Genomic DNA, 43,443 nt, shown 5'->3' with positions numbered 1-43,443 from the left:
GTTGCACCGACAGGGATTTGAGAAAAGTCGCTTGATACTGCCCACATATCTGCCGCACATAAAGCACAGTGAGCAGAACCTCTTGAACCTGTAACAGCTTGATATACATCTGCAACCCAAGCCTGACAGTAACCCGAACGGGCAGAAATACCGTATTTTGCCGAGTTTGTCGCTACTGCAACGATTTTCTTCTGCGTGTCATTGACCGTTTCGTTTGAAAAATCAAGGTCTTTAATGTCAATACCGCTACCACCCGATACTCCGCTGATGTTGTAAATAAGCGACGCCCAAAGCTTGTTGTTTTTGTCACTCATCAATTCGGCTAAATATTTCTTTTGCGTATCATTAAACGAGTAAGAATTAGCCATATCATCGGCAGTCTTATATGCGGTTTCGATTACCTTTTTGTTATAATAAAAAGACACCTCTAACAAGGTGTCTTTTTTGGTGGAGATGGCGGTAATCGAAACCGCGTCCGAAACCGGATTGCCAAGGGCTCTACGAGTGTAGTTTATCGTTTGGGGTTCCCCTCACGCATCGGCGACAAACAGCCTATACGCTACGGTAACTTCTGATTCCTGATGAGAGCCGAAGCACTCTCTCATTCATGTTCGCCACTAATCGACGCCCTCATCCAATCCGTGGCACTATCGGTGAGAACGGAAGGGTGCTTACGCAGCCTTCAAAGAAACTGTATTATTGTCAGTTAATTTTAAAGTTGTTACTTTTAAAGCGGTGCAACTCCGCTACTCGCTGATCAAGGTTTTCCGACCCCGTCGAAATCCTTTCATCCCCGTATATTCAAGTGCCGAGCACTCAATATCGTTCTTTAAACTCTCGTTCAATCGTGCGGTTGGCGTCTTTTTTTGCCTGAACGGCACGCTTGTCATAGAGTTTTTTACCTTTGCAGAGCCCGATTGACAACTTGGCTCTGCCTTTTTTGATATATAATTCAAGCGGGATAATCGACAATCCCTGCTGTTGACTTTCGCCAAACAACTTCATAATCTCTTTTTTGTGGAGCAAAAGTTTCTTTTTGCGAAGCGGGTCACGATTGAAGCGGTTGCCCATCTCGTACGGTGATATGTGCATACCGATAACGAACATCTCGCCGTCATCAACACTGCAAAAGCTGTCTTTCAAATTAACTCTGCCCGCACGGATTGACTTAATCTCCGTGCCGAAAAGTTCAATGCCTGCCTCGTATTTTTCCAAAACAAAATAGTCGTGATAGGCTTTTTTGTTGGTTGCAACTGTGTTATTTTCTTTTTTCTCCAAGCCTGTCACTCCTTTTCTTTGTTAAATTACGCTTCTGCCCTCGATTGCCCTTGAAAGTGTAACCTCATCGGCATATTCAAGGTCTGCACCGACAGGTACGCCGTAAGCAAGTCTGCTGACCGTGATGCCCATAGGTTTGAGCAATCGGGATATATACATAGCGGTTGCCTCGCCCTCAACGGTCGGATTGGTTGCCATAATAACTTCCTCAACCTCACCGCTTCCGAGCCTTGCAATAAGTTCTTTTATGCGTATTTGGTCGGGGCCGATATTGTCCATCGGCGAAATTGCACCGTGGAGCACATGGTATGTACCCTTGTATTCGTGCGTGCGTTCAATCGCCACAACATCTCTCGGGTCCTCAACAACACAAATAACGCTTTTATCTCTTGTTTTGTCCTTGCAGATAGGGCACAAATCATCATCGGCTAAATCACAACAAATTTTGCACTGCTTGATTTTTGTGTGAGCGTCGGTGATTGCCTTTGCAAACTCCTGTGCCTGTGAATCGGACAAGCCGAGAACATAAAACGCCATTCGCTGTGCGGTTTTGTGGCCGATGCCCTGCATCCGCTCAAATTGGTCTATTAAATTTTGAAGCGGAGCAAGATTGTACGCCATAATTATCCTCTTGTATTTTCAGATTAAAGTCCCGGAATGTTAAGTCCGCCGGTTACGGAATTGAGTTCTCTTTCGGCTTCCTCGTCGATTTGACGGGTAACTTCGTTAAGAGCGGCAACAAGCATATCTTCAAGCATTTCTACATCTTCAGGGTCAACAACCTCCGGATTGATGCCGATTGCCTTAACTTCGTGATTGCCGGTCATGGTGATTTCTACCATTCCGCCGCCCGAAGTAACAACATATTCCTTTTGCTCAAGTTCAACTTTTTTTGCTTCAATATCTTCCTGCATTTTTTGAGCCTGCTTGAGCATTGCCTGCATATTCTGTGGGCCTCCGCCCATACCTTTTGGAATTCTTGCTTTCATAATATTCTCCTTGATTAAATTACTTAAATTCGATATTAATTGAATTCTGTGCCTGATTGATTAAATCCTCAAGCGGGTCACGCTTTGGTGCGGATTGCTCCGCTTGACGCTTGAAAAGTCCGAGCTTGTAGTGAACACCCGTTACTTCAAGCAAAGCCGCCTTGATGGATTTTGAATGAATCGGCAGCTTGATGAAATCTCTTACTGCCGGATTCGGACTGTCAAGCAGGAAAAACTCGCCTCTGACATAGCCTTTTGAACCGCTCAGCACGCCAAACAGCGGAATGTTTGTCCTGTGCAAAACATCCATAAAATTGCCCCACTGTGTAAATTCCACGGTTTCGTTTGGATTTGCAGCAGGCTGTGCCGATCTGTGCTCAACAGGCGGAGTTTCAACAACCGGTTGTTGCTCCTGAACAGGCGGTTCTTCCTCAACGGGAGTAGGTTCGGGTTCGGGAGTCGGCTCAGGTGTCGGCTCTGCCTTTGGTTGTGGCTTTGGTTCTTCCTTCGGCACATATTCTTCTTTTGGTGCAGGAACAGCAGTTTGCGTCGGCTGAACCTTTACACCGCTTTTAATTGCGTTTTCAAGTTTTGAAATTCGGTCGAGAAGGGAAGCGATACTCTCGTCCATTTTTGGCTCACAGAGTTTGATGAACGCCATTTCAACTTCAATTCTTGCAGATGCACCGCCTTTTATTGTCACCAATGTGTTTTGAAACAGGTCGAGTGCAAAAACAATGTTTTCAACGGTAAAGTTTTTTGATGCTTCCAAAATCGTATTGTACTCATCATCCGTGCAGATAATCAGTTCTCGGCTTTTACGCACGGTTTTCGCAACAAGGAAGTTACGAAAATGATTAATCATCTCAACGCAAAGTCGCTCCATATCAAAGCTGTTTTGGTAAAGGTCGCTGATAATCGACATCGCCGTGTTGCTGTCGCTGTTTGCAATGCAATCGGACAGCTTGTACATAGCCTCTCTGCCGGCAAGTCCCGCAACTTCGGACACCAAATCCGAATTGATTTCCTTGCTTCTGCCTGCACATTGGTCGAGAATGGAAAGACCGTCACGCAACGCACCGTCTGCAATTCTTGCGATAAGCACAGCCGCATCATCATCAAGGCTGAGTCCCTCAAGACCGGCAACCTCTTTCAGTCTTACCGCCATGGTTTCGGGCTGAATTCGTTTGAAATCAAACCTTTGACAGCGAGAAAGAATTGTGGCAGGGAGTTTGTGCACCTCGGTTGTTGCAAGGATGAATATTACATGTGCCGGCGGTTCTTCAAGAGTTTTGAGCAAGGCATTGAATGCCCCTGTTGAGAGCATATGCACTTCGTCGATAATATATACTCTGTATTTTCCGCGGCTCGGAGCGTAATTCGTTTCGTCACGAAGTTCACGAATATTGTCAACGCCGTTGTTTGAAGCGGCGTCTATCTCAACAACATCATAGATTGAGCCGTTGTCGAGTCCTTTGCAAACCTCGCATTCGTTGCAAGGCTCACCGTCAATGTTGTGCTCGCAGTTAACAGCCTTGGCAAGAATTTTTGCACATGTGGTTTTACCTGTTCCGCGAGAACCGGTAAACAAATATGCGTGCGACACTCTGCCGTTTTTGATTTCGTTTTTAAGTGTGGAGGTAACATGGTCCTGTCCGTAAACATCGGAAAAAACCTTTGGCCTGTATTTTCTGTACAAAACCTGATACATATGCTTACCTCCTTAAATGATTAAATGCTTTTACGCCCTCAACGTAACGTACAGACTTGTCTGAGGCACACAGAATAATCCACTTATTGCTGCTCGGTTCCCCGCCTGACAAGGTTCGTAGCATCCTGTCGCACAGGGCCCATACGCTACGCTGAAGGTGTAAAAGCACCTCTGTCTTGTTATTATACAATAAATAATATAATAAATCAATAATTATTTTTATTCTTTAACAAGAACCTTTTCGATTGCTCCGTAGTAAATGTTGTGATAATCTTTCTCCGGATACCATCTTTCATCAACGGTTTTGTCTATGAATTGTGTCGGCTCAAATTTGCCCTTGGCTGTTTTTCTGCAAACAAGAACAAGCTTTGCTTCCTCAAAATACGGTGCTTTTTCGTCAAATACTGGAGTTATTCCGGCTTCCTTTGCCTTGTCTGTATCTCTGCCGCTCTTTGAACCGCACACGCCGTGAATTTGATTTTTGAGTTCGGCAGGATAAAAGCTGACTGTGAAATAATCGTTTTTATCAACAAACTGCTCCGTGTATCTCTGCGGGCGGATATAAACAGTTGCTGTGTCAACACCCCAAAGTTCACCGACTGCACCCCATGATACAGTCATTGTGTTGTAGCCGTCTTTATCGCCTGCGGTAACAAGTGCCCACTGCTTTGCAATAAGGTCAACAACATTCTCCTTGACCTCGCTGAATTCAATTTCCTTAAACATATATGTCACCTCATTAATTATATACATTATATAATAATATTATAACACAAAACGAAGTGTTCGTCAAAACGAGTTTAGTCCATTTCAAAAACGAACAGCCCTTCAAAATTGAAGAGCTGTGTGTTGATTTACAACGAATATCTTTCTATTTTAACAATATCGCCGCTAAACTGTTCAAGATTGCCGTAGTTGCCGATAATGCCCGACGGAATCTTTTCTTTTTCAACATAAAATTCCATAATGTCACTGTTTTTTACTGCATACTGATGGTTACTGTCGGTATGCTTGTTTGATTTTTGGTCACAGAGAATAACTTTTATGGAGTTGCCTGTGGAAAAGGTTATGCGATATCTTGTGCCGATTGTACTGCCGTAGAATGAGCCGAGGGCAACACAGTAATAATCTCCTATCATACGGATGCCGGTTTCTTCGTCTGTATAGCATTCTTCGGAATTGAGAAGTGCATATTGAGGAGAACCCTTTGCGGTTACCGCCGTATAATAAGCATAGGTTTTTGTTGCACCCGATACATCCGGAAGTTCCATATTTTCGGGAATGTCCGCAGCTACAATGTCGCTCACTCTGTCTTTGTGAGCCGAAATCATTTTTGTTTTGTATTGATATTGCTCGTTTTCTTTTACATCGCTGTCAACAAAGGAGGTTGTGCCTTTGATAACATCGATTTTGTTAAAGTGTTTGCCGTCATCACTTCTGTATACGGCAAATTTTGCTTTGTCGTAGGTGTTTTTTACGGCAAGTTCAACGCCGTCTGCCGAAGCGTCAATCACTTCAAGCTGTGGCTTGAGCGATGCTGTTTTAAAACTTACAATGCCGAGTGTTTCGTCATTAATGCCCGATGACACCATAATTTTGTAAGTTGTGTCGCTTTGCAAATTCTGTATTGCAATATCGGTTCGGTTAGTGGTTGCATATTCTTCAAAGTTATGCGTTACAGGGTTAAACATATATATGTTGTAGCCCAAGTAAATCTTGTCGCCCGACCATTTGATTTTTGCCTGAGTTTCACCCACATTTTCGGCTTTGATGTTAAAAACGCTTTTGCTTTCCGGTTTTATAATATCAAAGGTATTTTGTGTAAGCGGTGATTCTCCGGTAATAGCCGTTTTTGCTCCCGTGTAGTCCTGATGGAGCGAGCCTGCATATACAGGTGTTCCGACACTCATAACAATGATTGCAGTCATCACGGAAGAAATAATTTTTACTGATAGTCTACTGATAACAAAATCTCCTTTACAAACTTGTAATTTTTGTAACCTTTTTGTAACCGATTAATGTTATAGCAGATTTAAAACCGAAAGTCAAATTTTTTCGAAAATAAAAGACACAATCTAAAGATTATGTCTTTTAAAAGTATAAATATGATGTTTAAATCAATTATTCCGCAGAGTCTGTTGCGGCAGGAGCCGTTGTTGGTTCGGCTTCACCGTAGACCTGAAGAATAACTTCTTCGCCAACGGCGGCAAGTGTGCCTGCGGCAGGAGCAGATGCGTCGGTGTTTTTGACGGTGTTTGCAATATGAGTGCCGTCGTTGTACACCTCAACGGTGCTTACCTTAAATCCAAGGTCTTCAAGCTGTTTTGTGGCTTCTTCAAGCACCAATCCTCTTACATCGGGTACGGTTTGGGTTTGTATGCCCTTTGATACCGTTAAAATAATTTCTGTACCTTTGTCTACTGTTTCGCCGGCGGCAACGCTTTGCTTAAAAATAATGCCTTCTTCGGTATTTGCCGAATATTCACCTTGGAATGTAAACTTAAATTGTTCGTTCCACGCACCGTTGTTTTCAATATCGCTTTGTGTGTAGCCTACCCCCGAGAAGTTAGGCACCTGATAGGTCTTTACCGGGGCTGTTGTGGTTGTGTTGTCTTTTTCGTTGCCGATTAAGCCTGAAAACTGCACAACATAAACTGCGGAGGCAATAGCTGCGATTATCAAAATCACAAGTACAATAACAACGGCTTTACGCTTTTTGTCGCCTTTATTTTCGTTATATTCCGGATAGCCGCCTTTTGCACCTTTTTGATAAATATCTTCTTGTTCAACGGCTGCCTTTGCCTTTACGGTAGGTGCGGCATCAAGAAGCTCTCTGAAATCTTCAATGGTTTTAACTCTTTTTTCCGGATAGATTTGCAAGCCGCCGACAAGTGCTTTGATGACATGCATAGGGATTTTTTCTGCTATTGTGTTTGGAATCATCAGCTTGTCGTTTGCTTCTCTTGAAAGAGCCGACGGCGGATTTGAGCCGACAAGTGCTCTGTAAATACAAGCAGAAAAACTGTAAATATCCGTTGCGGCACAAATTCTGTGCTTGTTGTTATATTGCTCAAGGGCTGTATACCCATCGCTTTCGGTGAATTCAAGTGCGGTTGCTTGGTCGCTCGCCTCCGTAATAGGAAACGGTGTGAGATGAACCTTGCCGTCACGGCAGAGAACAAGATTGTCAGGAGTGATTGAACCGTGAACTATACCGTTTGAATGAAGTGCCTCAATTGTTGTGAGAACAGGCATAAACATAAGCCTTGCCGTGTCCCAAGGAATATGACCTTCTTCGTTTTTGAGCAGATATTCTCTGAGTGTAACGGATTCGGTATTTTCTATGATTGCATAGTATGTGCCGTTTTCTTCCGCAAGGTCATAAACAGGCACAACGGCAGACAAATTGTGCAACTTTTGCATGGTTGTCCACAAATTGAAAAATGATTTTTTGTATCTTGCAAATTCGTTTACAAATTTTTGGCGAACATGAAGTTCGTCGCTGTCATCAAATCTGTTTGCAATTCCTTTTGGAAAAAATTCTCTTATTGTAATGGGTTTGTCAAGCTGTCCGTCATATCCCGAATAGGTAACGGAATCGCTTTCAACCTTTAGGACATTGCCGATTACATATTTGTCGGCAATGGTTGTTTTTGTTTTAAGGTAAACGCTGTCGTTTTGTGTGTCGTTGTCGTAACCGCATTCGGCACAAACAGAGCCTTCTGTAAGCTCGTTCCAGCAGTTGGCACAAAGATTGTCAAAATCTCTCATTTGGTATCACTTCCGTATATAATTATCTATTATTTATAATATCAATATAGTTATGCATTGTCAATCAAAAATAAATGCATAATCTTCATCTGCCGCCATAGAAATTGCCTCGGTTTTGCTGACGATTATATGGTCAATCAGCTTTATTCCGAATTCTTCCATCCAGTTTGAAAGATTTATCGTAAAATTAATGTCCGAAAATGAGGCAACGCAGGTGTTTATTAAGTGGTTGTGTGCAACAAAAACATAGCTCGGCTTGTCGTCAATTATTCGTTTGGATATTTCCACAGGCATAACATTTGCAAAATTTGCCGTACCTTGTGAAATGTATTTTGCTTTTATTAATTTTCGTTTGCTGTCAAGAGTAACAAGCACCACTCTTTCTGTGCTTTGAAGCGACAGCATATTTCTTGAAAATTCAACAATGGATTTTGTGCTTGAAAAATCCGTTATCTGCTTGTTTTTTGCAAGTTCTGTTCTTTCTTTGATATGGTGTGCAAGCGACAGGTAAACAGCGGCGGATTCGGTAAGCTTATCCGTTTTCATAAGCTGCAAAGGTGAAAGGGCAAAGATGTTGCTGAGAGATGAATATTCCGACAAAAGGCTTTTTACGATTTCTTTGCCGTCACATTGTGGCAGTGATACCGTAAGTGCAGCTTCAAGCAGTTGTGAATCGCTCAAATTTTCGCTTCCCGCAATTTTGTATTGTTCTTTTATTTTTTTACGCAAAATTTGCAGTTCGCTGTCAGCCATATCCCTGTCTCCTTTTTCGGTATTGTTTTTAGTTTAACATTATTGTTCTTGCATTTCAAGTGTGCAAAGGCTATAATTTATATACATATTATATAGAACCGGTGAGTAACGTATGGATAAATGCTCGTTTTCAAATCATATCGATTTTAAAAATGTACACATAAATGATGACTTTTGGAGCGTTATGCAGAAAAAAGTGCGTGAAAAGGTGATTCCTTATCAATACGAAGCACTTAATGACAAAATTGAAAATGCCGAAAAAAGTTATTGCATAGAAAATTTTAAAAAGGCGAGTAAAGTCGTTAAGGCTCAAAAAAACGATAAATCTTTGCCCGTTTACCCTGTTGATAAGTGGCATTATGACGAAAGCAATTCGGACAAAAACGCTTTTCACGGCTGGGTTTTTCAGGATTCGGACGCTTACAAATGGCTTGAAGCCGTAGCTTATTCGCTGGCAACCGCTTGGGATGACGAATTGTACAACCGTGCCTGCGGACTTATTGAACTTATATGCTCCGCACAGTGCGACAACGGATATTTGGACACGCTGTATATTATTAATGACCAAAGTAAAATTTTTACAAATCTAAAGGATTTTCACGAGCTTTATTGCTTTGGACATCTTGCCGAAGCCGGTGTTGCGTTTTATTGTTCAACAGGTAACAAAATGTTGCTTGATGCGGCACTTAGGTTTGCCGATTTGATATGCGATGTGTTTAACGAAAACGGCAAAAGAGGTTACCCGGGTCATGAAATTGCCGAACTTGCACTTGTAAAACTGTATCGGGTAACGAAAAATGCAAAATATTTAAAAACCGCAGAGTTTTTTATAAACGAGCGTGGAACAAAGCCGTTTTATTTTGACAAGGAACGAAATATCAAAACAGACGGCAGTGATTATGTTTACAATCAGGCACATATGCCCGTGCGTGAGCAAAGCGAGGCTGTCGGTCATGCGGTAAGGGGCGTTTATCTTTACAGCGGTATGGCTGATGTTGCAAAGGAAGTTAATGACGAAAACCTTTATACTGCGTGTAAAAGAATTTGGAATAATATTACAAAAAAGAAAATGTATATTACAGGCGGTATCGGTTCAACCGTTGACGGCGAAGCGTTTTCGTTTGATTACGATTTGCCGAATGACCTTGCTTATTGCGAAACCTGTGCGTCAATCGGCTTGATGTTTTTCGGCAGAAGAATGCTTGAAATTTCGCCGAACGCACAAATTGCCGACACTATGGAGCGTGCTTTATACAACACAATTCTAGCCGGTATGAACGATGATGGCGACAGGTTCTTTTATGTCAATCCTTTGGAAGTTTTGCCCGAAGCTTGCAAAAAAGACAGCAGAAAAAAGCATGTCAAAGCCGTCAGACAAAAGTGGTTCGGTTGTGCCTGCTGTCCTCCTAATTTGGCAAGGCTTCTTTCGTCGATAGGCGAGTATTGTATAACTGAAAATGAAAACACGGTGTATGTTCATCAATATATCGGCGGAGAATTCAAAACCGGTGCGGCTGATATAAAAATAACATCCTCTTATGTGTCGGACGGCAGGGTGTGTATTGAAATAATTCCCAAAAAGTCGTTTGCCCTTGCTGTAAGAATACCTGCTTGGTGTGATGATTACAGTTTTTCTGAAAATGCAAGGGTTAAGGACGGCTATGCTTATTTTGACATAGCAAAACATACGGCGATTGAGGTTTGCTTTGCCGCAAAGCCGAAAATCATTACCTGTTCAAACCGAGTAAGAGAAAACACAGGCAAGGTTGCCGTAACAAGAGGTCCGTTTGTTTATTGCCTTGAAGAAGTTGATAACGGTAAAGATTTGCAAATGCTTCGTATAGACGCAAATTCAAAACCCGAATTTGACGGCGAAAAAATCATTGCAAAAGGTTTTCGTCAAAAAGCGGATGATGAGTTGTATTTTGAATTTAAAACACCTTGCGAAACGAAAACGGAGCTTGTTTTTGTACCGTATTACAGATGGGGAAACCGCGGCGAAAACGAGATGACGGTGTTTGTCAGATATTAAGTTCAAAAAAATTGCAAAAAAAATTTAAAAAAAGTCTTGACATCTCTCTCATAAAGTGATATTATGTGTAAGCACTCGAGAGAGAAAGACATTCCTCCTTAGCTCAGTCGGTAGAGCACTCGGCTGTTAACCGAGTTGTCGTTGGTTCAAGTCCAACAGGGGGAGCCACAAAAGACACACAACAGTGTGTCTTTTTTCTTTTGTTTGAACTGCCGATAAAGCCCCTGAAACACGCCAAAATATAATCGACCGAATTAGCCTCCTCTTATTTATAAGGGGAGGTGGCAACACGAAGTGTTGACGGAGGGGTTTAAAAATGCTGTAAGTATCAAACTTACAGCACTTTTGGCGTTTTCCGTTTTTTGCTCACAAGCGGTACAATCGTACAGCAAAGTTCGCAAGAAAACGAAATTCAGAACCTTTCTCAACAGTTCAATGAAATTAAAGGCTCAAAGGTTAACAGCCTATTATGTTATATACGGATAACTGTATCTAATGATTAATTTATATATTATTAACAATAAAGTGTATAATTGTTATTGAAATATTTCGTTTTGATATGTATAATAGTAATGATTGGAAAAAGGAGATTGATTAAATGGAAAAAATATATATTCCGTCGGGCGTATGTTCCCGACAGATTACCATAGATGTAAATGAAAAAGACCAAACTATCAATTCCGTCAGCTTTGTAGGCGGTTGCAACGGTAATTTGAAAGGCATTTCTTCTCTTGTAAAGGGCAGAAAAATCGATGAGGTAATCGATGACCTTAAAGGAATTGATTGCAATTTTAAGGGTACATCGTGCCCCGACCAGCTTGCAAAGGCACTTGAGGAAATAAAAAAAGAACTGTAAAACATATAACTAAAGGGGATTTGTATGTTTAAATTAACAAGTAACAGACTTAAAAGAGAGTTTAAAATTACAGATGAAAAATTCTATGCTTCTCAAATAAAAAACACATATTCCGGTATGAATTTTGTGCCGGACGGCAACGGTACGGAGTTCGTTGTTCATTTTGCGGACGGAAAAGAGCTGTCCTCTAAGGGCTTGTCCGTTGAATACAGTGATTATGAGGATGACAAGCTTGTTTTCAGATTTGAAGAGAACGACGGCTTGCAGGTTACTTTGAAATATTGGGTGCATAAGGACGGCAACACCGTTTGCAAGCAGATTTTCATTGACCAAACGGATGACAGAGTTGTTGATTTTATTGAGCTTGAAAATATCGGTATAATCAATTCAAAAACTCATTTCGGCGTTGATATTGTTGAGGGCGGCGAAATTCCTGCGTTTCATTCAATGCTCGGTCAGCCGATTTATATCGACAGTCTTTTCTTCGGCTGTGAATTCCCGGCTACCGAAAACAGAATTCTTCACGGCAGTGCCACAATCAGATATTTTGTCGGCAAGCCGCTCGGCAAAGGATTTGAATGCCCCGTAACCGTTATGGGCGGCGGTAAGGATAATACATTGCCGTCTGTTCGCAAGGCTTTTTATGAGTATATCGAGTCAATCAGCGTGCCGGCTCCGCTTCGCTTTCAGTACAACAGCTGGTACGATTATATGAAAGATATTACGGAGCAAAACATTATGACCTCATTTACCGAGGTTCACAAGCAACTCAGTCATTACGGTGCTCCGGAGCTTGCGGCGTATGTTGTTGATGACGGCTGGCCTGATGTTAAGGCAGGGTTTTGGTCGTTTAACAAAAAGTTCCCTAACAAGCTTACAAATGTCACCGCACTTTGCAAGGAAATGGGCTCAAAGTTCGGTTTGTGGCTCGGTCCTCGAGGCGGATACACCCGTCCGGATAAAATCGCAAAGCGTTATCAGCGTGCCGGCAACGGTTATCTTAATAAGGAAGCAAGGGATATTTGCGTTGCTTCAACAAAATATATCGAAAAACTCGGCGATTTCCTTGTTGAAACCACAAATGAGTTTGATATAGATTATTGGAAACTTGACGGCTTTTGCCTAAAGCCGTGCTTGAATGAAAAGCACGACCATATGGTGGGCGGTTATGAGGATATGTATTTCGCAACCGATATGTGGCAAAAATGGATTGCTCTTTATGACAAACTCCGTGCCGCCAAGCCTGATATTTGGATAAATATGACCTGTTATGTCAATGTTTCACCGTGGTGGCTTCAATGGGTCAACTCTCTTTGGGTGCAAAACAGCGGCGATATCGGCTTTGCAAAAAATCTTGAAAATCAGGCACAGGTAGACAAGGAAATTACCTATCGTGACGCAAGATATTTTGATTGCCTTTGCACTCGTGCACTTCAAATTCCGCTTAAAAATCTCTATAATCACGAGCCGATTTACGGCAACACCGCACATGTTGATTATACCGATGAAGAATTTGAAAAGTACATTTATTGGTGCACGGTAAGAGGTCAGGCTCTTAATGAACTTCATTTGTCCGTTAATATGATGAACGAGAGCAAGTGGACTTCTCTTGCTGCCGCTATGAATTGGCAAAAAGATAATTATCACATTCTTCAAAACGCTCAGTTTATCGGCGGAAATCCTGAAGAAAACAATATTTACGGCTACATTTCATGGGACGGTGATGATGGCGTAATCGCACTTCGCAATCCTACGGATGAGGAAACTTCGCTCACTCTTACACTCAACAAGCTTATGGGTGCACCTGAAGATTTGCAGGGTGCAAAACGCTTTAATGTTTATTGCAAGTCGCTTGAAGAAACCGACGAAACCTATGCTTACAATTCAAAAATGAATTTGGTTATGAAGCCGTTTGAAATTATGATTTTTAAAATCGGTAAGGAAAAATAATTATGAGTAAAAAAGTAAAAACAACACCCGATGCAGAAGTTAAGGAGGAGGAAACCCCAAAATCCAAATTAAGAGAGATTTTGGAATTCCTTGCACCTATCATTATTGCGCTTATCGTTGCAATGATTCTCAAATATTGTATATTTGCAAATGCGGTTATCCCTACGGGCTCAATGCTCAACACTATCCAAAAGGGCGACCGTGTTATCGCAAGCCGACTTGAATATAAGTTTAACGAGCCGGAAAGATTTGACATTGCGATTTTCAAATATCCCGATAATGAAAAGGAACTTTTTGTAAAGCGTATTATCGGACTTCCGGGCGAAACGGTCAATATTGTTGACGGCACGGTTTATGTAACCGGCACGGACGGCAAAACAATGCAACTTCGTGATGATTTTGTGTCGCCTGAAAACAAGGATAATTACAACGGAACCTTTGTTGTTCCCGAGGACAGCTACTTTGTAATGGGCGACAACCGTGACAATTCCGTTGATTCACGGTATTGGACAACAACAAATTTTGTATCCCGTGACAAATTCATAGGCAAGGTTATGTTTAGGTATTACCCGTTCAACACCGCCGGAAAATTAGAATAAATATAATAATAATGTAAAAGGGACAGGATTGCCTGTCCTTTTTATTATTGCAAATTGATTTTTAAAATGTCCTTTCAATAACAGTGAATTTTGTGTATTATTACTATGTTATTGTGCCTAATTTTGTATATTATTATATTAGCTATTTTATTGAAAATGACTATGCTGTGTGATAAAATAAATTTGATATGTGCAGGGGATACTCTGCCAATTTAAACTAAAGGGGTATTAGTTATGCAAAAACTAAAAGTGGGCATTATAGGTGCCGGCAGAATCGGACAGGTTCATGCAAAATCAATTACTTATCACATTCCGCAGGCAGAGATAGTTGCCATTTCGGACATTTATGTTGACGGAGCAAAAAAGGTTGCCGCAGATTTGGGCATTCCAAACGCTTACGAAGATTATCACGAAATTCTTAACAATCCGGAGATTGAGGCTGTTCTCATTTGCTCATCAACGGATACACACGCCGATATTGCGGTTGAAGCGGCAGAGGCAGGCAAGCACATTTTCTGCGAAAAGCCTGTTGATTTGACGGTTGCTAAGATTAAAAAGGTTATCGCCGCTGTTGAAAAAGCGGGGGTAAAGCTCCAAATCGGCTTTAACAGAAGATACGACCATAATTTTGCCGAAATCAAGCGTCTTGCAAATGAGGGCAAACTCGGCAATCTTCAAACAATTAAAATTACATCCCGTGACCCTGAACCTCCGGCAATTGAGTATGTTAAGGTTTCGGGCGGTATCTTCCTTGATATGACGGTTCATGATTTTGATATGGCTCGTTTTATCGGCGGCGAGGTAGAAGAGGTTTACGCAAACGCTACCGTTATGGTTGACCCGGCAATCGGTGAAGCCGGAGATGTTGACACGGCACTTGTTGCACTCAAATTTAAGAGCGGTGCTATCGGTGTTATTGACAACTGCCGCAAGGCTTGCTACGGCTACGACCAAAGACTTGAAGTGTTCGGCTCGGGCGGTCAGGCTTCCGCAGCAAACGACACACCTACAAATGTTTCCTATATCAATGATGACGGCAACCGTACCGACAAACCGCTTTATTTCTTCCTTGAAAGATATATGCAGTCGTTTACAGATGAAATGACAGAATTCATCAATGCCGTTCAAAATGATGTTCCTACAAAAACAACCGTTAACGACGGTTTGGAGGCACTTCGCCTCGGTTTGGCGGCTAAACTTTCTGTTGCCGAACACCGTCCTGTTAAACTTTCAGAAATTGAATGTTGATAACGGGGTGACGGTATGAAACGAGAAAGACTCACAATGGCACAGGCCCTTGTTAAGTTTCTTGACAATCAGTACATAGAAGTTGACGGAGTTGAATCAAAATTCGTAAGCGGAATTTTCGGTATTTTCGGTCACGGCTGTGTAGTCGGAGTCGGTCAGGCACTTGAACAGGGCGGCCATAACTTAAAATTTTATCAGGGCAAAAACGAGCAGAATATGGCTCTTGCCGCTGTTGCTTATGCAAAACAAATGGATAGAAAGGCAATTATTCCTTGCGTTTCGTCCATAGGTCCGGGTGCAACTAATATGGTAACAGCCTGCGGCTGTGCAACGGCAAACAGAATTCCGCTTCTTGTTCTGCCGGGTGACACCTTTGCCTGTCGTCAACCCGATCCTGTTTTGCAGCAGGCAGAATTTTTTGACAATTACGGCAGAACCGTAACGGACGCATTTAAGGGCGTTTGCCATTATTTTGACAGAATTATTCGTCCGGAGCAGCTTATGACGGCTTGTTTAAACGCTATGAGAGTGCTCACCGACCCTGCCGACACAGGTGCGGTTTGCCTTGCAATGCCTCAGGATGTTGAGGGCGAGGCATATGATTATCCGGAGCACTTCCTTCAAAAACGAGTTTGGCATATTGACAGACGACCTGTAAGTGCTTCACAGCTTGACCGTGCAACACAGATGATTAAGGCGGCTAAAAAACCGATTATCGTTTGCGGCGGCGGTGTAAGATATTCAGGTGCCGAAAAAGAACTTCAGGCTCTTGCCGAAAAATACAACATTCCTGTGTCCGAAACTCAGGCAGGCAAGGGACTTATTGCGTGGAATCATCCGCTCAATTTGGGTGGTATCGGTGTAACGGGCGGCAAAGCCGCTAATGTTATCGGCAGAGATGCGGACCTTGTTATCGGTGTCGGCACAAGATTTACGGATTTTACCACTTCGTCAAAGTGGCTGTTTAACGAGGACAGAAAGGTTCTCGGCATAAACATTTGCCCGTTTGACGCATACAAAATGGATGCTCAGGCAATCGTTGCCGATGCCAAGGAAACCTTGACGGCTCTTATTGAGTCGCTTGACGGATATAAGACCGTATATACAACCGAAATTGCAGACGCCAAAAAAGAGTGGGACGCTATTGTTGACGAATATTATTCAACCGAGCTTGAGGGCGGACTTAATCAAACTCTTGCACTCGGTATTATCAATGAATTTATGAGCGAGGGCGACATTGCACTCGGTTCGGCAGGCTCACTGCCGGGCGATATGCAAAGACTTTTCAGACCTAACGGCACAAGAACTTATCATATGGAATACGGATATTCCAATATGGGTTACGAGGTCAACGGTGCACTCGGTGCAAAACTTGCAAAACCCGAAGCAGAGGTGTACACCTTCTGCGGCGACGGTTCGTTCCTTATGGGGCACAGCGAACTTTATACAGCTATTCAAGAGGGCTTGAAAATTAATATCTGCCTTTTTGATAATCTCGGTTGGGGCTGTATCGAAAATTTACAAAACAATCAGGGCACGGATACTTTCGGTACCGTGTTCCGTGCAAGAAATCCAAAAACAGGTATGCTTGACGGCGGCGAAATTGCTGTTGATTTTGCAAAAATCGCAGAGGGCTACGGTGCAAAGGCATACACAATTCGCACTTCTGCGGAATTAAAAGCGGCTCTTGAAGATGCCAAAAAGCAGGATAAAACCGTTTTGTTCGACATCAAGGTGCTTCCGAAAACCATGACACCGGGCTTTGAATCGTGGTGGAGAGTAGGCGTTGCCGAAGTGTCAAAGAGCAAGAGGGTTGCCGAGGCGTATGATGATATGCAAAAGCACATTGCACAAACTTTTGATTATTAATATTAAGGAGAACAAAAGATGCTTAATCCTAACAAAGTAAAATTGGCTATTGCACCGATTGGTTGGACAAATGATGATATGCCCGATTTGGGTGCGGAAAACACTTTTGAACAGTGCATTTCCGAAATGGCACTTGCAGGCTTTAAGGGCAGCGAAATCGGCAACAAATATCCGTCCGACCCGGATGTGCTCAAGCATTATCTTGATATAAGAGGACTTCAAATTTGCAATGCGTGGTTCTCGTCATATCTCACTTCAAAGCCTTATGAGGAAACTATCGAGGCTTTCAAGGCTCATTGCGACAAGCTCCATAAGCTCGGTGCAAAGGTTATCGGTGCTTCCGAGCAGGGCAATTCAATTCAGGGCGATTTGACAAAATCAATCCTTGACGAAAAGCCGTATTATACCGATGAAGAATGGGCAGTTGTTGCCAAAGGTTTCAACGAAATGGGCGAGTATGCAAAAAGCAAGGGTATGTATTTCACCGTGCATCATCATATGGGTACAGGTGTTCAAACCGTTGAAGAAATCGACAAGCTTATGGAACTTACAGACCCTGAACTTGTGTATCTTCTTTTTGACAGCGGTCACCTTACATTTGCAGGTATCGACCCTGTTCCCGTGCTTAAAAAGTATGTTGACCGAATCAAGCATGTTCATCTTAAAGATGTTCGTCTTGATGTATATAACAACGAAGTTGTGCCAAATCATATGTCGTTCCTTGATGCAGTAAGAGCAGGTGTATTCACTGTTCCGGGTGACGGAGATGTGGATTTCAAGCCGATTTTTGATATTCTTGCCGAAGCCGATTATGAGGGCTGGGTTGTTGTTGAAGCAGAGCAAGACCCTGCAAAAGCAAATCCGTTTGAATATGCCGTAAAGGCTCGCAAATATATTGCAGAAAACACCGGGCTGTAAATTTCTTTGAACAAATGAACAGGAGGGGTAAATATGGAAGATTATAACAATCAGTATTATCAACCTAATCAAAATCCAAACCAACCGCCGTATCAACAACCGTATCAGCCGCAATATCAGCAACCGATATATCAACAGCCGTATGACCCGACAACAGAGGTTATGAGCATCGGCTCGTATATCCTGATGTTCGTTCTTTCGGCAATTCCTGTTGTAAACATCATTTGTTGGATTGTTTGGCTTGTCAGCCCAAACACAAACAAAAACAAAAAGAACTTCATTTGGGCACAAATCATTATGGTTGTTGCCGCATACGCTTTGGTGATTGTTTTAGCCACAACAACCGGCTTGGGAGTAAACTATCTCAGTAATATAATGATTGCGTTGTTGTAAAAATAAAACGCTGTAGGCTTTTGTCTTACAGCGTTTTTTCTGCCGAAAATATTTGTAAAGAAAAAGTCTTGACATTCGGCTTGCGATATGTTATATTATTTGCACAACAAAGCAGAGCGTATGTTCTCCCCTTCAGCGTGAAGTAAAAAGGGCAATAATTTTTATGATTATTGGGTACAGGCGTTTTGCGTTTGTACTTATTTATTTTTTTAAAGAGGTGTTTTTTATCAGCAAAGATGCTCCACAGCTTAACGGCGAAATCAGGGATAAGGAATTAAGAGTAATTTCTGACACGGGCGAACAATTGGGCATTATGAGCGCAAAAGAGGCACAGGCTCTTGCTGACGCAAAGGGCGTTGACCTTGTAAAAATTGCTCCTATGGCTAAGCCGCCGGTTGCAAAAATTATGGACTATTCAAAATATCGCTATGAGCAAACTAAGCGTGAAAAGGAAAATCGCAAGAAGCAAAAGACTGTTGAAACAAAGGAAATCAGACTTTCGCTCAACATCGACATCGGCGACTTTAACACAAAGGTTAACCAAGCTCGCAAGTTCCTTGCAAAGGGCGACAAGCTCAAGGTGTCTATCCGCCTTCGCGGCAGAGAGATGGCTCACCCTGAACTTGGTGAAACCAATATGCAAAGATTTGCCGACCAACTTGCAGATGAAGCAAATATTGATAAAAAACCAAAGCTTGAGGGACGCCAAATTCTTATGTTTATGTCCCCAAAGACAAAGTAATTAATTTTAACGGAGGAAATAACTATGCCAAAAATTAAGACACACAGCGGCGCTAAGAAGCGTTTTAAGACAACTAAGAGTGGCAAGGTAAAGAGAGCTCACGCTTACACTTCACACATCCTTACTAAAAAGACAACAAAGCGCAAGAGAAATCTTCGCAAGACAGCAGTTGCCGATGTAACAAATCAGAAGCAATGCAAGAGACTTGTTCCTTATAAATAAGAAGAACGATTAAAACTTACGGAGGTAATTAACAATGGCTAGAATTAAAGGCGCTATGGCGACTCGCAAAAGAAGAAAGAAAGTATTAAAAGCAGCTAAGGGCTACTATGGATCAAAGCACACCTTGTTCAAGACTGCTAAACAAGCAGTAATGAAGAGCGGTCAGTATGCTTATATCGGCAGAAAGCAAAAGAAGAGAGATTTCAGAAGAATTTGGATCACTCGTATCTCTGCAGCAGCGAAGATGAACGGTATGAACTATTCAACATTTATGAACGGCCTCAAGAAGGCTGGCATCGACCTCAACAGAAAGATGCTCTCAGAAATCGCTATTGCAGACCCTGCAGGTTTTGCAACACTCGTAGAAGCAGCTAAGGCAGCACTCTAATTTATAAGATTTAAAGCACTCAAAACGGGTGCTTTTTTCTTTGCCGAATTCTTTATAAAATCTTAACTATTTCTTTGTTGACTATATGCCGTTTGGGTTGATATAATAAAATCGGTGATAGATATGAAGAAAAAAATTGTTAAATTGCTTATTATCCTTGTCGCTATGGTGACAACGATTTTTTACATAGGCCCGCTTGTTACAACGGGTGAGCACAGCATAGGTGTGCTGTCGGGTTTGGGAGTTGCGGCTTTGCTTTTTCTGTATGTGCTGTTTTTTGACAAAATCAATAACGGCGTTAAGAATTTTAATTCCAAAAAATCGGGCAAAATCATAACATCCCTTGTTTGCATAGTGCTTGCGTTGGGTATAGGCGTGGGCGGATTTGCGTTTGGCAATGTTGTTGCTCACAGCAAATCAAACGAAAAAAATACGGACTATGTTATAGTCCTCGGCTGTATGGTCAGGGGCGATGAGCCGGGCATTTTTTTGCGTGGCAGAATCAACAAGGCTTATGAATATCTTACAAATCATCCCGAGTCAAAGGCGATTTTGAGCGGCGGACAGGGCAACGGCGAAAATATTTCCGAGGCACAGTGTATGTATAATGTACTGTGCGAAAAGGGCATTGAAGCAAGTAGACTGATTATTGAGGATGAGTCAACCTCTACAAAGGAAAATTTTGAAAATTCGCTGTCTTTACTTAAAAAAAGCGGAGTGAATATTGACGAAATTACCGTTGTTACAAACGATTTTCACGAATATCGTGCATATGAATTTGCAAAGCGAAACGGCGTGAGTGCGTATTCGTATTCAAGCAAAACCCCGTGGAACGGCTATATGCCTTTTGCCACTCGTGAGGCAATCGCAGTGGTGTACCAAATATATATTAAATAAGCAATTATTAAATAAGCAATTTTATAAGACATCCGCATCGGATGTCTTTTTTTATCGAAAAAATTTATTTAATAAAATTTCGTGGTGTACTCTGTCAGAGTATAGATTTGGTGCTTTGTATATGGTAAAATATAAGGTTTTGGTGCAAAAAGAGGACACACATATTTTGTGCGTCCTCGGTTTTTAATATTCGTATTTTGGGTGTGGAACCGATTTGAATTTGTCAATTACAATTTTATATCTTTCGTAGGCATTTGCAATGCTTTCGTCCCAACTGATATATATATTGTTGCGTGCGTTAATTCCGACACGGCTAAGCAAATCTTTGTTGTCAATAACATTTTCAATCGTTTTGGCAACGCTGTGTGAAGATTCAAGGCAAAGAAAGCCCGTTTCGCAATCAACGATACCCTCGCTTGCACAACTGTCCCTTACAACAATCGTAGGCGTTGCCGAAGCCGCAGCTTCACGCACAACAAGTCCGTTTGTGTCAAATATAGACGGAAACACCTGCAAATCGGCGGTGCCGTAGTACATTTGCAGTTCGGTTCTGTCGAGAATCTGACCGGTGAAAATTACCTTGTCATTCAGTCCGAGTTTTGCACAAAGGCGTTTGATTTGCGTTTCTTCAGGCCCCATACCTATCATTATCATTCTGAAATCTTTGCCGTTGCCCTTGAGAAGTTTGCAGGCCTCAAGAATAATTCTGATGTTTTTGTACCACATCATTCTTCCCACAAAAAGTAAAACAGGTACATTTTGCGGAATGTTGTGCTTGCGTCTTATCATAGCTTTCATATCGTCTGTGGTGTCAAATTTAGGCAGATCGCAGCCGTTTGGCATAACTGCAAAATCACCTTCGTAGCCGATTTTACGCAGACTGTCAACAGTGCCGTGGCTTGTAACCCAAACTTCGTCTGCCGATTTGATATTGTTGAGCAAAAAGCCGTAAGCTCTGTGACGGATTGCCCAAATCGGAACTCTGCCTTCAATATCGTATTCATACTTTGTGTGATATGTTAAGATTTGCGGAATTCTGTGAATTCTGTTTACTCTTCTGTAAAAATAACTTGTCGCAATAGGACAATGTGAGTGCAGAATATCAAAATTTTTTGCAATAATATCAAGCGCAAATTGCTTTTTGAACGGCCAGCCTACGGGATAGCCCTCGCCGAAGGTGAACAGGCTTTGGTATCTGTAAATTTCGTACGGGTATTTGTAGTCCTCCTGATTGGGATTTTTGGGAGTTACTATAACCGCTTCGCCGTATTTTTCGTTTATTACATCGGCATAGCATTTGGCAACCGTGCTTATGCCGTCGATAGTAGGCGGAAAAGCCTCTGTTCCGATTGCAATCTTGAGTGATTTATCCATAAGATTTTCTCCTTGTTTGTGCTACAATTATAGCACAGTGTTTGATTTAAGTAAACTTATTTTTTGTTTTTGCAAACAGTTCTTGATTAATTTTTGAAGATAATATATAATAGAAAATGATTAAGCTTTAGGGGTGTGAATAATGGCTGAGCAGTATTATATAACCTTAAAAAAGATAATCGAGGATTTTGACCTTGAAATTATTCATCTTTTGCAACCCGCCGAGGATGTTCATATCGTTACAAACGAGGTCAACAGACCCGGTATTGTCCTTACGGGATATACGGATTATTTCGACCCGCTTCGTATTCAAATTTTGGGTTGGACCGAGCTTGGTTTTTTGCAAAATATGTCCGATTCGGAGCAAAAGGAAGCACTTGGCAAGTGGTTGTCGCTTCATCCTGCCGCAGTCGTTATTACAAGAGGGCTTGAAATTCCGCAGTGTATGATTGAAGCGTGCGAAAAATACGATGTTCCGCTTCTTAAAACCCAGCAGGAAACATCTCCGTTTTTGTCTGCCCTTATTGCAGAACTTAACCGTGAGCTTGCTCCGAGAATTACCCGTCACGGAGTGCTTGTTGAAGTTTACGGTGAAGGTGTTCTTATTGTAGGTGAAAGCGGTGCCGGTAAGAGCGAAACCGCCATTGAGCTTATCAAGCGTGGTCACCGACTTATCGCAGACGACGCTGTTGAAATCAGAAAGGTAAGCTACAACACCTTGGAAGGCTCGTCACCGAGTAATATCCGTCACTTTATTGAACTTCGAGGCATCGGTATTATTAATGCTCGCCGTATTTTCGGTATGGGTGCCGTAAAGCCTAAGGAAAAAATTGATATGGTTGTTCAGCTTGAAGAGTGGGACGCTACAAAGGCGTATGACCGTTTGGGACTTGACAATGAGTATACAAGGCTTCTTGAGGTTAAGGTTCCTGTTATCACGGTTCCGATTACCCCGGGCAGAAACCTTGCGGTAATTGTTGAAACTGCGGCTATGAATAATCGTCAAAAGAAGATGGGCTACAACGGTGCAAAAGAACTTATGCACAATCTTGGCATAGATGATGTTGAGCCTACCGAAAAAGAGCTCGAACTCTGGGCAAATTCGTAATTAATTTAAAAATTTTTGATATACAAGGGGAAAGTTATGTACAGAATTGGTATTGATTTAGGTGGAACAAATATTGTTGCGGCTGTAGTTGACGACAACTACAATATGATTGCAAAGGCAAAAACTCCTACTGCAATTCCTCGCACACCGGATGAGATTTTTGACGACATTGCAAAGGTGTCAAAGGAAGCAATGGCAGAAGCGGGACTTACTATCGCCGACATCAAGTCGGTAGGTATCGGCACTCCGGGTACGGTAAATGCAGAGGGTATTATCGAATATGCAAACAACCTCGGATTTGACCATGTTCCTGCAAAGCAAATGCTTATTGACAAACTCGGTTGTCCGAATGTTTATGTTGAAAACGACGCCAACTGTGCCGCTCTCGGCGAAGCTGTTGCAGGTTGCGGTCACGGTGCAAAGGATTTTGTTGCCGTAACTTTGGGTACAGGCGTAGGCTCGGGTATTATTATCAACGGCAAGATTGTTTCGGGCGCAAACAATGCCGGCGGTGAGTGCGGTCACACCGTTATCGTTGTTGACGGTGAACCTTGCACATGCGGCAGAAAAGGTTGCTGGGAGGCTTATGCTTCGGCTACCGCTCTTATCAATCAAACAAAGAGAGCTATGGAGGAATATCCTGATTCCGTTATGCACGAACTTGCAAAGGAAGAGGGCAAGGTTTCGGGCAGAACAGCGTTTGATGCAATGCGTAGAGGCGATATTGCAGGTATTAAGGTTGTTGACAAGTATTGCAAATATGTGGCTTGCGGTCTTATCAATCTTGTAAATATCTTCCAGCCTGAAATTATTTGTATCGGCGGCGGTATTTGCAACGAGGGCGAAACACTTTTGCGTCCTATCCGCAGATATGTAGAAAGCGAAAGATACAGCGTTTATTCAAAAATTCAGTCAAAGATTTGCAAGGCTGAACTCGGCAACGATGCAGGTATTATCGGTGCCGCAATTTTGGGCGACTGATTCATCGGGTGATGTCTTTTGAACAGAATTTGTGAATATGTAAAAAATGAGGGTATTTCTTATATCGAAAATGAGCCTATGGCTTTGCACACCACTTTTAAAATAGGCGGTCCGGCAAGGCTTGCGGTGTTCCCTAAAAATGAAAATGAAATATCCGAAGTTATAAAAAAATGTAAAGAAGGAAATGTCAGATATATGGTTGTGGGCAACGGCTCAAATTTGCTTGTTGCCGATGAGGGTATAGATGCCGTTGTTATCATTTTGGGCAAGGATTTCGGCGAAGTCAGGCTTGTTGATGATGATACGGTATTTGCCGAGGCAGGTGCTCCTCTTATGAAAGTGTGCCGTATTGCATTTGAAAACGGACTTTCGGGCTTGGAATTTGCTTACGGCATTCCGGGTTCGTGCGGAGGCGGAGCGTTTATGAACGCCGGTGCATACGGCGGAGAACTCGGTGATGTTATGTTCCGTTGCGACCATATTGACCAAGACGGTAATAAGGGATTTTTGCAGGGCGAAGCACTCAAACTTTCTTACCGTCATTCCGCTTATTATGACAACGGGTGTGTTGTTACCGGAGTGTATTTTAAACTCCGAAAGGCAGATAAAGAAGAAATAAAAGCAAAAATGGATGACTTTATGGGCAGAAGAAGGGACAAGCAACCGCTTGAATATCCGTCTGCAGGCTCAACATTTAAACGCCCGGAGGGCAATTTTGCCGGTGCTCTCATTGAGCAATGCGGACTTAAAGGTACAAGTGTAGGCGGTGCCGAGGTCAGCACAAAGCACGCAGGTTTTGTCATCAACAAAGGCGGTGCAACCTGCAGGGATGTGCTTGATTTGTGCCAAAAAGTTGCCGACACGGTAAAAGCCGAAAAAGGCGTTGCCTTGGAAATGGAAGTCAGAGTTACAAAGTAAAACGGGAGAACTATATTAAAATGAAAGATTTGGTTTTATTAACAGGTGTGTCCGGTGCAGGCAAGTCAACGGCAATGGGCTTTATGGAGGATATCGGATATTATTGCATAGATAATATGCCGGCGGAGCTTATCGGTACATTTATTTCGCTTATTGAAAAGTCGGATTCTTATAATAAAATTGCGATAGTTACCGATGTTCGTTCAAGGGGCGTGTATACCGAATTTCAAAAAAATGTTCAAAAACTTATGGACAGCAATGATTACACGGTAAGAACAATTTATCTTGATATTAAAAATCATGTTGCACTCCGCAGATATAAGCTTACAAGAAGAAAGCACCCTTATGCCGACAAATTTAACGGTTCTCTTGAGGACGCTCTTAATTATGAAAAGGAAATTCTTTCTCCTGTAAGAGAAAAAGCCGGCTATATTATAGACACTTCTGATTTGACTGCAAATCAGCTCCGTGAGCGTCTTGCTCAAATTCTTCTCGGTGACGATAAGGAAGTTATGAACCTTCATGTTATGTCGTTCGGCTTTAAACACGGTATTCCTGCCGATGCGGATTTTGTGCTTGATGTAAGATGCCTTCCAAATCCGTATTGGATTGAATCAATGCGAGATAAAACGGGTCTTGACCAAGAAGTTAAGGACTATGTTTTCAGTTTTGAAGAGGCTCACGAGATTTTTGAAAGACTCAAGAGTTTGCTTGATTATCTCAACCCTCTTTATATCCGTGAGGGCAAGAGTCAGATTGTTATTGCAATCGGTTGCACGGGCGGTAATCACAGAAGCGTTGTTTTTGCCGAAGCACTCAAGGATTACTTTTCTCGCAAGTGGGACAATGTAACCGTAAACCACAGAGATATTGACAGAAAATAACAGAGGTACGGCTACGATGTCCTTTTCATCTCAGGTAAAAAACGAACTTGTTGAAATACAGGTTGAAAATAATTGTTGCAAAAAGAGTCTCCTTTACGGAATGGCTCTTTTTTCAAAAAGCTTTTCTTACAGAGAAGTGGTGTTTCAGTCAAAAAGTGAAGCAACGGCAGAACTTTATTCAAGTCTTTTGAGTGAACTTTGTTCTGTTAATGCGGGAATGAAAATTTCGCCGTCGGGTAAAATTTATACCGTATCGGTGAAAAAAAGTGCAAATGTCAGCAGAATTATGGCGTATTTCGGGCACGAGAGGAGCGAAACGACACTTCGTATCAATTTTACAAATTTTGACTGTGAGGAGTGTCAAAGTGCATTTTTGAGAGGTGCGTTTTTGGCTTGCGGTGCGGTTTCATCTCCCGAAAAAGATTATCATCTTGAGTTTTCCGTGCCGTATATGAACTTGTCAAAAAGCCTTGTGACCGCTTTGCAGGAAAAAGAACTTGCTCCAAAGGTTACTCACCGAAAAGGCTACAATATCATTTATTTTAAGGACAGCGAGGAAATCGAGGATTGCCTTTATATTATGGGTGCAGGCAAATCGATGTTTGATATGATGAATGTCAAAATAGTCAAGGAAATCCGCAACACCGCAAACAGAAAGGCAAATTGTGACGCTGCCAATATTGAAAAAACAGTTGCGGCGGCTTCTCCGCAAATCGCCGCTATAATGAAAATAGAGAGGGAAAAGGGTCTTGATTCTTTGTCTGAGCCACTTCGCCAAATGGCAGAAATCAGAATGGAAAATCCTGATTCATCTCTTAACGAACTTGCCGAAATGTTTGACCCGCCTATCAGCAGAAGCGGAGTTAATCACAGGCTTTCAAGACTTGTAAAAATCGCAGAGGATTTGTAATTTACAATTTATATAAGAGGTACGGATATGTTTACACATCTTCATTTGCACACGCAGTTCAGCTTGCTTGACGGTGCCTGCCGTTTGGGTGAGCTTGTAAGCCGTGCAAAGGAGTTGGGTATGACATCTCTTGCCATAACAGACCACGGCAATATGTACGGTGCCGTGGATTTTTATCGTGAGTGCAAAAAGCAGGGTATCAAGCCGATTATCGGTTGCGAGGTTTATGTTGCACCCCGCAGCAGGTTTGACAAGGATAAAAATTTTGACAGTAAGTACAATCATCTTATTTTGCTTGTAAAAAATGAGGTTGGGTACAAAAATCTTATAAAAATGGTGTCGCTGTCGTATACCGAGGGCTTCTATTTTAAACCGAGGATTGACCATGATTTGCTTGAAAAATACAGCGAGGGTCTTGTGTGCCTCTCTGCCTGTGTTGCCGGTGAAATTCCGCAGTTTTTGTTGCAAAGAGATTATGACGGTGCAAAGCGGTCGGCGTTGTGGTTTAATTCTGTTTTCGGTGACGGTAATTTTTATCTTGAAATGCAAAATCACGGACTTGATGAGGAACGAGTTGTTGTTGACGGACTTAAAAGATTGTCAAACGATACGGGCATTCCGCTTGTTGCAACAAACGATGCGCACTATGTCAAGCAACAGGATGCGGAAATTCAGCAGGTGCTCATTTGCATTGCAACCAACCATATTTTGGGCGAGGACACGGGGCTTGAATTTCATTCCGATAATTTTTATTTAAAGAGCGAAAATGAGATGTCGGAGCTGTTTTTTGACACTCCGAGTGCGATAGAAAATACTCAAAAAATTGCCGATGCGTGCAACTTCGATTTTGAATTCGGCAACACAAAACTTCCGTATTTTGCAACGCCGAATGATATGGACCACTTTGAATTTTTCAGGCAAATGTGTTACAAGGGTCTTTACAAAAGATACGGTAAATCTGTGCCGCAAAGCTATATTGACCGCCTTGAATACGAGCTTGAAACCGTAAACAAAATGGGTTATACCGATTATTATCTTATAGTTCAGGATTTTGTGCGTTTTGCAAAAAGCAAGGATATTCCCGTAGGTCCGGGCAGAGGCTCGGGTGCAGGTTCGCTTGCCGCTTACTGTATCGGAATAACCGACCTTGACCCGATGAAGTACGACCTCATTTTTGAGCGTTTTCTCAATCCGGAGCGTGTGTCTATGCCCGATTTTGACATAGATTTTTGTTATGAGCGACGGAGCGAGGTTATAGATTATGTAACGCAAAAATACGGTGCAGACCATGTTGCGCAGATTGTAACATTCGGCACACTTCAAACAAAGGCGGCTTTGCGTGATGTCGGCAGAGTTATGGGTATGCCGTATGCAAGGGTTGATTCTATAGTTAAGATGATACCGAGGGCATTCCACATTACGATAGATGAAGCGGTGCAAAAAAGCAAGGAACTCCGCAATGCAATGGAAGAAGATTCCCAAATCAAGCGACTTGTTGAGATTGCACGTAAGGTTGAGGGAATGCCGAGAAACACATCAACTCATGCGGCAGGCGTTGTTATCACCCACGACCCCGTGTCGTCTTATGTTCCGCTCGCAACCAATGATGACTTGGTTGTTACGCAGTACATTATGACCACTCTTGAGGAACTCGGACTTCTCAAAATGGATTTTTTGGGACTTCGCACACTCACCGTGATTGATGATGCGGCAAAGGCAAGCGGAGTTGACATAAACAAAATATCCATTGATGACGCCGAGGTTTACAAACTGTTTTCACGAGGTCAAACAGAGGGAATATTCCAGTTTGAATCATCGGGAATGAAGCAGATGCTCACCAATTTGAAGCCGACAGGCTTGGAGGATTTGATTGCCGCAACCTCACTTTACAGACCGGGTCCGGCAAGTCAGATAGACACTTTTGTGCACAATTCAAACAATCCGCAGGACATAACCTATGACACGCCGATGCTTGAGCCGATTTTGAAAAACACTTACGGCTGTATGGTGTATCAGGAACAGGTTATGCAGATATTTCGTGAACTTGCGGGTTACAGCTTCGGCAGAGCGGATGTTGTTCGCCGTGCGATGAGCAAAAAGAAGCACGATGTTATGGAAAAAGAGCGAACTTCTTTTGTTGACGGTTGTGCAAAGAACGGAATTTCAGGCGATGTTGCAAACGGAATTTTTGACAAAATGAGCGACTTTGCATCATATGCTTTCAACAAATCTCACGCAGCGTGCTATGCCCTGGTGGCTTATCGTTGTGCGTATCTCAAAAAATATCATCCGTCAAGGTTTATGGCGGCACTTCTTACTTCTGTTTTGGATGATTCCAACAAGGTGGCACGCTATATCGCAGAGTGTAAACGGCTCGGTATTCGCCTTGCTCCGCCTGATATAAACAGCTCTATGAAAGGCTTTACGGCAGGCAGTGACAGGGTGATTAATTACGGACTGTTGGGCATTAAAAACCTTGGCAACGATTTTATCGAGGATATAATCAAAGAACGCAAAAACGGCAGATTTAAGGATATTTTTGACTTTTGCACAAGGCTTCAAAGCGGCAAGTTTAATCGCCGTGCCGTTGAAGCACTTATTCAATGCGGTGCGTTTGACAATTTGGGTGCAAACCGCCGTCAAATGCTCAGTGCTTTGCCCGTAATTCTTACAAATATCGAGGCAAAGTACCGCCGCACTATGTACGGTCAGGTGGGCCTTTTTGACATAAGTGACGATTTCAGCGATAATTTTGAATTGCCGAATGTTGAGGAATATTCAAAGTCCGAACTTTTGCAAATGGAAAAGGAAATGACGGGCCTGTATCTTTCGGGTCACCCTATGGATAAGTACGACGGTTATGTTAAAAAATCGGGTTGCGTGCGAACCTACGATGTGCTTGAAGCAGGCAAAGAAATGTCACAAATTAAAGACGGTTCAAGCGTTAAACTGTGCGGAACGGTTACACGCATTTCGGTTAAGCAAACACGCACCAGCAATATGAGTATGGCGTTTGTAACGCTGGAGGATTTGTACGGCACGGTTGAAATTGTGCTGTTCCCAAAGATTTTTGCAAAATACAGCGAAATGATTACGCCGAATAATGTTGTTGCCGTGTCGGGAACTGTGTCAATCGAGGAGGAAAAAGAACCTAAAATTCTTGTAAATGCCGTTATTAAACCGACGGTTGACAACTCGCAAATCGGTGCTGCTTCAAAGCAAAAGCGAACGGGACTGTTCCTTAAATTCAAGTCAAAAAACGATGAAAACATAGCAAAGGTTAAAGGGGTTTTGCAGGATTACAAGGGCGATTTTCCTATGTATTATTACCTTGAGGACGAAAAGAAGTACATCAAGGCTCAATCGTATAATTTTGTAAAATATGACGATAATCTTGTAAAAACCTTAAAAAATATACTAGGCGAGGGCAATGTTGCCGTTAGATTTTAGTGCTTTTAACACTTGACATTATATATAATATTAAGTAAAATAGATTTATTATGTGGGCTTTTGCTCATTGTTAATAAGCTATAAATTCAATTATATATTTGTATTTTTGAACGGAGGAAAATATTATGAAAACTATCGCAGTATTAACAAGCGGCGGTGACGCACCGGGCATGAATGCCGCTATTCGTGCTGTTGTAAGAACAGCATGCGAAAACGGAGTTAAGGTTTACGGTGTTGTAAGAGGCTACAACGGTCTTATCAACGGTGATTTTATAGAGATGGATTTGCGTTCGGTATCCGACATTATCAACCGCGGCGGTACAATCCTTTATTCTGCAAGAAGTACAGAGTTTGCTACAGAAGAGGGTATGCGTAAAGCTGTACGCACCTGCCGTGAAAAAGGCATTGAGGGTGTAGTTGTTATCGGCGGTGACGGTTCGTTCCGCGGTGCTCGTGACCTCAGCGAAAGAGGAATTCCTTGCGTAGGTGTTCCGGGCACTATCGACAATGACATTGCTTGTTGTGATTACACAATCGGTTATGACACTTGCCTTAATACTATTATGGATATGGTAGACAGAATTCGTGACACTTCGGAATCTCACGACAGATGTGCGGTAATCGAAGTTATGGGCAGAAGAGCAGGTTATCTTGCACTCAATGCAGGTATCGCTTGCGGTGCAACATCAATCCTTATTCCTGAGGTTGAAGTTGATATTGAAAAGCATGTTATCGAGAGAATGAGAAAAACTCAGAGAACTGACAAAAAGCACTTTATCATCATTGTTGCCGAGGGTTGCGATGTTGATGTTGCCGAGCTTGCAAAACATATTCAGGCTGAAACAGGCGTTGAATCAAGAGCAACGGTTCTCGGTCACACACAGCGTGGCGGTTATCCTACGGTTAAGGACAGAGTTATGGCTACCCGTATGGGCAACTATGCAGTAAAGCTTCTTATGAACAACATCGGTAACAGAGTTGTTGCAGCTCAAAAGGAAGATGTTGTGGATTATGATATTTTTGAAGCACTCAATATGACAAAGACCATTGATATGAATCTTTATAACATCGCTCACGAGGTTTCTATTTAATTAATTACTTTGTATATAGTTCTGCCGTAAGCATTTTTGTTTGCGGCAGTTTTATTTGTCAAATTTTTCCTGTGGAAAAATTATACAATATGTGATATAATATTTTTAATTTAGGCAAGGGAGTATATATGCCTACAAAGAAAAAGAAGAGAATTAAAAAACGCCTTTCCAAAAAACAAAAGGAAAAGCAAAAAAAGATAATTATCTCCGTTGCGGCTGTTTTGCTTGCCGTTGTTGTGGTGTTGGTTTCAATATCCGTATCGCACAGGGGCAGAAAGTTGCCAAATCCGCTTTTGTCTATAGATAAAGAGGCGGCATACGGAGTGGATATATCTCATCACAACGGCAAGGTCAATTTCGGCAAGCTTAAGGATGAGGTTGATTTTGTTATTATCCGTGTGGGTTACAGAGGTTATGCAAAAGGTAATGTGTGCATAGATAAAAATGCCGAAAAAAATCTTAAGGCGGCGAACAAAGCGGGCATACCTATCGGCGTATACTTTTATACTCAGGCGGTTAACGAGGATGAGGCAAAGGAGGAAGCACGGGCAACTCTTGATGTCATAAAAAAATATGACATATCATTGCCGGTTTTCTATGATTTTGAATATCCTACCTCGTCGGGTAAACACACGGGCAGGCTTTATTCCGCCCACCTTGACAAAAAAGAAAATTCAGCTCTTGTCAATGCTTTTTGCAAAGAGGTTGAGGATGCAGGATACCAAAGCGGAGTTTATGCATCATCATTTATGTACAAAAGTAATTTTAAAATGAGCGAACTTGCAAATTCCATTTATATTTGGGTTGCCGATTATAACGGCTCGGTTACATATAACGGAGATTATGATTTGTGGCAGTTCAGCGATAAGGGCAGCGTCAGCGGAGTTAACAAAAAAGTTGACGAAAACTATTGGTACATTAAAAAATAAATTACACGGCGGATAATGTCCGCAAAAATAAGGGAGCTTAAATGAAAAAATCAATTAAAAAAATAATGTCATTGCTTCTTGCAGGTACAATGCTTGTAACTCCCGTTACGGCATCGGCTTTTACCGGCTCAAGCAGATTTGACAGCAGAACATTTACTCATCAGGATCAATTTATTAACGCAGGTATTCAGCAGGGCATAGATGTTTCTTATCACAACGGCACATTAAATTGGAGCACTATCAAAGCGGCAGGCGTTGACTTTGCTATTTTGCGTGCGGCTTATCGCGGATACGGTGATGAGGGCACACTCGTCAGAGATACAAAGTTTGCAGAATATATGCAGGGGGCAATGTCGCAGGGTATTCCTGTTGGTGCATACATATATTCGCAGGCAATCAGTACAGCCGAGGCTGTGCAGGAGGCTAATTACATCCTTAATATCGTAAGGGGCTACAGCCTTGATTTGCCTATTGTTTTTGACTATGAGTTTGCAGGCGTAAAAACAGGCAGACTTGATTCCGCTTGGGCAGACGGTGACATTGATAAAAACGATATGACAAACATTGCTCTTGCGTTTTGCAACACAATCAAAAATGCAGGCTATGATGCAATGGTTTATGCCAACAAGTCGTTTCTTAACAATAATCTTGACCATGCAAGAATAGAAAATGCAGGCTATAAAATTTGGCTTGCTCATTACACAACTTACACCGATTACAACGGTGAATACAATATTTGGCAGTACACTTCAAAAGGTAAAATCCCGGGCATCGCAAACAAGGTGTTTGACTGCAACTTTATGTATTCAGGTGCCATTTCATCTTCTGCACCAAAGATTACAAAAATCGCAAATCAAACATACACAGGCTCGGAAATCAGACCTAATGTAACCGTAACTTACGGCAATCTCACTTTGAGCGAGGGCGTTGATTACGAGGTTACATATCAAAATAATACCGAAATCGGCACGGCAACCGTAAGCGTTACCGGCTTGGGTCAGTATATCGGATTTATTAATCTTTATACAAGTTTTGATATTGTGCCGGCACCTGTTACCGAAATTAACTGTTCTTCGGCAACTACGGACAAAGCTGAAATGTATTGGCCTGAGGTTGAGGGCGCTACCGGTTACATTGTTCAAACCATTAAAAACGGCAGATGGACAAATTCGGGTACATACATTACAAATTCGGGTACAGTCAGCGGACTTATGCCGGGTTGCTACAATCCTGTTCGTGTTGCGGCATATGTCACCGTAGCAGGTAAAAATTATATCGGTCAATTTTGTAATTACATAAAAGTAAAAACATTAATCGGTGCGGTAAATCCTAAAGCTTCGGCAATTTCAAACACATATATCACTCTTACTTGGGACAAACAGGACGCTTCAAACGGTTATGAAGTTTACAAGTATGATTCCGCAAAGAAAAAGTATGTTTTGTACAAAACAATTACAAGCGGCAACACAAATACATGCAAGGTAACGGGTCTTTCCGCAAGCAAAAAGTATTATTTCAGAGTTCGTGCTTTCCAAAACGATAACGGCGAAAAGAATTTGGGTGCATTCGGTGCAACTCTTACACAATATACTTCCGTTTCAAAGCCTAAAATCAAATCGGCAACATCTTCTTCAAAGAAAAAGATTAAGGCTTCATGGGCAAAGGTAAGCGGAGCTTCGGGCTATCAGGTTATGTGGTCTACATATAAGAATTTCTCAAAGAATTATAAGACAAAGTCGGTTAAGGCAAAGTATAGCTCAAAAACTGTAACCACTGCACAGTCAAAGAAAACTTATTATGTTCGTGTCAGAGCATACAAAACTATCAACGGTAAAAAAGTATATTCTCAATGGAGCAGTACTAAAAAAGTTAAAACAAAATAAGATAATGAAGCGAGCAGGTTAATCCTGTTCGCTTCTTTAATTAATCATTGTTTTGTGGGCGTTTGTGTGCTAAAATATGCTTGAAAGGATAAGATATGAACATTCTTGTAGTTGATGATGAAAAGGAAATTGCCGACCTTGTTGAATTGTTTTTGAAAAACGAGGGATTTACGGTATATAAGTTTTATGATTCAAAGAGTGCGGTTGATTGCATTTTTTCAAAGCAGATTGATTTGGCACTTCTTGATGTTATGATTGACGAAACCGACGGATTTTCGATACTTCGCAAAATCAGAGAGCAAAATTTGAACTTTCCCATTATTATGCTTACGGCTAAGGTTGAGGACAGCGATAAAATTCTCGGACTGTCGCTCGGTGCGGACGATTATATAACAAAGCCGTTCAATCCGCTTGAAATGGTGTCGAGAGTTAAAGCACAGCTTCGCCGTTTTACTTTGTACAACGGTAACGGTAGGCAGGAAAACAGCAAGATTTATGATGGCGGCGGATTGATTGTAAATCACGAAACGCACGAGTGCACTTTGTATGAGCGTGCGGTTAATCTTTCACCGACCGAATTTAATATTTTGTGGCTTCTTTGCCAAAACGCAGGTAAGGTTGTTTCCACCGAGGATATATTTGAAAAAGTGTGGGGAGAAAAATATCTTGATTCAAACAATACCGTTATGGTGCATATCAGACGAATCAGGGAAAAGTTGAACGAGCCGCCGAGAAATCCTAAATTTATAAAAACAGTTTGGGGAGTTGGGTATAAAATTGAAAAGAAATAAAAACAAGCGTGTTTCCTCGTCCGCAATAATAAAATATTTGATTGCCGTTGTTTTGTCGAGTGCGGCTGTTTGGCTCGGCGGTAATATTGCGATTACGCAATTCAGTGTTGATATTGACGAGTCGCAGGCACTGATTATCAATCTTTTGGTTGTGGGGATTATCACATTTTTGTATTTTGTTGCAAGCGTAAGAGCGCTTGACCAAGAATATGACGCACTTGACGGAATAGTTGAGGACGACTATGTCAGCCCGAGATTGCCCGTGTCTATTTCAAAAAAGCACAAGGCGGTTGAGGAGAGTATAAAAAAGGAACTTAAATACAAGGACTTTGAGGTGCAAGAGGCGGAGCAACGCAAAAATGACCTTGTGGTTTACCTTGCACATGATTTGAAAACGCCGCTCACTTCGATTATCGGATATTTGAGTCTGCTTCAGGAAAACCCCGGTTTGTCTGTCGAATACCGTGCAAAGTATACGGATATTGCGCTTGATAAGGCATACAGACTTGAACAGCTTATCAATGAATTTTTTGACATAACCAGATTTAATCTTCAGTCGTTTACCCTTGAGAAAAATCATATTGACCTTGTTATGATGCTTCGTCAAATGGCGGATGAGTTTTATCCTGTTTTGAGCACTAAGGGTCTTACATGTACGGTTAATGCCGATGAAAAAATTAATATCGTAGGCGATGCGGACAAGCTGTCGCGAGTGTTTGATAACTTGATGCGCAACGCTTCAAACTATTGCTATGAAAACACCGAAATTGTAATAAACGCGTTTACTCAAAACGGCAGGGCGGTTGTTACCTTTATTAATAAAGGTGACGAGATACCGGATGAAAAACTGCAAATGATATTTGAAAAATTTTTCCGTGCGGATGATGCGAGGAGAAGTTCTACGGGCGGCTCGGGACTCGGACTTGCCATTGCAAAGCAGATTGTTGAGCGTCACGGCGGCACAATTACCGCAAGCAGTTCACCAAAGGCAACGGTTTTCAAGGTGGAATTGCCGTTTGAAGTTCAATCTTAAGAAAATCGTAAGAATTTCTAAAGTTAATATTAAAACAAAAAATCTCCTTTTGGATTACAATTTGCTTGTAATTTAAAGGAGGTTTTTATTATGAAAATTACAATGGCTAAAAAGATTATTGCCGTTTTGTTGGCAACGATAACGGCGGTACTGTGTACGGGATGTGCAATTTTTGACAAAAACGAATCTTATGCCGGAAGCATAACCTATGATGAGGAATACAAAAATCAATCCGGCAGACAAATGGTGGAGGAGTACGCCAAAGAAAACGGAATAGATGTTGACGAATATCCGCAAAATCTTGTTGACTTGCTTGACAGAAACAAGGAAACAAGAGATTTTGTTTTAGCTTACCCAACCGATAAGGACAAGCATTTTCGCATTGATATGAGCGAATACAAGGATTGCGACAGCGTGCCTTTGTTTATGCAATGGGATAAGCGTTGGGGCTATAAGATTTACGGTGATGATGTTGCGGCTCTTACGGCTTGCGGTCCTACCTGTCTTTCTATGGTTGCCACATATCTTCTGCGGGATGCAAAATATTCGCCCGATTATATGATGGATTTTGCCGTTGACAACGGTTATTGCGTAAAAGGCGGCGGCTCGCTGTGGACCTTAATCAGCGAGGGCGGAACAAAACTTGGACTTGATGTAACGGAAATACCGCTTGATAAGGAACGCGTTGTTCGCAATCTTGAGGTTGGCAATCCGATTATTTGTGTTATGGGTCCGGGATATTTTACCCAAAAAGGACATTTTATTGTTTTGACGGGAATTGAGGACGGTAAAATTAAGGTTAACGACCCTAATAGTTACCGGAATTCGGAAAAATTGTGGAATTTTGACAAGTTTTCTTCTCAAATCCGTAATCTGTGGGTGCTTCGTAATTTGAGTTGAAGGGGGCGTTTGTATAAAATGTTAAATTAATCGTTTTCTCTTTAAAAATACATATTGTTGTGCTATAATCACTATATATGTGATTAGCGAGGAAATGTATGAAAAAAGTAATTTCTGTTTTATTATCGATAATATTTGTTTTTGCGTTTGCGAGTCCTGTTTTCGCAAAGACCGATACGGTTCTTAATATATCAAGCGGTGACATCGGCACGGAGGTTTCGCCGACTTTGTACGGTGTGAGCCTTGATGATTCGTCTTTCGGTGCGGATGGCGGTCTGTCATCGAATATGGTAAACAACAATTCGTTTGAATATGCCGACAATCCCGAATATGCGTGGGCATTCAACGGTGTATCGCCTGTTGTGTCAAATCAAAATCCGATAAATCAAAACAACCCTACATACGAAACGATTACTGTTGAGTCGCAGGGCAGTATGGTAAACAAAGGCTATACCAAACTGTTTGACGGCAAGGGTAATTATAGCTCAAAGGTTTCCGAAAAATCTGGGATGAACTTTAAGAAAAGTGCTGTGTATTATTTTTCGTGTTATCTTCTCAATGTGGATTTTCAGGGCAAAATCGGAGTTTTTCTTGATTCAAAATCAAACAATTCCGACCCTGTTCAGCTTAATATAAACAATATAAACAAAAATTCGTGGACAAAGGTAAGCGTAAAAATCAAATCAAGCGGCACGGAAAGCGGCGGACTCGGTATCAGCTTCAACGGCACAGGCTCAATTTGTGTTGATTATGTTACATTGGTTTCGGATGAAAGCTACGGTCTCGGTGACGGCGAGTGGAAATACACTTCGCTCCGCACGGATATGGTTGAGGCTCTTAAAAACCTTAAGCCGTCATTCATTAAATTCCCGGGTGATTGCGTTGCCGAAAATAATGACGGCTATAATTGGAAAGATACCGTCGGTGAGCCGGCACTTCGCAAGCAGTCTGTCAGCGTATACAATAACAGTTCAAAGGGCTATTTTGCAAACAATTCAAATATGCTCGGTTATCACGAATATTTTCAGCTTGCAAAGGATTTGAATGCTGTTCCTGTTGCTGTTGTTGGTGCAGGTATTGCGTGTCAGACTAACGGTGAGTACGAGGCTTACTCTCAGGCTCTTGACAAAACATATATGACCGACGAGCAGTGGGAATCATATCTTGTTAACGAGTGCGGATATAAAAAGAGTGAAGTTAAGGCGAGAACCGAATACATAGAATCGCTTAAAGTTAACGGCGTTGAGGATTTTAATAAGTATGTTGAGAGCATTTCGCTCACTCCGGGTACGGATGAATTTACAAATTATGCACAGGATATACTTGACTTAATCGAGTATGCAAATGCTGACAGCACAGCAGGTTATTGGGCTTCGCTTCGCAGTGCCAACGGAAGCGAACAACCGTTTAACCTCAAATATTTGCAAATCGGCGGTGACAATTACGGCGAAGTTTATTGGCGTAATTTTGATGCTCTTAAAAAAATAATCAACGAAAAATATCCCGACATTGTTGTGATTGCCTCAACAGGTTATTCATCTGACGGAGAGAATTTTGATACCGCTTGGAACAAAATCAATTCTTCATATTCAAGCGGACTTGCAAACGAAAAGGTTGTTGATTCAAAAGACAATACGCTTTCGCAAAACATTACCCGATATGACAGCTACGGCGAAACGGGTGCAGGCGTGATGGTTGACGAATACCGCTCCGAGGCTTATACAAGCGGTACAGATGTAAAAAATAACAATATGTTCAACGCTTCGCAGGAGGCGGCTTTTGTTACAGGACTTGAAAAAAACAGTGCCGTTGTTAAGATGGCAAGCAGTTTGCCGACATTTTCAAAAGTCGGTGCAAATAACAAAAATCAAAGCCTCGTGTGGTTTGACGGCGATGATTTGGTTTGCACTCTGAGTTATTATACGCAAATGATTTTTGCAAATAACACAGGCAAAAATTATGTTAATTCAAATTTGAACACCGATAATGACGGACTTTTTCAAAGCGTTACGGTTGATGAAAACACCCGCACTTTGTACATAAAACTTGTTAACACTTCCGGCAAAAAGGAAAAAATCAGCATTAATTTGAGTGGGTTTGAAGATGTTTCGGCTGTGTCAAAGCAGAGCGTTGAGAGTAGATATAAATCCGCATATAACGGTACAAAAAAACAAACGGTTGCACCCGAGCAGACGGAACTGAAATTTGACGACAATGCCTTTGATACGCAACTTGCACCGTATAGTGCAACTGTTATCAGAGTCGGCTACGAGCAAAACAACGGCAACGGCTTTTATGCCCTGCCGGATAATATAAACACGGAGGTTAAAGCATACATTCCTATGAGTATTCCTGTATTTATTATTATGATTATTGCCCTTTTTGTTGTGGGCAGTGTAGGCGGATATTTTGCATATTCCAAGTTTGTGCTTAAAGGCAAAAAGCCGAATAAGCCTAGCAAAAAGAAAAAAGAAGATAACGACGATGAAAAGTAAGGTTACATTTATTTCCGATGTTACCACTCCCGAAAGAGTGTGTTTAAATGTGCCGAAATTTAAAGATTTTGATTTAAAATTCTTCACAACCCTTGATGATGAAGAAAAAATTATCAATGAAGCGACTGACACGGAATTTCTGATTGTTGACGCTATGGGCAGAGTGAGTGAAAAACTTATCGATTCGCTTCCGAATTTAAAGCTCATACAGTCCGAGGGTGTGGGTTATCAGGGCGTAGATGTTGCTGCGGCGACAAGAAGAAATATTCCTGTTTGCAACAATAAAGGTATCAACGATACAGCCGTTGCCGAGGTCGCCGTGTTCTTGATTTTGGGTTGCCTCAAAAAATACAACGATGGCATCGCCGCAATGTATGACGGCAGACAAATTCAGAAAAAGGCAGAAAGCTTCGGCGTTATCAGAGAACTTTCCGAATGTACGGTAGGACTTGTCGGCTTCGGCGATATTGCAAGGCAAACAGCAATGCTTCTCAAGGTTTTCGGCGCAAGGGTTATTTATTACAACCGCACAAGATATGAACATATAGAAGATGAATACGGCGTTGAATATGTTACTCTTGACGAACTTCTCAAACAGTCCGATTTTGTATCGCTCCACCTTGCCGTAACGGATGAAACGAGAAATATTGTTAATTCCGAATTTCTGGGCAAAATGAAAAGCACGGCTTATCTTATCAACACCGCAAGGGGTGATTTGGTGGACAATGCCGCACTTTATGAAGCACTAAAAAACAACAAAATTGCAGGTTCCGGCCTTGATGTTATCGCACCCGAACCTGTGCAAAAGGATAACATTTTGCTTGATGAAAGTATAAAGGACAAACTTATGCTCACGCCTCACATTGCCGGCATAACGGCTTTGACCGTAAAAAAGCTGTACCGTAATTGCTATGATAATATTATTGCAATACAAAACGGCAATCGACCGAAAAACCAAGTGAATTGAAATTAAAGACCCATTATATTGTTGAGTCAACGATTTATGTTTTCGATTTGTCTAATGGCAGGGTGTTTTATGCCGCTGTCTGATTTCTCTTGCAAAAAAGTTAAATTGTGATATAATAAATTTATCAGCCGATACTGATTAAAATTGAGATAACCTGTTCCCATTCCGAACACAGAAGTAAAGCTCTTGCATTATTTTTTGCAAGGGCTTATTTTATTTGGAGGTAAAATATGTTTACTCACAAAAAAGTTACAGTAAAAATTGACAGACCGATGGGCAGTTTTCATCCTGAACACAAGGACTTGTTTTATCCCATTAATTACGGATACATAGAGGGGTTATTTGCAGGTGATGGCGAAGAACAGGATGCGTATATTCTCGGAATTGATGAACCTGTTGTTGAGTTTTCCGGCAAGGTTATAGCCGTTGTTCATCGAACAGACGATGTTGAGGATAAGTGGATTGTTGCACCTGACGGGGCTACTTTTACGGTTGATGAAATAGAAAAAGCCGTTCACTTTCAGGAAAAATATTTTTCTCATACTATAGAATTGCTTTAAGTGGGTGATTGTGATTTTTTTGTTAACAAAAATTAATCGGTGTTGACAAATCGAAATTAAGGACTATAATATAATTAGCACTCGGACATCGAGAGTGCCAATTTGACTATAATTCTTTATGAAGGTGACAGATATGAGAAAGAAACAGTTTAAGGCGGAGTCTAAAAAACTCCTCGATATGATGATTAACTCAATTTACACTCACAAGGAGATTTTTTTGCGTGAACTTATTTCAAACGCAAGCGACGCAACGGATAAACTCTATTTTAAATCGCTTACCGACACCGATATTAAAGCGGATAAAGATAGTCTTAAAATCAGGATTGACCTTGACAAGGAAAACCGTACCGTCACAATTTCCGATAACGGTATCGGTATGACTGCCGAAGAACTCGAAAACAATCTCGGTACTATTGCAAAGTCGGATTCTATGGACTTTAAAAAAGAAAATGCCGACGACGAAAATGCAAAAGATATTGAGGTTATCGGTCAGTTCGGCGTTGGATTTTATTCTGCATTTATGGTTGCGGATAAAATCGAGGTTGTGTCAAAGGCACTTGGTGCAGACAAGGCGAACAAGTGGACTTCAACAGGCGTTGACGGTTACACCGTAGAAGAATGCGATAAGGACTCAAACGGTACGGTTATAACTCTGCATATCAAAGAAGATACCGAAAACGAGAACTATTCACAGTATCTTGAGCAGTACAAAATTCAGGAACTTGTTAAAAAATACAGCGACTATATCCGCTACCCAATTGTTATGGAAATGAGCAAGGAAGTTCCTGACCCTGAAAAAGAGGGAGAGTACATCACGGAAGTTAATGACGAGGTTTTGAACTCTCAAGTTCCGCTTTGGAGAAAGAATAAAAACGAAATTAAACCGGAAGAATACAACGATTTTTACAAGCAAAAGTTCTATGATTATACCGATCCGGCTTTGGTTATTCATTCAAAAATTGAGGGTCAGGCAACATTTGATGCTCTTATGTACATTCCGTCAGTTGCCCCGATGGATTTTTATTCAAAGAATTACGAAAAGGGGCTTCAACTTTATTCAAACGGCGTTATGATTATGGATAAGTGTGCCGACCTTTTACCAGATTACTTCAGCTTTGTAAAGGGCCTTGTTGACAGTGCCGACTTAAACCTCAACATTTCAAGAGAAACCTTGCAGCAGGACCATCAAGTCAGAATAATTGCAAAGGCAATTGAAAAGAAAATTAAGTCGGAACTCACAAAAATGCTCAAAAATGACAGAGAGAAATATGAAAAGTTCTTTGAAACTTTCGGCACAAACCTAAAATGGGGCGTATACTCCGATTACGGTATGCACAAGGATGAACTCAAGGATTTGATTATGTTTAAGTCATCTAACGGTGACGGCTATACAACGCTTAAGGAATATGCTGAGCGAATGGCAGATTCACAGGACACAATTTATTATGCCTGCGGCGACAGTGCCGAAAAAATTGCACTTCTTCCTCAATGCGAGGGCGTAAAAGCAAAGGGCTACGAAATTCTTTATTTCACCGATGAAGTGGATGAGTTTGCAATCCAAATGCTTATGGACTATGACGGCAAGAAGTTTGCAAATATCTGCAAAGATGATTTGAATCTTTCGACCGATGCTGAAAAAGAAGCGTTGACAAAGAAAAATGAAGACGCAAAGGACTTGCTTGAAAAGATGAAGAATATTCTCGGCGACGAAGTTTCTTCCGTTAAGCTTACCGACAAATTGGGTTCGCATGCAGTGTGTCTTTCGGCAGAAGGTTATGTCAGCCTTGAAATGGCAAAGGTGCTTTCGCAAATGCCGGGCGGAAATGACAACGGAGTTAAAGCACAGCTTGTTCTTGAAATAAACAGCGAGCACCCTATTGCAGAAAAACTTGCTTCGGCGGATGAAGAAACACTTGAAAAGTATACAAAGATTCTTTATTCGCAGGCAAGACTTATCGCCGGACTTCCTGTTGACAATCCGACGGAACTTGCAGACAGTGTAGTTGCTCTGATGTAAGCACTTAAAATATCGACACTTTGCCCCGTAAATTCGTGTTTGCGGGGCAGAGTTTTAAACCGGTAATATATATGGTATATATAATAGTATATAATTATAATATATACTATATATAAGTGTGTCATTAAGGTTACAAAAGTAACACCTTATTTACAGAAAAATTAAGATGAAAAAAATCTCAAAAAATCCCTTGACATCGCCACATATTTATGATAGAATTCACATTACCAAATGACGGAAACGCAAGTAACCGTTAGATATAGTCGGTATTTATTACGCTGAGGGTCCACCCGTTCCCATACCGAACACGGTAGTTAAGCTCATGCGTGCCGAAAATAGTTGGAGGGCAGCCTCCCGCAAAAATAGGTCGATGCCGACATGGTTACCACAAAAAACTTTTTAAAAAAGTTGAAAAAAGTTCTTGACAAACGCAAGACGCTGTGGTATTATATATAGGCTGTCAGCGAGAGAGCGAGACGGCAAGGACCTTGAAAATTAAACAACGACGAAAAAGTAAGGAACCCGATTAAGATAAT

Annotated in this window: 37 protein-coding genes, 1 tRNA gene, 1 rRNA gene, 2 other RNA genes and 1 pseudogene; 30 read left to right on the top strand and 12 right to left on the bottom strand. The window is 41.6% G+C overall.

The annotated features are described in order from the left end of the window. The 11 genes and pseudogenes from Q0E08_RS08240 to Q0E08_RS08190 all read right to left on the bottom strand — a co-directional run. Positions 1-368, bottom strand: a pseudogene (locus Q0E08_RS08240) (hypothetical protein); the annotation flags it as partial. A gap of 77 nt (positions 369-445) precedes the next feature. Next, positions 446-795, bottom strand: a transfer-messenger RNA (tmRNA) gene (gene ssrA, locus Q0E08_RS08235). Between the two features lie 21 nt (positions 796-816). Then, positions 817-1,278: an SsrA-binding protein SmpB gene (gene smpB, locus Q0E08_RS08230; protein WP_288527941.1), complete on the bottom strand. Its 462-nt coding sequence runs from the start codon at positions 1,276-1,278 to the stop codon at positions 817-819. Positions 1,279-1,299: 21 nt separating this feature from the next. Next, a complete protein-coding gene (gene recR / locus Q0E08_RS08225; protein ID WP_294778639.1) occupies positions 1,300-1,899 on the bottom strand; it encodes a recombination mediator RecR in 600 nt (199 codons plus the stop codon). A gap of 23 nt (positions 1,900-1,922) precedes the next feature. Next, positions 1,923-2,267 (bottom strand): YbaB/EbfC family nucleoid-associated protein, encoded by a 345-nt coding sequence (locus tag Q0E08_RS08220; protein ID WP_290906225.1) that lies wholly within the window; start codon positions 2,265-2,267, stop codon positions 1,923-1,925. A gap of 19 nt (positions 2,268-2,286) precedes the next feature. After that, entirely contained in the window at positions 2,287-3,978 is a 1,692-nt protein-coding gene (gene dnaX, locus Q0E08_RS08215; RefSeq protein WP_294778638.1) for a DNA polymerase III subunit gamma/tau, read from the bottom strand. Between the two features lie 45 nt (positions 3,979-4,023). Continuing rightward, an RNA gene (gene ffs / locus Q0E08_RS08210) (signal recognition particle sRNA small type) lies at positions 4,024-4,123 on the bottom strand. Between the two features lie 74 nt (positions 4,124-4,197). Next, positions 4,198-4,704, bottom strand: a complete 507-nt coding sequence (locus Q0E08_RS08205) for a flavin reductase family protein (protein ID WP_294778637.1) — start codon at positions 4,702-4,704, stop codon at positions 4,198-4,200. Between the two features lie 128 nt (positions 4,705-4,832). Then, a complete protein-coding gene (locus Q0E08_RS08200) occupies positions 4,833-5,888 on the bottom strand; it encodes a fibronectin type III domain-containing protein (protein WP_294778636.1) in 1,056 nt (351 codons plus the stop codon). Between the two features lie 211 nt (positions 5,889-6,099). Then, positions 6,100-7,749, bottom strand: coding sequence for a PASTA domain-containing protein (locus Q0E08_RS08195; protein ID WP_294778635.1), 1,650 nt, complete (start codon positions 7,747-7,749; stop codon positions 6,100-6,102). 60 nt (positions 7,750-7,809) lie between these two features. Continuing rightward, entirely contained in the window at positions 7,810-8,502 is a 693-nt protein-coding gene (locus Q0E08_RS08190) for a JAB domain-containing protein (protein WP_294778634.1), read from the bottom strand. Between the two features lie 112 nt (positions 8,503-8,614). Between Q0E08_RS08190 and Q0E08_RS08185 the strand changes: the two genes are divergently transcribed. From Q0E08_RS08185 to Q0E08_RS08125, 13 genes are all read left to right on the top strand, one after another. Next, positions 8,615-10,534, top strand: coding sequence for a glycoside hydrolase family 127 protein (locus Q0E08_RS08185; RefSeq protein ID WP_294778633.1), 1,920 nt, complete (start codon positions 8,615-8,617; stop codon positions 10,532-10,534). Between the two features lie 92 nt (positions 10,535-10,626). After that, positions 10,627-10,702, top strand: a tRNA-Asn gene (locus tag Q0E08_RS08180). Positions 10,703-11,132: 430 nt separating this feature from the next. Beyond that, positions 11,133-11,390, top strand: coding sequence for a TIGR03905 family TSCPD domain-containing protein (locus Q0E08_RS08175; protein ID WP_294778632.1), 258 nt, complete (start codon positions 11,133-11,135; stop codon positions 11,388-11,390). Between the two features lie 24 nt (positions 11,391-11,414). Next, complete coding sequence (locus Q0E08_RS08170) at positions 11,415-13,340, top strand: hypothetical protein (RefSeq protein ID WP_294778631.1); 1,926 nt, start codon at positions 11,415-11,417, stop codon at positions 13,338-13,340. A gap of 2 nt (positions 13,341-13,342) precedes the next feature. Next, the gene (gene lepB / locus Q0E08_RS08165; RefSeq protein ID WP_294778630.1) at positions 13,343-13,939 is read left to right on the top strand and encodes a signal peptidase I; all 597 of its coding nucleotides are present in this window, start codon (positions 13,343-13,345) and stop codon (positions 13,937-13,939) included. Between the two features lie 234 nt (positions 13,940-14,173). Next, positions 14,174-15,187 carry an inositol 2-dehydrogenase gene (gene iolG / locus Q0E08_RS08160; protein ID WP_294778629.1) on the top strand — a complete coding sequence of 338 codons (1,014 nt, stop codon included), beginning with the start codon at positions 14,174-14,176 and terminating at the stop codon, positions 15,185-15,187. A 15-nt stretch (positions 15,188-15,202) separates the two neighbouring features. Next, positions 15,203-17,056 (top strand): 3D-(3,5/4)-trihydroxycyclohexane-1,2-dione acylhydrolase (decyclizing), encoded by a 1,854-nt coding sequence (iolD, locus tag Q0E08_RS08155; RefSeq protein ID WP_294778628.1) that lies wholly within the window; start codon positions 15,203-15,205, stop codon positions 17,054-17,056. 18 nt (positions 17,057-17,074) lie between these two features. After that, positions 17,075-17,974 carry a myo-inosose-2 dehydratase gene (gene iolE / locus Q0E08_RS08150; RefSeq protein WP_294778627.1) on the top strand — a complete coding sequence of 300 codons (900 nt, stop codon included), beginning with the start codon at positions 17,075-17,077 and terminating at the stop codon, positions 17,972-17,974. A 33-nt stretch (positions 17,975-18,007) separates the two neighbouring features. Further along, complete coding sequence (locus tag Q0E08_RS08145) at positions 18,008-18,367, top strand: hypothetical protein (RefSeq protein ID WP_294778626.1); 360 nt, start codon at positions 18,008-18,010, stop codon at positions 18,365-18,367. 163 nt (positions 18,368-18,530) lie between these two features. Next, positions 18,531-19,109 carry a translation initiation factor IF-3 gene (infC, locus tag Q0E08_RS08140; protein ID WP_294778625.1) on the top strand — a complete coding sequence of 193 codons (579 nt, stop codon included), beginning with the start codon at positions 18,531-18,533 and terminating at the stop codon, positions 19,107-19,109. 24 nt (positions 19,110-19,133) lie between these two features. Then, a complete protein-coding gene (gene rpmI, locus Q0E08_RS08135) occupies positions 19,134-19,331 on the top strand; it encodes a 50S ribosomal protein L35 (protein WP_078768793.1) in 198 nt (65 codons plus the stop codon). Positions 19,332-19,365: 34 nt separating this feature from the next. Beyond that, entirely contained in the window at positions 19,366-19,719 is a 354-nt protein-coding gene (gene rplT, locus Q0E08_RS08130) for a 50S ribosomal protein L20 (RefSeq protein WP_078768792.1), read from the top strand. A 123-nt stretch (positions 19,720-19,842) separates the two neighbouring features. Continuing rightward, a complete protein-coding gene (locus Q0E08_RS08125; protein ID WP_294778624.1) occupies positions 19,843-20,616 on the top strand; it encodes a YdcF family protein in 774 nt (257 codons plus the stop codon). 183 nt (positions 20,617-20,799) lie between these two features. Here the strand turns inward: Q0E08_RS08125 and Q0E08_RS08120 are convergent, their stop codons facing one another. Next, positions 20,800-21,990, bottom strand: coding sequence for a glycosyltransferase (locus tag Q0E08_RS08120; protein ID WP_294778623.1), 1,191 nt, complete (start codon positions 21,988-21,990; stop codon positions 20,800-20,802). A 142-nt stretch (positions 21,991-22,132) separates the two neighbouring features. Here Q0E08_RS08120 and hprK point away from each other — a divergent pair, with 142 nt between their 5' ends. The 17 genes from hprK to rrf all read left to right on the top strand — a co-directional run bounded on the left by hprK (position 22,133) and on the right by rrf (position 43,286). Then, positions 22,133-23,098: an HPr(Ser) kinase/phosphatase gene (hprK, locus tag Q0E08_RS08115; RefSeq protein ID WP_294778622.1), complete on the top strand. Its 966-nt coding sequence runs from the start codon at positions 22,133-22,135 to the stop codon at positions 23,096-23,098. A gap of 36 nt (positions 23,099-23,134) precedes the next feature. Then, entirely contained in the window at positions 23,135-24,079 is a 945-nt protein-coding gene (locus tag Q0E08_RS08110) for an ROK family protein (protein ID WP_294778621.1), read from the top strand. Between the two features lie 18 nt (positions 24,080-24,097). Then, entirely contained in the window at positions 24,098-24,997 is a 900-nt protein-coding gene (murB, locus tag Q0E08_RS08105; protein WP_294778620.1) for a UDP-N-acetylmuramate dehydrogenase, read from the top strand. 20 nt (positions 24,998-25,017) lie between these two features. Further along, complete coding sequence (gene rapZ, locus Q0E08_RS08100; protein ID WP_294778619.1) at positions 25,018-25,881, top strand: RNase adapter RapZ; 864 nt, start codon at positions 25,018-25,020, stop codon at positions 25,879-25,881. 16 nt (positions 25,882-25,897) lie between these two features. Continuing rightward, on the top strand, positions 25,898-26,791 hold the full coding sequence (whiA, locus tag Q0E08_RS08095) for a DNA-binding protein WhiA (protein ID WP_294778618.1): 894 nt from the start codon (positions 25,898-25,900) through the stop codon (positions 26,789-26,791). A gap of 27 nt (positions 26,792-26,818) precedes the next feature. Next, positions 26,819-30,241: a DNA polymerase III subunit alpha gene (locus Q0E08_RS08090; RefSeq protein ID WP_294778617.1), complete on the top strand. Its 3,423-nt coding sequence runs from the start codon at positions 26,819-26,821 to the stop codon at positions 30,239-30,241. Between the two features lie 125 nt (positions 30,242-30,366). Continuing rightward, the gene (gene pfkA, locus Q0E08_RS08085; RefSeq protein ID WP_294778616.1) at positions 30,367-31,332 is read left to right on the top strand and encodes a 6-phosphofructokinase; all 966 of its coding nucleotides are present in this window, start codon (positions 30,367-30,369) and stop codon (positions 31,330-31,332) included. Positions 31,333-31,460: 128 nt separating this feature from the next. Then, positions 31,461-32,261, top strand: coding sequence for a glycoside hydrolase family 25 protein (locus Q0E08_RS08080; RefSeq protein ID WP_294778615.1), 801 nt, complete (start codon positions 31,461-31,463; stop codon positions 32,259-32,261). Positions 32,262-32,302: 41 nt separating this feature from the next. After that, on the top strand, positions 32,303-34,144 hold the full coding sequence (locus Q0E08_RS08075; protein WP_294778614.1) for a GH25 family lysozyme: 1,842 nt from the start codon (positions 32,303-32,305) through the stop codon (positions 34,142-34,144). Between the two features lie 95 nt (positions 34,145-34,239). Then, entirely contained in the window at positions 34,240-34,935 is a 696-nt protein-coding gene (vanR, locus tag Q0E08_RS08070) for a VanR-ABDEGLN family response regulator transcription factor (protein ID WP_294778613.1), read from the top strand. Then, on the top strand, positions 34,922-35,968 hold the full coding sequence (locus Q0E08_RS08065) for a cell wall metabolism sensor histidine kinase WalK (protein WP_294778612.1): 1,047 nt from the start codon (positions 34,922-34,924) through the stop codon (positions 35,966-35,968). Before vanR ends, Q0E08_RS08065 begins: the two co-directional genes overlap by 14 nt. Positions 35,969-36,058: 90 nt before the next feature. Then, positions 36,059-36,868 (top strand): C39 family peptidase, encoded by an 810-nt coding sequence (locus tag Q0E08_RS08060; RefSeq protein WP_294778611.1) that lies wholly within the window; start codon positions 36,059-36,061, stop codon positions 36,866-36,868. 98 nt (positions 36,869-36,966) lie between these two features. Then, positions 36,967-39,363, top strand: coding sequence for an alpha-L-arabinofuranosidase C-terminal domain-containing protein (locus Q0E08_RS08055; protein ID WP_294778610.1), 2,397 nt, complete (start codon positions 36,967-36,969; stop codon positions 39,361-39,363). Further along, entirely contained in the window at positions 39,353-40,330 is a 978-nt protein-coding gene (locus Q0E08_RS08050; protein WP_294778609.1) for a 2-hydroxyacid dehydrogenase, read from the top strand. The genes Q0E08_RS08055 and Q0E08_RS08050 overlap by 11 nt, the downstream gene beginning before the upstream one ends. Positions 40,331-40,560: 230 nt before the next feature. Then, a complete protein-coding gene (locus tag Q0E08_RS08045; protein ID WP_294778608.1) occupies positions 40,561-40,890 on the top strand; it encodes an inorganic pyrophosphatase in 330 nt (109 codons plus the stop codon). Positions 40,891-41,023: 133 nt separating this feature from the next. Next, positions 41,024-42,907, top strand: a complete 1,884-nt coding sequence (htpG, locus tag Q0E08_RS08040) for a molecular chaperone HtpG (RefSeq protein WP_294778607.1) — start codon at positions 41,024-41,026, stop codon at positions 42,905-42,907. 262 nt (positions 42,908-43,169) lie between these two features. Beyond that, positions 43,170-43,286: ribosomal RNA gene (gene rrf, locus Q0E08_RS08035) — 5S ribosomal RNA — on the top strand. The last annotated feature ends 157 nt before the right edge of the window (positions 43,287-43,443 follow it).

Origin of the sequence: uncultured Eubacterium sp. (assembly GCF_934561735.1) — a bacterium.
GTDB lineage: Bacteria > Bacillota > Clostridia > Oscillospirales > Acutalibacteraceae > Eubacterium_R.
The sequence above is the reverse complement of the archived record's forward strand: the minus strand, read 5'-3'. Positions and strand labels throughout refer to the sequence as shown.

Excerpts from the sequence above, each read along its gene's own strand:
- recR (WP_294778639.1), bottom strand. The coding sequence starts at position 1,899 with ATGGCGTACAATCTTGCTCCGCTTCAAAATTTAATAGACCAATTTGAG.
- Q0E08_RS08220 (WP_290906225.1), bottom strand. The coding sequence starts at position 2,267 with ATGAAAGCAAGAATTCCAAAAGGTATGGGCGGAGGCCCACAGAATATG.
- dnaX (WP_294778638.1), bottom strand. The coding sequence starts at position 3,978 with ATGTATCAGGTTTTGTACAGAAAATACAGGCCAAAGGTTTTTTCCGAT.
- Q0E08_RS08205 (WP_294778637.1), bottom strand. The coding sequence starts at position 4,704 with ATGTTTAAGGAAATTGAATTCAGCGAGGTCAAGGAGAATGTTGTTGAC.
- Q0E08_RS08200 (WP_294778636.1), bottom strand. The coding sequence starts at position 5,888 with ATGAGTGTCGGAACACCTGTATATGCAGGCTCGCTCCATCAGGACTAC.
- Q0E08_RS08195 (WP_294778635.1), bottom strand. The coding sequence starts at position 7,749 with ATGAGAGATTTTGACAATCTTTGTGCCAACTGCTGGAACGAGCTTACA.
- Q0E08_RS08190 (WP_294778634.1), bottom strand. The coding sequence starts at position 8,502 with ATGGCTGACAGCGAACTGCAAATTTTGCGTAAAAAAATAAAAGAACAA.
- Q0E08_RS08185 (WP_294778633.1), top strand. The coding sequence starts at position 8,615 with ATGGATAAATGCTCGTTTTCAAATCATATCGATTTTAAAAATGTACAC.
- Q0E08_RS08175 (WP_294778632.1), top strand. The coding sequence starts at position 11,133 with ATGGAAAAAATATATATTCCGTCGGGCGTATGTTCCCGACAGATTACC.
- Q0E08_RS08170 (WP_294778631.1), top strand. The coding sequence starts at position 11,415 with ATGTTTAAATTAACAAGTAACAGACTTAAAAGAGAGTTTAAAATTACA.
- lepB (WP_294778630.1), top strand. The coding sequence starts at position 13,343 with ATGAGTAAAAAAGTAAAAACAACACCCGATGCAGAAGTTAAGGAGGAG.
- iolG (WP_294778629.1), top strand. The coding sequence starts at position 14,174 with ATGCAAAAACTAAAAGTGGGCATTATAGGTGCCGGCAGAATCGGACAG.
- iolD (WP_294778628.1), top strand. The coding sequence starts at position 15,203 with ATGAAACGAGAAAGACTCACAATGGCACAGGCCCTTGTTAAGTTTCTT.
- iolE (WP_294778627.1), top strand. The coding sequence starts at position 17,075 with ATGCTTAATCCTAACAAAGTAAAATTGGCTATTGCACCGATTGGTTGG.
- Q0E08_RS08145 (WP_294778626.1), top strand. The coding sequence starts at position 18,008 with ATGGAAGATTATAACAATCAGTATTATCAACCTAATCAAAATCCAAAC.
- infC (WP_294778625.1), top strand. The coding sequence starts at position 18,531 with ATGATTATTGGGTACAGGCGTTTTGCGTTTGTACTTATTTATTTTTTT.
- rpmI (WP_078768793.1), top strand. The coding sequence starts at position 19,134 with ATGCCAAAAATTAAGACACACAGCGGCGCTAAGAAGCGTTTTAAGACA.
- rplT (WP_078768792.1), top strand. The coding sequence starts at position 19,366 with ATGGCTAGAATTAAAGGCGCTATGGCGACTCGCAAAAGAAGAAAGAAA.
- Q0E08_RS08125 (WP_294778624.1), top strand. The coding sequence starts at position 19,843 with ATGAAGAAAAAAATTGTTAAATTGCTTATTATCCTTGTCGCTATGGTG.
- Q0E08_RS08120 (WP_294778623.1), bottom strand. The coding sequence starts at position 21,990 with ATGGATAAATCACTCAAGATTGCAATCGGAACAGAGGCTTTTCCGCCT.
- hprK (WP_294778622.1), top strand. The coding sequence starts at position 22,133 with ATGGCTGAGCAGTATTATATAACCTTAAAAAAGATAATCGAGGATTTT.
- Q0E08_RS08110 (WP_294778621.1), top strand. The coding sequence starts at position 23,135 with ATGTACAGAATTGGTATTGATTTAGGTGGAACAAATATTGTTGCGGCT.
- rapZ (WP_294778619.1), top strand. The coding sequence starts at position 25,018 with ATGAAAGATTTGGTTTTATTAACAGGTGTGTCCGGTGCAGGCAAGTCA.
- whiA (WP_294778618.1), top strand. The coding sequence starts at position 25,898 with ATGTCCTTTTCATCTCAGGTAAAAAACGAACTTGTTGAAATACAGGTT.
- Q0E08_RS08090 (WP_294778617.1), top strand. The coding sequence starts at position 26,819 with ATGTTTACACATCTTCATTTGCACACGCAGTTCAGCTTGCTTGACGGT.
- pfkA (WP_294778616.1), top strand. The coding sequence starts at position 30,367 with ATGAAAACTATCGCAGTATTAACAAGCGGCGGTGACGCACCGGGCATG.
- Q0E08_RS08080 (WP_294778615.1), top strand. The coding sequence starts at position 31,461 with ATGCCTACAAAGAAAAAGAAGAGAATTAAAAAACGCCTTTCCAAAAAA.
- Q0E08_RS08075 (WP_294778614.1), top strand. The coding sequence starts at position 32,303 with ATGAAAAAATCAATTAAAAAAATAATGTCATTGCTTCTTGCAGGTACA.
- vanR (WP_294778613.1), top strand. The coding sequence starts at position 34,240 with ATGAACATTCTTGTAGTTGATGATGAAAAGGAAATTGCCGACCTTGTT.
- Q0E08_RS08060 (WP_294778611.1), top strand. The coding sequence starts at position 36,059 with ATGAAAATTACAATGGCTAAAAAGATTATTGCCGTTTTGTTGGCAACG.
- Q0E08_RS08055 (WP_294778610.1), top strand. The coding sequence starts at position 36,967 with ATGAAAAAAGTAATTTCTGTTTTATTATCGATAATATTTGTTTTTGCG.
- Q0E08_RS08050 (WP_294778609.1), top strand. The coding sequence starts at position 39,353 with ATGAAAAGTAAGGTTACATTTATTTCCGATGTTACCACTCCCGAAAGA.
- Q0E08_RS08045 (WP_294778608.1), top strand. The coding sequence starts at position 40,561 with ATGTTTACTCACAAAAAAGTTACAGTAAAAATTGACAGACCGATGGGC.
- htpG (WP_294778607.1), top strand. The coding sequence starts at position 41,024 with ATGAGAAAGAAACAGTTTAAGGCGGAGTCTAAAAAACTCCTCGATATG.